The 54,432-nt window shown below is 60.3% G+C and carries 41 protein-coding genes and 2 pseudogenes; 21 read left to right on the top strand and 22 right to left on the bottom strand.

Annotated features, from left to right (window positions below):
• Positions 1-308 precede the first annotated feature (308 nt).
• A complete protein-coding gene (gene ggt, locus ACFQ2S_RS17890) occupies positions 309-2,102 on the top strand; it encodes a gamma-glutamyltransferase (protein WP_386076554.1) in 1,794 nt (597 codons plus the stop codon).
• Positions 2,103-2,686: 584 nt separating this feature from the next.
• Here ggt and ACFQ2S_RS17885 read toward each other — a convergent pair.
• From ACFQ2S_RS17885 to ACFQ2S_RS17865, 5 genes are all read right to left on the bottom strand, one after another.
• Positions 2,687-5,077: an Ig-like domain-containing protein gene (locus ACFQ2S_RS17885; protein WP_386076552.1), complete on the bottom strand. Its 2,391-nt coding sequence runs from the start codon at positions 5,075-5,077 to the stop codon at positions 2,687-2,689.
• A gap of 912 nt (positions 5,078-5,989) precedes the next feature.
• The gene (locus ACFQ2S_RS17880; protein WP_386076550.1) at positions 5,990-6,754 is read right to left on the bottom strand and encodes a trypsin-like serine peptidase; all 765 of its coding nucleotides are present in this window, start codon (positions 6,752-6,754) and stop codon (positions 5,990-5,992) included.
• A gap of 197 nt (positions 6,755-6,951) precedes the next feature.
• The gene (locus ACFQ2S_RS17875; protein ID WP_386076548.1) at positions 6,952-8,379 is read right to left on the bottom strand and encodes a carnitine 3-dehydrogenase; all 1,428 of its coding nucleotides are present in this window, start codon (positions 8,377-8,379) and stop codon (positions 6,952-6,954) included.
• Entirely contained in the window at positions 8,376-9,140 is a 765-nt protein-coding gene (locus ACFQ2S_RS17870) for an SDR family oxidoreductase (protein ID WP_386076546.1), read from the bottom strand. The genes ACFQ2S_RS17875 and ACFQ2S_RS17870 overlap by 4 nt, the downstream gene beginning before the upstream one ends.
• Entirely contained in the window at positions 9,140-10,048 is a 909-nt protein-coding gene (locus ACFQ2S_RS17865) for a BKACE family enzyme (protein WP_386076545.1), read from the bottom strand. Before ACFQ2S_RS17865 ends, ACFQ2S_RS17870 begins: the two co-directional genes overlap by 1 nt.
• Before the next feature lie 77 nt (positions 10,049-10,125).
• Here ACFQ2S_RS17865 and ACFQ2S_RS17860 point away from each other — a divergent pair, with 77 nt between their 5' ends.
• Positions 10,126-11,085: a GlxA family transcriptional regulator gene (locus ACFQ2S_RS17860; RefSeq protein ID WP_386076543.1), complete on the top strand. Its 960-nt coding sequence runs from the start codon at positions 10,126-10,128 to the stop codon at positions 11,083-11,085.
• Between the two features lie 12 nt (positions 11,086-11,097).
• Here the strand turns inward: ACFQ2S_RS17860 and betC are convergent, their stop codons facing one another.
• Entirely contained in the window at positions 11,098-12,618 is a 1,521-nt protein-coding gene (gene betC / locus ACFQ2S_RS17855) for a choline-sulfatase (protein ID WP_386076541.1), read from the bottom strand.
• A gap of 489 nt (positions 12,619-13,107) precedes the next feature.
• On the opposite strand from betC, the gene ACFQ2S_RS17850 reads away from it, so the two are divergent.
• From ACFQ2S_RS17850 to ACFQ2S_RS17835, 4 genes are all read left to right on the top strand, one after another.
• Entirely contained in the window at positions 13,108-14,673 is a 1,566-nt protein-coding gene (locus ACFQ2S_RS17850; protein WP_386076539.1) for an ABC transporter substrate-binding protein, read from the top strand.
• A gap of 102 nt (positions 14,674-14,775) precedes the next feature.
• Positions 14,776-15,729, top strand: coding sequence for an ABC transporter permease (locus ACFQ2S_RS17845; RefSeq protein WP_386076537.1), 954 nt, complete (start codon positions 14,776-14,778; stop codon positions 15,727-15,729).
• A 9-nt stretch (positions 15,730-15,738) separates the two neighbouring features.
• A complete protein-coding gene (locus ACFQ2S_RS17840; protein WP_386076536.1) occupies positions 15,739-16,662 on the top strand; it encodes an ABC transporter permease in 924 nt (307 codons plus the stop codon).
• Positions 16,663-16,666: 4 nt separating this feature from the next.
• The gene (locus ACFQ2S_RS17835; protein ID WP_386076534.1) at positions 16,667-18,298 is read left to right on the top strand and encodes an ABC transporter ATP-binding protein; all 1,632 of its coding nucleotides are present in this window, start codon (positions 16,667-16,669) and stop codon (positions 18,296-18,298) included.
• A gap of 407 nt (positions 18,299-18,705) precedes the next feature.
• On the opposite strand, the gene ACFQ2S_RS17830 is transcribed toward ACFQ2S_RS17835, so the two are convergent.
• Together ACFQ2S_RS17830 and ACFQ2S_RS17825 are read right to left on the bottom strand one after the other, a co-directional pair.
• Complete coding sequence (locus ACFQ2S_RS17830; RefSeq protein ID WP_386076532.1) at positions 18,706-20,868, bottom strand: SulP family inorganic anion transporter; 2,163 nt, start codon at positions 20,866-20,868, stop codon at positions 18,706-18,708.
• A gap of 547 nt (positions 20,869-21,415) precedes the next feature.
• Complete coding sequence (locus ACFQ2S_RS17825) at positions 21,416-22,711, bottom strand: FAD-dependent oxidoreductase (RefSeq protein ID WP_386076530.1); 1,296 nt, start codon at positions 22,709-22,711, stop codon at positions 21,416-21,418.
• 445 nt (positions 22,712-23,156) lie between these two features.
• Here ACFQ2S_RS17825 and ACFQ2S_RS17820 point away from each other — a divergent pair, with 445 nt between their 5' ends.
• Positions 23,157-23,873: a hypothetical protein gene (locus ACFQ2S_RS17820; protein ID WP_386076529.1), complete on the top strand. Its 717-nt coding sequence runs from the start codon at positions 23,157-23,159 to the stop codon at positions 23,871-23,873.
• 632 nt (positions 23,874-24,505) lie between these two features.
• Here ACFQ2S_RS17820 and ACFQ2S_RS17815 read toward each other — a convergent pair.
• The 5 genes from ACFQ2S_RS17815 to ACFQ2S_RS17795 form a co-directional block, all read right to left on the bottom strand.
• Entirely contained in the window at positions 24,506-25,294 is a 789-nt protein-coding gene (locus tag ACFQ2S_RS17815; RefSeq protein WP_386076527.1) for an SDR family oxidoreductase, read from the bottom strand.
• Positions 25,295-25,360: 66 nt separating this feature from the next.
• The gene (locus ACFQ2S_RS17810; RefSeq protein WP_386076526.1) at positions 25,361-26,149 is read right to left on the bottom strand and encodes an SDR family NAD(P)-dependent oxidoreductase; all 789 of its coding nucleotides are present in this window, start codon (positions 26,147-26,149) and stop codon (positions 25,361-25,363) included.
• A 56-nt stretch (positions 26,150-26,205) separates the two neighbouring features.
• Complete coding sequence (locus ACFQ2S_RS17805; protein WP_386076524.1) at positions 26,206-28,656, bottom strand: ATP-binding cassette domain-containing protein; 2,451 nt, start codon at positions 28,654-28,656, stop codon at positions 26,206-26,208.
• 38 nt (positions 28,657-28,694) lie between these two features.
• Positions 28,695-29,636 (bottom strand): substrate-binding domain-containing protein, encoded by a 942-nt coding sequence (locus tag ACFQ2S_RS17800; protein ID WP_386076522.1) that lies wholly within the window; start codon positions 29,634-29,636, stop codon positions 28,695-28,697.
• A gap of 102 nt (positions 29,637-29,738) precedes the next feature.
• Positions 29,739-30,719 (bottom strand): ABC transporter permease, encoded by a 981-nt coding sequence (locus tag ACFQ2S_RS17795; RefSeq protein WP_386076520.1) that lies wholly within the window; start codon positions 30,717-30,719, stop codon positions 29,739-29,741.
• Between the two features lie 222 nt (positions 30,720-30,941).
• Between ACFQ2S_RS17795 and ACFQ2S_RS17790 the strand changes: the two genes are divergently transcribed.
• The 7 genes and pseudogenes from ACFQ2S_RS17790 (at position 30,942) to ACFQ2S_RS17760 (ending at position 36,978) form a co-directional block, all read left to right on the top strand.
• The gene (locus ACFQ2S_RS17790; protein ID WP_386076518.1) at positions 30,942-31,772 is read left to right on the top strand and encodes a transketolase; all 831 of its coding nucleotides are present in this window, start codon (positions 30,942-30,944) and stop codon (positions 31,770-31,772) included.
• Entirely contained in the window at positions 31,769-32,728 is a 960-nt protein-coding gene (locus tag ACFQ2S_RS17785; protein ID WP_386076516.1) for a transketolase family protein, read from the top strand. Before ACFQ2S_RS17790 ends, ACFQ2S_RS17785 begins: the two co-directional genes overlap by 4 nt.
• A 9-nt stretch (positions 32,729-32,737) precedes the next feature.
• Positions 32,738-34,210, top strand: a complete 1,473-nt coding sequence (locus ACFQ2S_RS17780) for an FGGY family carbohydrate kinase (RefSeq protein WP_386076515.1) — start codon at positions 32,738-32,740, stop codon at positions 34,208-34,210.
• Positions 34,211-34,301: 91 nt separating this feature from the next.
• Entirely contained in the window at positions 34,302-35,246 is a 945-nt protein-coding gene (locus ACFQ2S_RS17775; protein WP_386076513.1) for a sugar-binding transcriptional regulator, read from the top strand.
• Positions 35,247-35,561: 315 nt separating this feature from the next.
• A pseudogene (locus ACFQ2S_RS17770) lies at positions 35,562-35,717 on the top strand (addiction module antitoxin); the annotation flags it as partial.
• Between the two features lie 7 nt (positions 35,718-35,724).
• Positions 35,725-36,162: a type II toxin-antitoxin system RelE/ParE family toxin gene (locus ACFQ2S_RS17765; protein ID WP_386076562.1), complete on the top strand. Its 438-nt coding sequence runs from the start codon at positions 35,725-35,727 to the stop codon at positions 36,160-36,162.
• Positions 36,163-36,213: 51 nt separating this feature from the next.
• The gene (locus tag ACFQ2S_RS17760; protein WP_386076512.1) at positions 36,214-36,978 is read left to right on the top strand and encodes a hypothetical protein; all 765 of its coding nucleotides are present in this window, start codon (positions 36,214-36,216) and stop codon (positions 36,976-36,978) included.
• 117 nt (positions 36,979-37,095) lie between these two features.
• Here the strand turns inward: ACFQ2S_RS17760 and ACFQ2S_RS17755 are convergent, their stop codons facing one another.
• The 5 genes from ACFQ2S_RS17755 to ACFQ2S_RS17735 form a co-directional block, all read right to left on the bottom strand.
• Positions 37,096-37,356: a hypothetical protein gene (locus ACFQ2S_RS17755; protein ID WP_386076510.1), complete on the bottom strand. Its 261-nt coding sequence runs from the start codon at positions 37,354-37,356 to the stop codon at positions 37,096-37,098.
• Between the two features lie 244 nt (positions 37,357-37,600).
• Positions 37,601-38,638: a glycosyltransferase family 4 protein gene (locus tag ACFQ2S_RS17750; RefSeq protein WP_386076508.1), complete on the bottom strand. Its 1,038-nt coding sequence runs from the start codon at positions 38,636-38,638 to the stop codon at positions 37,601-37,603.
• Between the two features lie 2 nt (positions 38,639-38,640).
• Positions 38,641-40,143 (bottom strand): ABC transporter permease, encoded by a 1,503-nt coding sequence (locus ACFQ2S_RS17745; protein ID WP_386076560.1) that lies wholly within the window; start codon positions 40,141-40,143, stop codon positions 38,641-38,643.
• Between the two features lie 89 nt (positions 40,144-40,232).
• Positions 40,233-41,030: an ABC transporter ATP-binding protein gene (locus ACFQ2S_RS17740; protein WP_449369419.1), complete on the bottom strand. Its 798-nt coding sequence runs from the start codon at positions 41,028-41,030 to the stop codon at positions 40,233-40,235.
• Positions 41,020-42,015 carry an ABC transporter substrate-binding protein gene (locus ACFQ2S_RS17735; protein ID WP_386076507.1) on the bottom strand — a complete coding sequence of 332 codons (996 nt, stop codon included), beginning with the start codon at positions 42,013-42,015 and terminating at the stop codon, positions 41,020-41,022. Before ACFQ2S_RS17735 ends, ACFQ2S_RS17740 begins: the two co-directional genes overlap by 11 nt.
• 365 nt (positions 42,016-42,380) lie before the next feature.
• Here ACFQ2S_RS17735 and ACFQ2S_RS17730 point away from each other — a divergent pair, with 365 nt between their 5' ends.
• Positions 42,381-43,133, top strand: coding sequence for an endonuclease/exonuclease/phosphatase family protein (locus ACFQ2S_RS17730; protein WP_386076506.1), 753 nt, complete (start codon positions 42,381-42,383; stop codon positions 43,131-43,133).
• Positions 43,134-43,543: 410 nt separating this feature from the next.
• On the opposite strand, the gene ACFQ2S_RS17725 is transcribed toward ACFQ2S_RS17730, so the two are convergent.
• Positions 43,544-44,104, bottom strand: a complete 561-nt coding sequence (locus ACFQ2S_RS17725; protein WP_386076504.1) for a cytochrome b — start codon at positions 44,102-44,104, stop codon at positions 43,544-43,546.
• Positions 44,105-44,288: 184 nt separating this feature from the next.
• Here ACFQ2S_RS17725 and ACFQ2S_RS17720 point away from each other — a divergent pair, with 184 nt between their 5' ends.
• The 4 genes from ACFQ2S_RS17720 (at position 44,289) to ACFQ2S_RS17705 (ending at position 48,557) form a co-directional block, all read left to right on the top strand.
• Positions 44,289-44,963, top strand: coding sequence for a CDP-alcohol phosphatidyltransferase family protein (locus ACFQ2S_RS17720; protein WP_386076503.1), 675 nt, complete (start codon positions 44,289-44,291; stop codon positions 44,961-44,963).
• A complete protein-coding gene (locus ACFQ2S_RS17715; protein WP_386076559.1) occupies positions 44,960-46,624 on the top strand; it encodes a sulfatase in 1,665 nt (554 codons plus the stop codon). Before ACFQ2S_RS17720 ends, ACFQ2S_RS17715 begins: the two co-directional genes overlap by 4 nt.
• 143 nt (positions 46,625-46,767) lie before the next feature.
• Entirely contained in the window at positions 46,768-47,757 is a 990-nt protein-coding gene (locus ACFQ2S_RS17710; protein WP_386076502.1) for a lysylphosphatidylglycerol synthase transmembrane domain-containing protein, read from the top strand.
• A 47-nt stretch (positions 47,758-47,804) separates the two neighbouring features.
• Entirely contained in the window at positions 47,805-48,557 is a 753-nt protein-coding gene (locus ACFQ2S_RS17705; RefSeq protein WP_386076500.1) for an FkbM family methyltransferase, read from the top strand.
• Between the two features lie 910 nt (positions 48,558-49,467).
• On the opposite strand, the gene ACFQ2S_RS17700 is transcribed toward ACFQ2S_RS17705, so the two are convergent.
• A complete protein-coding gene (locus ACFQ2S_RS17700; protein ID WP_386076557.1) occupies positions 49,468-51,009 on the bottom strand; it encodes an alanine/glycine:cation symporter family protein in 1,542 nt (513 codons plus the stop codon).
• A gap of 25 nt (positions 51,010-51,034) precedes the next feature.
• The gene (locus ACFQ2S_RS17695) at positions 51,035-51,469 is read right to left on the bottom strand and encodes a universal stress protein (protein ID WP_386076498.1); all 435 of its coding nucleotides are present in this window, start codon (positions 51,467-51,469) and stop codon (positions 51,035-51,037) included.
• Between the two features lie 333 nt (positions 51,470-51,802).
• On the opposite strand from ACFQ2S_RS17695, the gene ACFQ2S_RS17690 reads away from it, so the two are divergent.
• Entirely contained in the window at positions 51,803-52,135 is a 333-nt protein-coding gene (locus tag ACFQ2S_RS17690) for a hypothetical protein (protein WP_386076496.1), read from the top strand.
• Between the two features lie 423 nt (positions 52,136-52,558).
• On the opposite strand, the gene ACFQ2S_RS17685 is transcribed toward ACFQ2S_RS17690, so the two are convergent.
• The gene (locus tag ACFQ2S_RS17685; protein ID WP_386076555.1) at positions 52,559-53,857 is read right to left on the bottom strand and encodes an FAD-dependent oxidoreductase; all 1,299 of its coding nucleotides are present in this window, start codon (positions 53,855-53,857) and stop codon (positions 52,559-52,561) included.
• 106 nt (positions 53,858-53,963) lie between these two features.
• Between ACFQ2S_RS17685 and ACFQ2S_RS17680 the strand changes: the two are divergent.
• Positions 53,964-54,094 (top strand): annotated as a pseudogene (locus tag ACFQ2S_RS17680) (IS5/IS1182 family transposase); the annotation flags it as partial.
• Positions 54,095-54,432: the final 338 nt, after the last annotated feature.

The following is a 54,432-nucleotide window of genomic DNA, read 5'->3' as shown; positions in this document are numbered from 1 at the left end:
CTCCTGTCGGAAATGTGCCCGAAAACTCGCATTCGGTTCGGATCAGCTTTGCGGGTCAGGACCCCCGGCTCGAAAGCCTACTTCAGGGAGGACCACTTTTCGGGGACACACCAGTTCCTTCCGGATTCTGGCCGGCTTGTGCACCCGCCACGATACTCTCCCTTCTCAGGCCCCATCACCCATTTTTGGCCATGGCTCGATCCTCCTTGCGGAGAGATCTTGGGTACATCTTAGGAAGACGGATCCAATGACCGTCGTGCCGTTTCCGTGTTAACGTCGCAGAATTCCGCGTTCAGGGAGATCTCGCGTTGGATCATGGATATTGGCCACTTGCTGCCGCCTTTCTTCTTGCATGGCCTTCATATGCGCAGGAGGCCGCGGACGCCGTTGCGCCGGAAGCCGCGACCGAGACGGTCGATGCGTTCTCGGGACTTACTGACCTTGCCAATGCGGCGCTTGGTGCCAAGAGCGATGGAGCACCGACGCAGGCAGAGACCTGGATGGTTGCAGCAGCCAATCCGCTCGCGGTCGAAGCCGGCGCGCGCGTTCTGCGCGAGGGCGGAACGGCTGCCGATGCGATGGTTGCGGTGCAAGCGGTCCTCGGCCTGGTCGAACCTCAGTCTTCTGGACTTGGCGGTGGCGCCTTTCTCGTCTGGTACGATGCGCAGAGCGGTAGCGTGACCACACTTGATGCGCGCGAGACCGCACCGTTGGCCGCCGATCCGACGCTGTTTCAGGATGAGTCCGGGGCCCCGTTGAAGTTCTTCGATGCAGTGGTGGGGGGCTTGTCTGTCGGCACGCCGGGAACGCCTCGCCTTTTGGAAGACGCCCACCGTAGATGGGGGCGCGCCAACTGGGCCGGATTGTTCGATGAAGCCATCGCACTTGCGGAAGGCGGATTCACGGTCTCGCCGCGCCTTGCCGAGTTGGTCGCGGACGATGCCGAGCGCCTGCAGCGGTTCCCGTCGACCGCCGAGTATTTCTTTCCCGGCGGCACGGCCGTGGCTGCTGGCAACATGCTGGTGAATGCCGATTACGCCGAGACCTTGCAGCTGATTGCGGCCAAAGGGGCATCCGCTTTCTACAGCGGAGAAATCGCCGAGGATATCGTGGCCGCTGTGCGAGGTGCCGAGGGAAATCCCGGCCAGTTGTCGTCGATCGACCTCGCGCTCTACAGCGTGATCGAAAGGCCGCCGGTGTGCGTGGAGTATCGCGAGCACGATGTTTGCGGCATGGGTCCTCCGTCGTCCGGGGCTCTGACCGTCGGCCAGATCGTCGGGATACTGAACGGTCACGACCTGGCGTCGCTGGAGCCGACGAGCCCGGAAGCCTGGCGGCTGATCGGCGATGCCTCGCGGCTCGCCTTCGCGGACCGCGGGCGCTACATGGCCGATACGGACTTCGTGCCAATGCCGGTCAAGGGCCTCGTCTCGGAAGACTACCTGAAGGCGCGTTCCGAGCTCCTGTCGGGGGACGACGCGCTCCCCGAGGTTGCGCCGGGAGACCCGGAATGGGATCACACGCTGCTGTTTGCCGACGATGCGAGCATCGAACTGCCGTCGACCTCGCACATTTCGATTGTGGATTCCGACGGCAACGCATTGTCGATGACCACGACGATCGAGAATTCGTTTGGCTCCCGGATCATGGTCCGGGGTTTCCTTCTGAACAACGAGTTGACCGATTTCTCCTTCCAGACCCATGAGAACGGCGTTCCCATCGCCAACCGCGTGGAGCCCGGCAAACGGCCGCGATCCTCGATGGCTCCGACCATCGTCATGAAGGAGGGCAAGCCCGTGCTCGTGATCGGCAGCCCCGGTGGCAGTCGGATCATCGGCTATGTCGCACAGGCCGTCATCGCGCATCTCGACTGGGGTATGGATGTGCAGCAGGCAGTCTCCATGCCGCACTTCGTCAACCGCTTCGGAACCTATGACCTTGAGGAAGGCACCTGGGCAGCGGACCTGCAACAGCCGCTCGCGGAGCTTGGCTACGAAGTCAATGTCGGCGAGCTCAACTCGGGCCTGCATGCCATCTCGGTCGGAGAAATTCTCCAGGGTGGTGCCGATCCGCGTCGCGAAGGGATCGCCCTCGGGGAATGAAGACCTTGATCTGGTAGGCGAGGTGAAGGGAGATTGGCTTTCGACCGGGCAACTAGTCACCTTGATCCCTTGCGACTTCCAGAGTCGGTATCACCTGCTAGTGTTCGCCACCTGACACATAGTTCCCAATGGAAGAAGGTCGTCGGACATGGGTCCAGCATTCCTGGGCAAAACCTTCAGATGACAGCGTGGAGCCTATGTGGCCGATGTTGCGGTCCGGACCAACTGGAATTTGCCGACATCGCGGTCATCGGTGCTGAGATGACGCCCGCCCAGAACCGTTCGGGGCGTCACCCCTACTTGAAGAATGACAGGGCCAAGGGCAGTCCAAAAACCACCAGCACTACGAATACGAGGCCATCAATGACAGGGTCCATTGCTCCATCCTCTCATGGTTTGGTGAGCCCGTGATGCAGGAGATCCGGTGTTTCCCGGGCTCTGTATGCGCCTACCTGGCCAGGGCACTCGTACCTGCCACAGGGGCGTTGTGGTTGGGCTGCACGGGTTGTTGCCCATTCCAGTGCAAGGGGCATATCGCCCGAGGCGCGCGGTTTCATTTGGCGCCTCGGGCGAGAGGCCCGGGATCAGGCGAAGGTCGAGAACGTCTCTTCGCCAAATGCCAGGTCGAAGGTGTCATCAAACACGTCGATATCGCCAACGGGCACCGAGAAATCGTAGCTCGCCAGCGGACCGAAGCCGATGCTGTCACTGAACCCGACCGTTTCGCCGAAGAACGTAAACGAGGCGTCGTATCCGGCCTCGCCCGACAGGATGTCGACGCCGCCGCCGACATTGAATCCCAGTTCGGTCAGGTTGCTGAGCTCGGATTCCGAAATGACTGTGAACTCGAATTCGACCATTCCGTCATCGTCACCTCCCTCGTCAATCGAAGAGGCATCGCTGAGTTGCAGGCTGTCGCCAATGGTAAAGGCCGTGCCCGAACCATCTTCAAAGGTGACCAGCCCGACCAGGTCCCCCATGGCCATCTCGAATTCCTGGAGCAGGTTGATGCCCGCATTCGCGTAGACGTTCAGGATGTCGAGTTCGGCGTAGAAGAGCCCGCCGAGGATGTCGAGGCTCGGATTGAAGGGGTTGATGGGAAGCCCTGCAAGCGTGGTGATCAGCTCGTCGATATCGAGGTTCAGCTGCAGGAAGTTGTTGCTCGCGCCGCTTGATGTGACCGGATCCAGCGGTGGCGCGGTGCCGTCGGTCGAGACGTTCGGCCAGGCGAAGTCGACGGACAGGGAATCCGCAGGAGGCGGCAAGGTGAAAGACCCACCCAGGGTGTCGCTGTCGAGATCCAGGATGTTCACGCTGCCGGGGCCAATGTCGACGGCCGGGAAGTTGAGCGTTTCGTCGATGCCGCCGAGGTCGACGGTTTGGTCGCCGGGGATGATGCCGAGAGGATCGAAGTCCACGGACCCGAAATCGATATCGAGCCCGACATAGGCCTGAAGCAGGATATCCCAGATGAAATCGAGCGTGTAGCTGCCCGATGGACCAACCGTCGAGAAGGCGGCGTCCACCAGGAGGTCGGCGGTCTCGATCAGGAGTTCGTCGACCGTCTTGTTGTAGTTGGTCTCGACCGTGACGTCATAATCGGCCGTGGCATCGATGCTGCCACCGTTGAAGGACAGGGTGGACTGGAACCCGGCCTTGATGTGCCCGTTGATCCCGGCTTCGAACGGCCCGAAGGAAAGGCTCTCATCGAAGTCGCCGGTATCGATTCCGATGAACCTGTCGTCGTTGAACAGGAACTGGTCGCCCGAGCTCCAGATGCTCTGATCGATAGCTTCGAACTGCAGCTGGTTGAGCGACTGCCTGTACTCATAGATGATGTCGATCGTCTCTGAGCCGGTCTCGGTGTCGCCGTTCGAGATCTCCTCCGATGTCGCGGTGAAGGTCAGGTCGAAATCGGTGTTCTGATCCATCGGCAATATCAGCAGGTATTCCTGCACGAACTGCTGTGGTTGCCCGGCCGTTCCGATCGTGGGCCCCGCGGGAGAAAGCGTTACCCCGGCAGGCAACGCGCTGCTCACGAGTTTCTGGATGAATTCCGAACCATCGTCATCGGTCTGGGTCGCGGTGACCTTGAGGAGGATCTCGTTCACATTGCTGGTGGCGAACGCCTCGATGGACACGTCCGGGATATCCGCGACAGCTTCTATCGCGACCGCAACGGTTGCGAAGTCCGTTCCGCCGTTGCCGTCGGTTATGCAATAGGTGAACTCATCGACCCCGCTGTAGTCGGTGTCTGGCGTATAAAGGATTGCGTCGCCGGGCAGCAGGTCCGCATCGTCGCCATCGATGATCTGCACGGTCCCGTGTGCCGCGCCAAAGACGTGGGTAATCGTCAATGTGTCACCGTCAGCGTCGCTATCGTTGGCGAGGACTTCAAACTTGACGCCTTCCGACACGCTAGACGGATCGTTCAGGCCAGATTGACCATCTTCGAAAATGTCGTAGGAATCGTCCATTGCATCCGGTGCTGCCGGAGCGACGGCCAGCAGCTTGGCCGAGCCATCGCGCTTCCCGTCAACCGGACCAACGCTGGTGAGCCGTGCGCCGAAATTGACATGTGCAATATCATCGAGCGTTAGATCGCCGGCCTCGTTCGTCAGAACGAAACTTGTGGACTGGATGTCGCCCTTGTTCTTGCCGATCCCCGGTTGTCCGAACTCGACGCCAGCGTCGAACGGTGACGCGGCGCCGCGCATGTTTGCGCCCTGGCCGAGATCGATCACGTCGCCAGTTCGGTACTCCGACACGTCAGTGCCGGTGGCCGCAAGGCCCGACAGTTTGGCTTCGTCATCAACGTCAAAAAACAACCCGCGTAGATCGGCGATGACGCCGTCGGTCTCTAGCACGGTTATCGTGAATTCAATCGATCCGTCGTTCTCAACGGCCAGCACTTCGATGTCAGGTGCTCCATCGACGCCTGGAATTATGAATGTGATGCTCCGTACGCAGTCCATTTGCAATCTCCCAGTTAGACATGAAGAGGCATTTCACCAGCTCGAAACTGCACGGCTATTTTCAATTTGTGTAATTTTTACTGCTGCACGCTGCTCATTCGCACGGCAGGTGCGTCGATACTTTTTATATCGGGGTATTTACGCGCCGCCTCGGATGGGCTCTGCTTGGTCTCTCGGGCAACTACGAAGGATTAATGTGTCACAAATATGTTCACGTCTGGGCCGAATGGTGTCGCCTCCATGTCGGATGGATGAACTCGTTGTTGCGTTAGGGTATTCCAGAAGTGCGTAGTCGGATATTCAAAAGGGTGGTATCTTGGCGCCTTTCTGTAATTGTTTCCGTCCGGAAAACTATTTGGTTTGTTTCACTCTTTCTGTTGCTCTGGGGGGGCGGAGATCTATCGCGTGGTCTTTGTGGTCGGGATGCCCAGAGCCGTATAAGTATTTGAATGAGGTTTTCGCATTTGATCACTCGCGAACGAAGAGAATCCGTTTCCCCATAGATATAGCGTCTGCGAGGCGTGTTAAGAAACGGTGAATGCAACCATAAATCTGAGCCTCTGCCCGTCAGCAGAGAGGGAACTAATTTGCATTTCCTCCAGCGCCAGTTCCAGGGTGTTGGCGACATCTGCGCTCTTTGCCGTCTTGGAGAGCTTCCACGCCATGATGTAGCAGCTGTAATCGTCGAGGATCGTGCTAAGCTGGAACTAGTCCCAGCCGAAAACCTCGAGGTACCTGAGGTCGATCTGCCAGAGTGCGTTCGGCCGTGTGGTCTTGTCCTGTGCGCGGGCTCAACCTGTCGGCGGCAGCAGTCCGATTCCTGAGCACAGCAGATCGGCGTGCGGACTCGGTCTTCGCGAGCGCTGTATCGCTTCCGTATGCGGACCCATACAGATCAGCCAACCGCGGATTTCATTTTGCTAGCTCGAGCTGCAAGAAATGTTGAAAGTTTGCGACTGGTACCCCAACAGCAAAAAGGGATTTTGGATCTAATGTAGCTACGATAGAACTGAAATTTCCAACCAGCTTGAGGTTGCCATTGTCCGATACAAAAATGGGAGCACCCGAGTCCCCCTGCATGGTTGAACAACTAGAGACCAGAACCCTATAGCTCATGTCATAGTTAATCTTGCCGCAGTCCCGAGCAACCGACAGAACATGGTGCCTCAGGCTTGGGTAGCCTGCGAGTAGCGCTTTCTTGCCGGCGATGGCACCTGGTCCGCCTAGATACAAATCAACGAACCGAGCGTTTTTGCCAATTGGATCCTTCAAGATCAATAATGCCCAATCCACATCCATTTCTCCTTTGAACTCTCGACTCTCAGGGTCATGCGTGGGGTCCAAGACATACCTGTCAACGTCCGAAACAGCTTCATATTCCCCTCTTTGGTAGCCGGCAATAAAACGAATGCTGTTGGCTGGTATCCATTGTTTGCGCGTAAAGTTGTAAAGACAATGCGCTGCGGTAAGGACAATTTTTTCTGATAACAGGGTTCCCGTGCAGGACATCCTTATTTGCGTGCTGGCAGAATTGCCTTGCTCAACGGCGCACCTCTTCCTGTTGGCGGGAGGGCCATCACGCCCCTCCCGCCGCCTCGACCCGGTCCGATTGGTGCTGTCCGCCAAGACAGAACGAACCGGAGCGTCGTTTGTCAGCGCAGTATGTGGCTGGCGCATTGCGAACTACGCGGATTTGAAATCCTCTGAGTAGATGGCCCGCTTCTGCCGCCAATCCCGGGCGGCGCTATTGTGGGTTGCTGCATTGTAAACGCTGTCAACACCCCCGCCTGGCGCGTTGTTCGCGAGCCGATCGCGTACCTCGCGAAACATGGACGCCCAAGGCAAGGCGAAATGGTTAGTGGCATTCCTGCGGCTCAGGCATCGGGGAGGCCACCCGCGCTGGCATGCAGAGCCGCAAGGGCCTCGATCTTCTGCTGCACAACTTCAGGCGGTTCGCACGCTCGGCGCTTGGCAAGGTCAACATGGATCATCAACTGGTCGCACGTAGCGAGCAGAGTGCCATCGGTCTCGCGCCGCATTTCGTGGAAACATCGTATCTTCTTGCGCGCGCCTTCCGTCACCCGGGTATGCACAACGAAGCGCTCGCCCGCATGTGTTTCGGCAAGGAATTTCGTTTCGGTCTCTACTGTGAAATAGCTCAGACCCGAAGCGATGTAATCCTCGTCTGCGCCGACTAACGCCATGACTGCCTCGGCGGCGTCGGAGAACACCTGCCCGTAGCGGCTTTCGTTCATGTGCCCATTCAGGTCGGTCCAGTCGGTGGGCACGACCCGACGGGCGGTCATCAGATTGGCGGCGGGGGCGAGCGCAGGCCGAAGCCGGCGCTCGTGGTCTAGGAGGAGCCGCCCGGCTGCGCTCCCCTGCTGTTTCAGGGCGCGAAGCATGGCCACGAGGTTGTTGTCGCGCTTTCGCTCCAACTCGCGGATCGTCATGTGCCCCGACTGGGCGTTGGACAGGTCGACAAGCTTATGGATAAGTTCTTCTGTCAATTCCGGAACATCCATGAGCTTGGTCCAAGGCCATTGCAGTGCCGGGCCGAACTGGCGGATGAAATGCTCCATTCCCGCCTCTCCACCGGCAATGCGGTAGGTCTCGAATAGGCCCATTTGAGCCCATCTCAGGCCAAAGCCGAAGCGGATCGCGTCGTCGATTTCCTGCGTTGTGGCAATGCCATCGTCTATCATCCAGAGGGATTCCCGCCACACGGCCTCAAGCAAACGGTCTGCGATATGAGCGTCGATCTCGGCACGAACTACAAGCGGATGCATCCCCATTGCGCCAAGTATGGCCTTGGTCTTGGCGAGTATCGATGGCGCCGTCTGCCCGGATGAGACTACCTCAACCAGTGGCAGCAGATAGACCGGGTTGAACGGGTGGGTGACGATGATCTGTTCGGGCCGCGCGGCCCCCTGCTGCAGAGTTGAGGGCTTAAACCCGCTGGTCGAGGAACCGATCACAGCGAGCGGGTCGCAGGCGGCTTGGATCTCGGCAAGGGTGGCGTGTTTCAGCTCCAAACGTTCCGGTACGCTCTCCTGTATCCACTCGGCGCCCTCGACGGCCTCGCCGATGCTCGGATGAAAGGAGAGGGCTCCCTCCGGCGGCAACGCGCAATCGTAAAGCATCGGCAGCCCATGGCGGGCGTTGCTGAGCACGTCGCCAATCTTGCGCTCGGCCTCCGGGTCGGGGTCGAATACCCTGACATTCCAGCCATTGAGCAGGAACCGCGCGGTCCAGCCGCCGCCGATTACCCCTCCACCGACTATTGCAGCCGTTCCTTTCATGGCACTAGGGTCTCTGTATGTCCGTCGATGGCCAGGATCTGACCCGATATCCGCGCGGCGGCAGGCGAGGCTAGAAACAGCACGACCTCCGAGATGTCATCCACCTTTACCCAGCTTCGCATCGAGACACTCCTAACGTATTGCGCGCGCACCTCGTCCTCTGACTTGCCGCTTGCCGCGGCTTCCATCGCGACGACCCGGTCCATTCGAGGGCCTTCAACGGCGCCGGGGCAGATTGCATTCACCCGAACGCCCGCTGGACCGAGTTCCATCGCCAGAGTCTTCGTTAACCCGATGACGCCCCATTTTGCAGAGGCATAAGGCGAGCGCATCGGATACCCGAACTGCCCGGCGGTCGATGACGTCACAATTATCAGCCCGTGGCCCTGCGCGCGCATCATCCGCGCCGCCCAGCGACAGGTTAGAAAGGCGCCGTGCAGGTTGGCAGCCACGCAGGCCTGCCAGTCGCCGTAATCCAACGACTCAATGCGCCCGGCCGGGCCACCGGTGCCGGCATTGGCACAGACCACGTCGATCTGCCCCCACTCCGCCTCGACCCGGCCGAGGAAGGCGTCCATCGCGGCCTCGTCGGTCACGTCGGCCTCTACCGCTATTGCTCCGGGAATGGCATCGGCCACCAGCGCAACGGCCTGCGGATCGGTATCGCAGATCGCCACCCTGTCGCCGCGCCCGGCAAAGGCCTCGGCAAGTCCGCGGCCGATGCCGCCGCCGCCCCCAGTAATAAGGACATGCTGGCCCATCAACGTGGCGCCCGCTTGATCAGGCCAAGCTTCTCGCGCACCTCGGCCGGGCCGATGACCCGCGCGCCGATGCTCTCGACGATCGTGACCGCGCGTTCGATCAGCTGCTCATTGGTCGCCAACTTTCCCTTGGACAGCCAGAGGTTGTCTTCAAGACCCACCCGCACGTTGCCGCCCGCAAGCACTGCGGCGGCGACATAGGCCAACTGGTGCCGACCAAGCGCGAAAGCGGAAAACGTCCAGTCGTCCGGCACGTTGTTGACCATGGCCATGAAGGTGTTGAGATCGTCCGGGGCGCCCCAGGGAACGCCCATGCAGAGTTGCACCAGTGCATTCGCGTCCAGCACGCCATCGGCGACGAGTTGCTTGGCATACCAGAGGTGCCCGGTGTCGAACGCCTCGATTTCGGGCTTGACCCCAAGCTCGGTCATCCTCCGGGCCATTTCGGTCAGCATACCAGGCGTGTTGGTCATTACGTAGTCGGCTTCGGCGAAGTTCATCGTGCCGCAATCCAGCGTGCAGATCTCGGGTAGGCATTCGGCGATGTGAGCAACGCGTTCTTCGGCGCCTACCATGTCAGTCCCGGCAGCTGGTGGCAGCGGCTCTTCGGTGCCGCTTAGAACGAGGTCGCCGCCCATGCCGGCGGTCAGGTTCAGCACGACATCGACATCGGCTGCTCGGATACGGTCCGTCACTTCGCGGTAATAGGCGAGATCGCGCGATGGCACGCCGGTGTCGGGATCGCGCACGTGGCAATGCACCACTGCGGCGCCCGCTCTGGCCGCAGCAATCGCGCTGTCGGCGATCTGCTTCGGCGAGCGTGGCACATGTGGGCTTCGATCCTGGGTGGACCCCGAGCCGGTCACGGCGCAGGTGATAAAGACGTCGTTGTTCATGGCGAGAGGCATTGCGAACTCCACATGGAAATTTCCCCATGCTAAGTCATCCGGGAGGACAACACGTCACGCCGAAAGAGACATTCATCATGCTGAAATGGACAAACTCTCTCGGTCCACCCGTATCCGTCACAATCTTGATATTCGATCGGTTCTCGCACCTTTGTCTCGCCAATTGCGTCGAACCATTGCAAGCGGCCAACAGGGTGGCGCGAGCAAGGGCGTTCGATGTAAAGATTGTCACCCTTGATGGCGCGCCGGTGCAATCATCGAGCGGGACACAGGTCGTGCCCCATTCGAAGCTGTCGGAGATGCCTGCGTACGATGCGCTCATCATTCTGGCGAGCTATGATCACCTCCGGCACGACACGCGGGCTACCCGTCGAGCCCTAGTTGCGGCGAGTCAGAAAGCCCGTGTCACCGCTGCACTCGACGCAGCGCCATGGCTGTTGGCCTCGGCCGGACTGCTAGACGGGCGGCAGGCGACCTTGCACTGGGACCTCATCGAGGCCTTTTCAGAGACCTTTCTGGCAGTTGCCGCCGAGCGGACTAACGTGGTGCGCGACGGACCTTTTGTGACCTGCGCGGGTGTTCTCGCAGCGATGGACCTGTCATTGGGCCTCGTCGAGCAGTCTCTGGGTGTTGCTGCCCGGATGAGCGTCAATTCGCTGTATGCCCGCAGGGATTATTCCACCGCGGCATGGTCGGAAAACGCGGCAGACCCCATGGTTACTCGGGCCCTCGACTTGATGCGCAACAATTTCGAACACCCGCTGTCGCTCGACGCCTTGGCATACGCCCTGTCCTGCCAGCCACGAACCCTCAATCGACGGTTTCGCTCGCGGCTCGGGGCGCCACCGGGCAAGGTCTACCGCCACCTGCGCCTTGCCTCGGCACGCACCATGCTCGAAAGCCGAGCGTTAAGCGTTGCGGAAGTCTCTGTGCGCTGCGGCTACGAATCTCCTGCCGCGCTGGCGCGGGCGATCCGCCGCGAATACGGCGCGACGCCCTCGCAGCTCAGAGCCGGACAGCAAGACGGAGCGATATAGCAAGGCCGCCCCCTATTCGGCCCGCGGGAAACGCCGCGCGTCCTCAAGGTCGTTCAGATTAAGGTGATTGCGCATGTAGCGTTCAGAGGCTTTCTGGAGCGGTTGAAAATCCCACGGAAAGTGACCGCCGCTGCGCAGCGCGTCGTAAACGACCAACCGCCGAGCCTGGCTTTCACGCACCGCCGCGTCGAACGCCGCGAGATCCCAGCGGGCCTCCAACTTTGCGCGCAGGCTTGCGCGGGTGCCTTGGTGAGAGGGGACCTCGGCGAGGTTGCTGCGCTCATGTGGGTCAACCTCCAGATCGAAGAGCTGATCCGGGTCGACCACGCATCGCACGTATTTCCATTTGCCGTAGCGCAGGGCGACCATCGGCGCAACGGAAGCCTCTGCTGCATATTCCATTGCCACCGGTGCGGACCGCTCTCCTCCTTGCGCCAGAGGGACGAGGTTTTCGCCGTGGGTACTAGCCGCGAAGTCGCCTGTATCCATACCCGCAATATCGCAAAGCGTCGGGCAGACATCGAGCGTGGAGACAGGAGCATTGATCCGCCCCGGCGCCATGGAAGGGGCCGAAATCATCAGCGGCACCCGGGCCGAGCCTTCGAATAACGACATCTTGAACCAAAGGCCCCGCTCGCCAAGCATGTCTCCATGGTCGGAAACGAAGATGATGGTTGCCTCCTGCCGCGATGCCTTTAGCGCCACCGGGATCTCGCCGATCTTGTCGTCAAGGTAGCTGATGTTGGCGAAATAGGCGCGCCGCGATCGGCGGATTTGCCCGTCGGTGATCTCGTAGTTCCGCCAGTCGTTGGCATCGAAGATGCGCCGTGAATGAGGATCCTGCTCCTCGTAGTCCAGCGCAGGTACCTCGGGCATCAGATACGCGCAGTTTTCATACAGGTCCCAATATTTCCGCCGGGCAAGGTAGGGATCGTGCGGGTGGGTGAAACTAACAGTCAGGCACCACGGCCGATCATCACCGCTTCTTGCAAGATCATAGAGCTTTCTGACTGCATGGAAGGCAACTTCATCGTCGTAGTCCAGCTGATTGGTCACCTCGGCGACACCGGCGCCGCTTACTGAGCCCAAGTTGTGATACCACCAGTCGATCCGCTCGCCGGGTTTTCTGTAATCGGGGGTCCAGCCAAAATCGGCCGGATAGATATCGGTCGTCAGGCGTTCTTCGAATCCGTGTAGCTGGTCTGGACCGACGAAATGCATCTTGCCGCTGAGGCAAGTCTGGTAGCCGGCACGCCTCAGGTAATGGGCGAATGTGGGAATGCTGGATTGGAACTCTGCCGCATTGTCGAAGACGCCCGTGGTGGAGGGCAATAGGCCCGACATGAAAGCGGCCCTGCCCGGAGCGCAAAGTGGCGATCCGGTATAGGCATTGGCAAAACGCGTCGAGCGTGCGGCGAGCGAACTCAGGTTGGGGGTGTGCAGCCAGGCCGCCGGGCCATCCGGGAAAAGTGTCCCATTCAACTGGTCAACCATCAGGATCAGGAAATTGGAACGTGGTGCCACAAACGTCATTTATCCATCCATCGTTCAGGGCGCATTTGCATACCGGACAATGATGGCCTTCTTGGCGCTGCTGTTTCCGGGTGGTCGCGTCTCGCGCCGATTTCGGCCCGGCCAGCCAGTGGCGGGCCTATCGCAACCGGCCCGAAACAAAACTTCACTCGATGGACCAACCATGCAATGCGCTCCCTGCGTGTGGCCGTAAAGTCATCCGTCGTGACCGATCCCTTCTATCCGTCACCTCTCTCGTCGAAGTTGCAACCTCAGCATCAGGTATCGCCCGGTCTCTTGGCAATGCCGACTGATTAGCAGGCCTCGCGAGCCGGTCTCGGTTTGCCCTCGAGGTGCGGCTACGCTCGGTAACTGGAAACGAGCCCGGAGTGCGGACGTGATGGGAACAAAATCCCAAAAAGCAGTCGACTCGCCCCAAGAACCGCGACAGGATCTCGGAAACAAGTAAGTCGCAGGACTGAATTGCGACGACGTCAGGGGAGGAAATCAATGACTATCAGAAATTTGCCCAACGGCATCAGCCGTCGTGGCGTTCTCAAGGGGGCGTCCGCCCTCGGCGCAGCCTCGCTCATCCTTCCCGCCGGCGTGCGACCAGCCTCGGCGGAGCCAAAGAAAGGCGGGATTCTCCGAGTTGGCATGGGGCACGGAAGCACCTCGGACAGCCTCGACCCCGGCTCTTGGGACAACGCCTACAGCCAAGTTTTTGCCACGGCACGCCATAACAACCTGACAGAAATCGCGGCAGATGGCTCCTTGGCGCCGGAGATCGCAGAGAGCTGGGAGGCGTCGGCGGACGCCATGACCTGGACTTTCACCATCAGGCAAGGGGTCACGTTCCACAGTGGCAAGGATGTGACGCCGGAGGACGTGGTTGCCTCCATCAACTACCATCGCGGTGAGGAAAGTACCTCAGCCGCTAAGCCGATCGTAGAGAATATCACCGACATCAAGATCGACGGTCAGAACGTCGTGATTTCCTTGAACGGTGGCAATGCCGACTTCCCGTTCATCATGTCGGACTATCACATTCCGATCATGCCGGCGGTTGATGGCAAGATCGATCCAACCTCCACCGACGGGTGCGGGCCCTATGTGGTTGACAAGTTTGACCCAGGCGTCGAAGCGTTGTTGACCCGCAACCCAAATTACTGGAAGTCCGATCGCGCCCATTTCGACGGCATCGTTCTATTGCCGATCGTCGATGCCGCCGCCCGCCAGAACGCGTTGATGTCCGGCGAGGTCGACGTGATCGACCGCGTCGATCTCAACACGGTTCATTTGCTGCAGCGGGCGCCGAACATTAAGATCCTCTCGGTCTCGGGTACCCAGCACTATACCTTCATCATGGACAGCCGCGCTGATCCCTTCACCGACAACAACGTTCGGATGGCGGTCAAACACGCGGTGAACCGCGATGAACTTGTCGAGAAGATACTGAACGGTTACGGCGTTGTCGGAAACGATCATCCTATCGGAAGGTCCAACCGCTTCCATGCCGACGATCTCGAGCAGCGCACGTACGACCCGGATAAGGCCAAGTTCTATTTGAGGGAAGCCGGGATGGACTCGCTGTCCCTCACGCTGTCTGCGTCCGAGGCTGCCTTCGGCGGTGCCGTTGATGCCGCCGTCCTCATCTCAGAATCCGCTGCCGCAGCCGGGATCACTGTCGAAGTCTCCCGCGAGCCGGCCGATGGCTATTGGTCCAATGTCTGGATGCAGAAGCCGTTCGTGGCGTCGTACTGGGGCGGCCGCCCGACCGAGGATTGGATGTTCTCTACAGCCTATGCCTCCGGAGCTCCCTGGAACGAAAGCTACTGGGAACACGAAGGCTTCAACAAGCTTCTGGTCGAAGCCCGCTCCGAGCTTGACGAAGCGAAGCGGCGCGAAATGTATGTCGAAATGCAGAGACTCGTGCGCGATGAGGGCAGCACGGTTATCCCGATGTTTGCTAACTACGTGATGGCCCACACAGGTGCGGTGGCCACACCGGAGCAGATTGGTGCGAACTGGACGATGGACGGTTTCCGCGCGATCGAACGCTGGTGGTTTGCGTAAGGAATGCGATAGTTCGGGGCGCAACCGTGCCCCGAACTGGTTGCTCTTCGAGCGACGGGATGTCTCGGGACGCCCTTCCGAACCGGCTTAATAAGGGTTCTGATGGCTAATATCTGGCGAATGCTCGCTCAACGGCTCGGTTTGGGTCTAGTTACACTCTTCGTGATCTCATTGCTGATCTTCGGCGCTGCGGAACTCCTTCCTGGAGACTTCGCGCAGGCCGTTCTGGGGCAATCTGCTACAGAGGAAACCGTCGCCGCCATTCGAGCGGAGTACGGATTGGACCGACCGTTTCACACAAGGTACGTAGACTGGCTCGGCAGCGCCCTGCAAGGCGATTTCGGTCAGTCGCTGGCGAACCGGAAACCCGTTGCTGACATGATTGGTAATCGATTGGCCAACACGCTGTTCCTCGCGCTGTATGCTGCCGCAATCGCCGTTCCATTGTCGCTGATGCTAGGCATTCTGGCCGCGCTTTTTCGCAACTCCATTTTCGACAGAAGCGTGAATGCCCTGGCGCTCACGTCAATCTCCTTTCCCGAATTTTTCGTGGCTTACATCCTGATTCTTTGGCTTGCGCAATCGGGACTGTTTCCGTCGATCTCTCGCTTTTCGGTCGACCTGCCGCTTGGGCAGAAGCTATACAACACATTCCTGCCGGCGCTCACACTGACACTGGTCGTGACAGCGCACATGATGCGCATGACTCGCGCCGCGATCATCAACCTGCTGGCCAGCCCCTACATCGAGATGGCGCGTCTGAAAGGAATGCCACCTTTTCGCGTGATCACTCGCCACGCCCTGCCAAATGCCCTCGCACCGATCATCAATGTCATTGCATTGAACCTAGCTTATCTCATCACCGGTGTGGTGGTCGTCGAAGTGGTTTTTGTTTACCCGGGTCTCGGGCAGTTGATGGTCGACAGCGTTGCCAAGCGGGATATCCCCGTCGTTCAAGCTGTCGCGCTGATCTTTGCGGCGGCCTATGTTCTGCTGAACCTGACGGCGGATGTGCTCTCGACGCTCACTAATCCTCGCCTCATGCACCGGCGCTAGGGGAGCGGCATGCAATTCCTGATTACAACCCTCTGGATCGTGTTCTTCGTCGCGGCAGCACTTTGCCTCGGCTGGCTATTCCGAACGATGATCATCCGGCTCGCACCGACGAATTTCACAGCCTCAATGCGGCGGGCGCCGCTGACGGCAAGCTTCGGTATGCTGGTGATCCTGCTCTACATCTTCGTCGCTCTCTTCGCGCCTGTTCTCGCGCCATTCGGCGAGCGCGAGATCGTGGGCGGTGAGTTCCTGCCATGGAGTTCGGAACATCTGCTCGGAACTGACAATCTCGGACGGGACATGCTCACGCGGATGATCTATGGCGCGCGCAACACGGTGGGTATCGCGCTGGCCACGACCGCGCTGGCGTTCGTTGTTGGGGCCCTTCTGGGGCTGCTCGCAGCAACTGTCGGCGGTTGGCTGGATCAGGTGCTAGGGCGCACCGTCGACGTACTCATGGCGATCCCGGCGCTTATCTTCTCGTTGTTGCTGCTCACAATTTTCGGCACCTCCGTCACGACGCTCATTCTGGTCATCGCCCTGATCGATTCCACCCGCGTGTTCCGCCTAGCCCGATCAGTGGCGATCGGCATCGTGGTGATGGACTACATCGAGGCCGCGAAGCTGCGGGGCGAAGGATTATGGTACCTCATCACGCGGGAGATCCTGCCAAACGCGATGGCGCCGTTGGTGGCTGAATTCGGCCTGCGCTTCTGCTTTGTGTTTCTGGCGATCTCGGCGCTGTCCTTCCTCGGACTTGGGATCCAGCCGCCCACGGCGGATTGGGGCTCGATGGTGCGGGAGAATGCGACGCTGATTACCTTCGGAGACATAACACCGTTGTTGCCCGCGGGCGCCATCGCCCTCCTGACCGTGGCAGTGAACTTCGTGGTCGACTGGAAGCTGCACGAGGCAAGCGGGTTGAAGGAATAGGGCTATGGGTACGCAATCGAAGGACAACCCTGTTCTGCTGAGGATCCGTGATCTTCGGATCGAGGGCAGCTCGGAGGATCAGTGGATCGAGATCGTCAGAGGCGTGAACCTCACGCTTCGCAAGGGCGAAGTCTTGGGACTAATCGGCGAGTCAGGGGCCGGCAAGTCCACCATCGGACTGGCTTGTATGGGGTTCGTGCGCGATGGCTGCCGATTCTCCGATGGCAGCATCGAGTTCGATGGGATCGATTTGCGCAAGGCGTCCCGAGCCGAGGCCCGCGCCCTGCGTGGTAAGCGGATCGCCTATGTCGCGCAATCGGCCGCGGCGAGCTTCAACCCCGCACACAGGTTGATCGACCAATATTCCGAAGGGCCTGTGTTCCATGGGGTCATGTCCCGCGGGGAGGCAGAAAGCGACGCGGTCGAGCTCTACCGTCGCATGCAGTTGCCCAATCCGAACGAGATCGGGTTCCGGTACCCCCACCAGGTCTCCGGAGGCCAGCTGCAGCGGGCCATGACTGCGATGGCGATGTCCTGCCGGCCAGACCTAATTATTTTCGATGAGCCGACCACGGCGCTCGACGTTACTACGCAAATCGAGGTGCTGTCTGCGATCCGGGATATCATTCGACAGTTCGGAACCGCGGCGATCTATATCTCGCACGACCTTGCGGTGGTGGCGCAGATGGCCGACCGCATCAAAGTGCTGCTGCGCGGCGAGGAAGTCGAGGAAGCTGACACATATGCCATGCTGGCCCAGCCAAGGGAGGACTACACGAAGTCACTCTGGGCCGTCCGAAGCCATGCTCGCCCTGAACAGCCGCCGGTGACCGATGGAACGCCAATAGTTTCGGTCCGCAACGTAACGGCGGGCTACGGAAAGACGATCATCTTGCAGGACGTCGGCTTCGACATTCACCCGCGCCGGACGGTCGCGGTGGTTGGCGAGAGCGGGTCGGGAAAATCGACCGCCGCGCGGGTCATCACCGGCCTTCTGCCACCGGCGGACGGCGAGGTGTTCTTTGATGGCGGCCTGCTGCCGCCCGATTATCGCAAGCGCAGTCGCGATCAACTGCGGCAGATCCAGATGATCTACCAGATGGCAGACACGGCCCTAAATCCGAAGTTAAGGATCCGAGACCTGATCGGGCGTCCGGCGCAGATGTACCTCGGCCTCAAGGGGCGGGCGCTGGATGATCGCGTCCGGACGCTGCTGTCGCTCATTGAATTGGAACCGGAGGAGTACCTTGACCGGCTCCCTTCCGAATTGTCGGGAGGTCAGAAACAGCGCATCGGGATCGCCCGGGCGCTTGCGGCAGAGCCGAAGTTTATCATCTGCGACGAGGTTACTTCGGCGCTCGACCAGATCGTGGCGGAGGGAATCCTGCAACTGCTCGAGCGGCTGCAGTCCGAATTCGATCTGGGCTACATGTTCATCACCCATGACCTTTCGACGGTTCGCGCGATCGCTGACGAGGTGGTGGTCATGAAGGAAGGCCGTGTAGTCGAGCAAGGCCCCAAGACAGAAATGTTTCAACCGCCCCATGACCCCTACACCGAGCTTCTTCTTTCCTCTGTTGCTGAAATGGATCCGGATTGGCTGACCAATCTGTTGGCGCGGCGTGCTGCAACCTAGGCTCCAGACCCACTGAACTTGCATCTGAGGCATGTTTCAGGTTCCGCAAGGAACCTGAAAAAACTGTAACCTGATTTTGCCTTCCGCCGGCTAAGCAGTTTGTGGCGATTTTACACTATCCGGTGGGACACTGTCGGCGGCAATCCGGTGGATCGGTCGAATCCGATCCGTTCGCCCCTGAGAAAATGCGAGGTTGTGTTGCCGTCTTTCGCGGGGGCACACCAGTATCTGCTGGTATGTGAGGTGGCCTGTTCCATTCAGTCGCCGAGGACGTTTGAGTTCTTTTTAGCGGACGCATTCTTGGAGATCGCTGTCTGACGCCAGGAACGGAGACCCAGCGTTGGTCAGGTGACTTGATGAGATTGCGAGGGGCCGTTCCTCCCAATGCGCGGGATCACTGAAGGCGATCAGCTGTGCCTCAGAGTTACATCACGCTTCTGCTCTGTAAGTAGCAAGATCCGCCGTGCCATGGCCTCGGCAGCGGCCCGGTGAAAGTCCAGAACGCTCTCTTTCGGGAAATCTTCCAAGAGAGCCAGGTTTATTTGAACGACCTCGCTGGCCATCTCCGCGACGATGCAAGCCGTGCGCGGTACTCCAGCATAGTAGGCAATCTCACCAATCAAGGCGCCTTCTCGGAACTTGGCCAATGTTCCGTGACTTTCACCATCGGTTCGAACCTCCGCGCGCAATTGGCCTTTACAGACAACGTAGAGTTCGCTCGACGCGATGTTGTCATCGAGGAGAACCTGGCCTTTTCTTAGTGAAACCTTCCGAATTATATCGGGACGGTCTGCGAACTCATGCTGCAGCCTGTTAGCGACCTCCAGAAGGCGCGGCGCGCCGGTGGGGGGGGCGATGGGCGCATCTTTAAGCAACGTGTCTTCGACGCGTTCGAGTTCGTCATTCATTGTGCCGTTGAACCGGAGGTGCTCTTGCTCTGGCAACGAAAGTCGCAATTGACGTTCGAGATCTGGCGACATGGAGCAGAATGTGAGTTCGATGTCGGCCGATTGGGCGGCTTTGACGACCTCGATGAGAGAGGCTGACGCTGACGCGTCAATACCCGCAACCCGCCTGAAATCGAGGATCAGGTATCGGATACCGGTCTCGGGACGAAGTTCAGCTTTGGCCAGTCTTGCAACTTTGTCGGCCGTCCCAAAAAACAGAAAACCTGATAGCTCAAGAACCACGCAGGCATGGCCGGCATGCGACAGCTGTCGCATCTCTTCGTCGGATCTCTCCACCCAGGAGCGACAGTAGGTGAGGTCTGTGCGTGAGCGAAGAATATCCGCTTTCGCATAGGTAAACACGAAGATCGCAGCGGCGGCGAGTGTTCCAAGTGCCAGCGCTTCGAGGAAGCCGAGCGCAGCCGTGACCAGAACTATGAGGAGCACGATCACATACTCGTAACTCGATAGGCGACGAAAGCTGCCAAGCAACCAGGTTCCCAGTAGATCGAACCCCAAGTATGCGACAACCATCGCCATCAGTCCGGCCGGTACGTAGGCGAGATACTCGGTTCCGACGATTGCCGCAGCAACGCATGCGATCGCGGCGATCAACCCCGGAATATGCCCGGCCAAACCCAATCGCCGTGCCAATATAGACTCGCCCAGAATTATATACCCGGGCATCCCCCCAGCGGAGGCAGAGGCAAGATTGGCAAGCCCGGTCGCGCGCATGTCTCGTTCAGTGTCGGACCTTTCCTGGAAGGTCATTGCAAGCCCGGTAGTGTTCATGAGTGATCCGAGAAGTGCCAGGCCAGCAACCGCCGCAAGTGTTGGTGCCTCATTCATTACGCTTATAAAATCAACTTGTTGGACAAATTGCCAATTGTAGGCGTTTCCGAACTCCGTCTCTTGGAAAGGCCCTAATAGAAGTCCGCTGGAAAGGGCCGCCTCCAACGATATCCCTTGGATTGGCAGGATTAAGTAGAAGGCAACCGTAGCGAGCACTATGGACAATGGTAGCGCGAAGTCTCCGGGAACTAGTTTGGCCAGTACGGCAAGCGCGAAGCCGGCGAACAACCATGGCGCCCAACGCAAGAATGGTAGATCAATGATTGCGCTTCTCAGATTGAAGAGCGTGACGCTTTCGCGGGCCAGTATCGCCAAGGCTCCCATGACGAGGAGATAGCCCGTCGCGGCGAGGAATCCGGCTATAACCGGATATGGAGCATAGCGCACCAAGGAGCCAAGGCGAAGGATGCCCGCGACAAAGACTACGACTCCTGCGACGAAGCTCGCCGCCACCAGCAATGCCAAAATCGTCGGAAACAACCTGTCGCCGTAAACAGAGCCCGTTAATGCTATACTGACCGCGGTAGGCGCAAGGACAACGGCGGTCGCATCCTGAGGATTGGTTATGACGCCACGGATAGAGTAGGCGAATGTACCGACCGCTGACATGACCGCTGCACCAAGTAAAGCAAAGTTGGCGCCTTCACCTAGGTACGGCGCTAGCGGACCCGTGTAGATCAGAGCCGCAAACGAAATGGTCAGCGTTACGGCCATCGCGCCGATAATCACGCTGCCGACGAGCAGCCGCAGGAGACCAGCAAAGGACTTCATTTTGTGGTCTCTGGGCCCGCGCGCGCTGCTCTTGAGGCATCGCGGCGCAGCATTCGTGGCTCGTCAAAAACGTCGGAGAAGGCGTTGGTTGAGCATTGGGGAATATTGAAATGTGGTGCTCGCACCCAATCCTCCTTCATCGGCAATGCACTGAGAAAAAACGTTCATTTTTGTTGTAACCGAGGCGTAATGAACCAATCGCAAAGCGACAGGCCTCATCGAGCTTGACCTAGGCGAGGCTATCCCAAGCCACATGGAAAACGGTCGATACCTGTAACGCCTACATAGCTGGTGATCGTGTGGAGGCGGTGGACAACAAGAAATGCATTCAATCATACGTCCCCATGACCGTTACCCCCAACGATTACCGGGACCTCCACTCGATAGGTTTACCACAAATTCGGTCCGGATGGACGATAAGATCGAGACCAATTGGTTTCCGAGGTCGCAACGATCCACCAATCAGACCGGTTGATCGAGATACCTATGGTGCGCTCCAATGACAAACTGCGTTGGCGGCGAGGTGCCATGCGGAGCCGCGGCGCGACTAGATCGTTCTCAGACGGTTGACGCCCTGGTCCGACAATGACCTTACAAGATCGTCATGTGACACGTTCTGCACCTTCACCCGGTTCCGAATTGCAAGTGCAGCGGCTGATCCAGTCGCCTGTCCCATCGCCATACATTGTGGCATGCCGCGAACAGATGCGAATGCAACGGGGTCCGCCGACAAAATGCGCCCCGCAAACATCAGGTTGACGATCTCGGCGGGCACAAGGGAAGAAAATGGAATAGTGTAGTACTCGCCAGCCGCGGTCGCAGCGTCATGGGTCATTGCCGCCTCCGCGCGCATCACTTCGTCAATCGGATTGTCGCAGGCCACGATGCCGTCGGAGAACTTTCTCGCCTGTGCAATGTCTTCCCCCTTCAAGCGGTAGATTCCTTGAAGTTTACGGGTTTCACGGATGCCCGATATCGGAGAGAGCATCGACATGTGCGCGCGCTCGAACCCGGGCACGTCGCTTCTCAGGAATTTTGCCAGGTGTAGGCAGCGCCTTCGTCCTTCCTGAGTGGCGGCGCTGACAGCAAGCGGGTCCGTTCCATCCACTCCGCGCAAATGAACAGAGTTGCAGAACACCGTCCCATCGTGAAACCCGCGCATCAGGTACAGCTTTGCAAGATCGGCGTGCAGGCGGCCATCGGCGACGCCTCTGGCAGCATACTTCTGGAAATATGGATCCGGGTCAGCAAAGGCACGCGCCCAATCCACGCCGACCATGTGGAACGAGATGGTTACAGCCATCATGTTGCCTGAGTCGTCGCCGAGCGTGTAGGGCACGCCGGCCTTGGCGGAAATGTCGCCATCGCCGGAACAGTCGATGACGATCTTTGCTTCCACTGTGAAGGGGCCAGTTCTATCGCAACAGGCGATCGACCTGATTTGATTGCCTTCCATTTGGGGCTCTAGCGCAATCGCGCCCAACCTGACTCGCACGCCTGCTTCCTCAAGCATGTCAAACATGGCCAGGGTGGCGAGGTCATGATCATAGACGATCTCAGGGCCGAAATTCTCCAGCGTGCAAACTCGTTTCTCTGCAGCAGGCGGCTCCATTGACGCAAGCCGATCGAGCAGTTCTTCAATCAGACCGCCAATGATCCTGTCCGATGGGTAGCCGCCACCCCATGGCATGCCAGGGCAAGAAGCCATCACGCCGCCGATCTTGGTCGTCGCTTCCAGCAGCGTGACCCGGAGGCCCTGCCGACCGGCCGCTACTGCCGCTCCAAAGCCTGCCGTCCCACCGCCGATTACGAGAACATCGGCTTGCTCATCTCTCTTGGTCAATTGCTCGCTCCGGTCATTGTAGGAGAGCGAACTGAAGGCCGCCCCGGTGTTGGTGATCCAGAATAGTCGGATCAAGCAGGGGCAGGGGGGAAGATTGTTCCCTTGTCCGCAGGAACGGACGGCTAGGGAAGGAGGGCTGGCCGGCGGCGAGGGCCGGCAACAACACCATCCGCATACGATCGGGCGTTCTGAAACGGTGGACGGGATACCACACCCGAAGCCCCTATACCGAAGTCCTGACACGTCTGTATTCGAGCTCTGCTAGCTGTGCCCCGTCGCCGGCCCCGGCCAAGGGCGAGGTCACGTCAGCTGACAAAGCTTTCGGAGATCATTAGGATTCCTCTGGCGAATGCCAGTCAAACAACGACCCGTCGCATGATCCTAGACGCATTTCAAACCCGCGCGTATCCTTTCACTCGGGAGTTTTCAGAGGGGGGAGTCCCACATGTCCATATTCGAACATCGCCCAGGCTTCGTTGCGGTCTTTGCCCTTTCGATGCTCGGCGCCATCGATAGCAGCGCACAATCGGCCGATAATTCTGAGGAAATGTCGTTCTTCGTCAGCAGCCGAGGTTCTGGTGACGGTGCCAATTTCGGCGGCCTGGAGGGCGCTGACGCACATTGCAATGCGCTAGCCGCAGCAGCTGGTTCGACACGGACCTGGGCCGCGTATCTCAGCACTAGCATGGTGGTAAGGCGGACCGACGGTGGCTTTGAGATCACCGATGGCGTCAGCGCTCGGGACCGGATAGGATCTGGCCCCTGGTACAATTCCGATGGTGTTCTGATCGCGCAGGACGTTGAGGAACTGCATAGCGACAACAACATCAATGTCGAAACGGCGCTCGACGAGAACGGCGACCCGATCAACGGACGAGGCGGAGACGAGCCGCTCGAGCACGACATCCTGACAGGCTCGGACTTCAACGGGCAATTCTCGACAGCTGGCCAGCTTACGACCGCGGGCGCCGACACAACATGCAGCAATTGGACCAGCAACGGTGAAGGTTCTGCCATTGTTGGGCACCATGACCGGGCGGGGTTGAACGAGTCCATGAACATGGTTTCGTGGAACTCGTCCCATGGCACCGCGGGATGTGGTGAGGACGATTTGCCGAGCACCGGTGGCGTAGGCCTGATCTACTGCTTCGCGACAGACTAAGGCTTACGAACATGGCAGCCTGAGCCATAAGCCCCGAAGATCTCCAGCCGGGTGGCCCAAACGGCGGTAGCAAGCCGCAGCCCCGAAACTCCAATCCGAACTGGTACATAGGGATGGGGCGGGACGTAGCTTTCAGGAAGCTCAAGACAACTCGAAGCGGGCAGGGCTTGGGATACTATCTGGTTGATCCGTCGATCGTTGGTGGTGACGCCCTGGGACGTCACCACGAAGCACGTCCTCGCGCATCCTTCGCTGTTTCTTGCCGTCTGGGGATCTATTATCCGTTTAGGTCGCAAAGAACCGTCCCATCTACCATCTGGCTCTCAGAGCCTGAGCGAACCTATCTGAAGGCCCCATGTATTGGGAGGGCTCCAAAAAATGGCGCCCGCCAACACAGCTGAGCACCAAATGTGCAGCGAGGAACCGTGCAGCGATTGCGGCTGTTCCAATGCCCGCTTCCCACGATGTTCAGTTACCTGAACTGCGCTATTGGCTACGATGTGGATCAACAAGCAAAGCACGGATGGCTGAACAATCGAGGGTCGACCGGTAGGTTTGACCGGGATCCACAGAAGAAAGAGGCTCCTTTCTCAAACCGTCAAGTCTCCCTAACGACTGCTGACGTCAAACACTCACCAGCAACAGAACCCTCCATCGACCAAGAGATCCACCCCGGTGCAGAATGACGACGCATCAGACGCGAGGAAGACCGCGGGGCCAACCATTTCGTCGACCGTCGCCATGCGTTGCATCGGGGTCTGGGCCTCGAACTCCTTGGTCTGGTGCACCATCTCCGGTCGCGTGTTCATCGGCGTTGCAGTGTAGCCGGGAGAAATGGAGTTTACCCGGATGCCACGGTCGACCCATTCCATCGCCATCGACTTCGACATGTGGATCACGCCGGCCTTCGATGCGTTGTAGTGCACCTGGGTCAGGCCGCGGTTGACGATCACACCGGACATCGAGGCGATGTTGATGATTGCCCCCTTGCCGTGCCTGATCATCGCGTTCGCCTCGGCCTGGCAGGAGAAGAAGACGCCCTTCATGTTGATGTCCATGAGGGTCTGGTATTGCTCCTCGGACATTTCCTCGGCCGGGTTGGCATTGGCGATACCCGCCGAGTTCACGGCAATGCCGAGAGCTCCGAGTTCATTTTCGGTGCGCGCCACCGCTTCGTCCATCGAGGCCCGGTTGGTCACGTCGGCCGAGATCGCGATAGCCTTGCGGCCGGCGCCCTCGATCATGCTCACGGTATCGGCCAGCCCGCTGTCGGTGCGCCGGTCGAGGCAGGCAACATCGGCACCGCACTGGGCGAGCCCCAGGGCGATGCGCTGGCCGATGCCGCTGCCGGCGCCGGTCACGAAAGCGACGCGCCCAGAAAGGTCGAAGAGCTTGGGTGCGTTCAGAGTGATGCCTGCCATCATTTCCTCCTGTAGGTGCCGCCTCTTGAGGCGCGGCTGATTGGTGTCGAAACCGCTCGGGCAGCCTCACGACATGATGAGGCCGCCGTCGACGTTGATCGTCTGGCCGGTGATGTAGTCGGCGTCCCTGCTGGCGAGGAAGGCGACGAGGCCCGCCACGTCGCTGCCGGTGCCGGCCCGCTTCATCGGGATCTTTTCCTGGACCCACGAATTGATCAGCTCACCCGGCTTGTAATCGCCCAGCATCTCGCCCCAGACCTTGTCGTTGTAATCCCACATCTCGGTCACGATGATGCCGGGGCAGATTGCGTTGACGGTGATATTGTCGAGCGCCACCTCCTTGGCGAGGCTCTGGGTGATCCCGACCACACCCATCTTCGACGCGGCGTAGTGAGGCGTGTAGATGAAACCGTCGCGCGCCTGGCCGGACGCCGTGTTGATCAGGCGGCCGCCCTTGCCCGAAGCACGCATCCGCCGGATTGCCTCCTGACAGCACAGGAAGACGCCCTTGGTGTTCACGTCAAGGACGAGGTCCCATTCCTTCTCGGTCATGTCCTCGATCTTCGCAATCGTGATGACGCCGGCGTTCTGGATCGAAACGTCAACCGGTCCGAACAGTTCCTCCGCCTTGTCGTAGAGGGCCTTCACCTGATCGATCCTGGTGACGTCGCAGAGGACGGGCTCGACACTTGCGCCGGTGGCAGCCGCGAGCTTCGCCGCAGCTTCGGTGACCTGTTCCTCGATCGAGGCCATCAAAATCCTCGCCCCTTCCTGGGCGAAACGCTCTGCCATAGCGTATCCAATGCCCTTGTTGCCGCCGGTGATGACAACCGTCTGGCCCTCGAAGCGTTTCATTCTGAACTCCCTTTCAAACCCGCAGGGTTTCGGGGCGATCGCCGCCCCGTCATCGGCTACACCGCCACACTGGCCCCGGCTTCATCGCTCGTTCGGCTGCCCTGGCCGCTGCGCCACCAATCCGCCAGGCTCTCCCTGGTGAGCATCTGTGATCCGGTCTCGTGTTCGTGCGGTGTCTTGTGGTTCTGGTTCATCGCGACGAGGTATTTCACCGCCCAGTAGCCGATCTCCCATTGATGCTGGGCTATGACGCCGGCGATGACGCCGTCTTCGATGAACTTGAGCGTCTCTTGCAGATCGTCCCACCCAACCACGGTCACCTTGCTGGTGCGCCCGGCGTTGACGACGGCGCGGGCGGCGCCGATCGGATTTGATGCATCTACCCCTACAAGCCCGACGATGTCGGGATGGGCAGCGATTGCCTCTTCGGCGAGACGGTCGGCCTTCTCAGGGTTGTCATCGTCGAAAAGCTCGGCAACGATCTCGATTTCCGGGTAGCTCGCCATCGCTTCGCGGAATCCTCGCACCCTTGCGACGTGGTTGGCGGCCGTCTCGCTGCCGGCGAGGATCGCGACCTGGCCGGCCTTGCCGATCTTGTCGGCGAGGAAATGGCCGAGTTTCCGACCATCCTCGAAATCATCCTTGTGGCCAACGAACGGAAAGGCATCGTCGCAGCGCGTGTCGAAAGTTATGAGGCTGATGCCGGCGTCGATCGCTTCATGCATCAGTGGCGTCTCGGTCGCGGGGTCGAGGCACGAAACGGCAAGGCCGTCGGGTCTGCGCTCGATCTGCGCCTTGATCCGAGCATTGTGATCAGCAATGTCCGCACGCGGGGGAGAGTCCCATGTAACGCGAACGTCGATACCGGATGCCTTGAGTTCGTCCACGGCCTTGCGGGCTCCGGAGGCGACAACGTCATACCAGGGGTGCACAACCTTGGGGATGAAGACGAGCTCCAGCGTCTCATTGATCGGCTTGATCTTGTCGCCCTGATCATAGGCTCGCGCGCGACCGAGGGTGGCCAGTTCCATCACCGACACGTCGTTTGCATCCTCCCTGTCGAGGATGCCGGTCTGGCGCCCCGCCGACATGACCAGGATGCGGTTCGAGACGCCCAGCACCTCTTCGAGATCTGAGCTGACCACAACCACCGCGACGCCCTGGTTCGCGAGTTCGACGATGATGTCATAGATCGAAGAACGCGCCCCGACGTCGATCCCGCGGGTGGGCTCGTCGAGAACTACAACCTGAGGGTTCTCCCGTGCAAGCCATTTGGCGATCACCACCTTTTGCTGGTTTCCGCCGGACATCTCATTGGCTTTCTGTCGCCCGACACCCTTGACCCCGAACTGCGCGATATGTTGGTCGGCAAAACCCCGCACCTGCCCGCCGGTGATCCACCCTGCTCGGGAGATGGTGTTCAGATTTGCATAGGCAATGTTCTCGGCGATCGAATGATCAAGGACCAAGCCCTGCAACTTGCGGTCTTCGGGGACAAGTACGATGCCGTTCTTGATCGCATCGCGCGGACGGCGGGGCGTAATATCGACTCCATTCAGCCGGACTTCGCCAGAGGAAATGGGATCCGCGCCCGTCATGGCGCGCACAAGTTCGGTTCGTCCCGCTCCCACGAGCCCCGCAATGCCGAGGATCTCGCCCTTCTGGACCTTGAAGTTCACATCTTCGAACGCACCGCGTGCTGACGAGAGGTTCCTTACCTCGAGCACAGTTTCCTCGCCGGGCGTCGGGACAGCCGGGAACATTCGACCCATTTTTCGGCCGACCATGGCCTCGACGATTGTGCGCACCGGCACATCGCCACGGTCGAATTCCTTCACTTTGTCGCCGTCGCGCATGACGACGATGCGGTCGGCAACCTGGCGGATTTCCTCAAGCCGGTGCGAGATGTAGATGATACCCACTCCGTCGGCCTTGAGCTTCTCGACCTGCTCGAAGAGCAGCTTTGTCTCGGCGCCGCCCAGCGCAGCTGTCGGCTCGTCAAGGATAAGCAGACGCGCGTTGAGCGTGAGCGCCTTGGCGATCTCCACAAGTTGCTGCGCGGCAGTTGCCAGCCCCTCCACCTTGCGCGTGGCCGGGAGGTCCAGGCCCAGCCGTGAGAGCTGTTCCTTCGCCCGCCGGGTCATGGTCTTGCGATCGACCCGCCCCCCCTTCATCGGCCATCGACCGACAAAGATGTTCTCAGCTATCGACAGGTGCGGCAGCAACAGAAGTTCCTGGTGTATCATGCCGATGCCTGCATCGATTGCCTCCCGAGGATTGGCGGGCGCGAACTCCGCGCCCTGCCAGGTCATTGCTCCGGCCGTCGGGAGGATCGTCCCGGAGATGACGTTCGACACCGTGGATTTGCCGGCACCGTTCTCGCCAAGCAGCGCAACGACTTCCCCGGCATGAATGTCCAGATCGATACCGTGCAGAACTTCGACAGGCCCGTAGGACTTGCGAATGTTCCGCAGCGACAAGATTGGGGTTTTGCCTTCGGTCGTCATGCCTTTGCCTTTCGAGCAAGCTGCCGGCTTTCGCGCTCTTACGGGTGCTTTTCCACAAACTGTGCTGCGTTGTCGCAATCGGTCAGCACGGCGTTCGGAATCTGACGAGCCGGAACGGATGCGCCTTTCGACACTGCGATTGCAGAGTTCACTGCCAGGACGCCCATCGCCTGGGTGCTTTGTGTCGCCGTCACGACGAACGGCGTGTCACAGCGGGCGAGCGATTCCAGCGCAGCTACGTCGCCGTCATAGCCCCCTACGACGATCTGGTCAGAGAGGCCGGCCGCCTCGACGGCTTTGGCGGCACCCATCGCGATGCCATCGGCCTGGCCGAAAATCATCTTGATGTCGGGGTGAGCCTGCAGCATGTTCTGGCCGATCGAAAACCCTTCGTCCGGCGACCACATCTGCGTCCATTGCTGGGCGACAAGCTCGACGTCCGGGTTCTCGTCGATTGCCATCTTGCAGCCCTCGAAGCGCTGCTGCTCTGGCGTCGTTCCCTTCTGGCCGTGGATGATGACCATCTTGCCGGCACCCCCGGCGCGCTCAATGATCGAAGAGCAGACTTCATAGGACGACATCACGTTCTCGCCGTAGATCACGGTGTCGCCCGGTTCGCCTTCCGGCTCCCGGTCTACGTTGATGACCGGGATGCCCTCGGCACGTGCGAGGCGCGTCGGGACCGCTGCAGCGGCGGCGCCGGCCGGGATGTAGATAAAGGCGTCGATGCCCTGCGTCAGCAGATCCTGCACCTGGCTGACCTGCGTATTGGTGTCACCCTTCGCGTCGACCGTAATGACTTCGATACCGAGGCTGGCTGCGTAATTCTCCACGCCCAGTTTGATCTGGTTGAAGAAATCGGCCTGGAGGTTGGGAACGGCAAGGCCGATCTTCTCGATGCCGACGCCCTGCGCCGAAGCTCCGCCAGCCACGGTCATGATGGCGGTGGCAAGAAGCGCTGATTTGATTTGCGATTTCATGAAAGTCTCCTCCTCAGTTGTTTGGTCCGTTGATGTTCAGGACCGGATTCGGTCCGAAAGCCGGACCTATAGATTGGGGTAGGGACACAGTCCCGTTCGCTATCAGTTCCCTCTCTGCTTGATCGTCTCCGCGGCGACTGCCAGCACGATGACCACTCCGATGATGACAGCCTGCAGGAATGGCGAGACGGAGAGCAGGTTGAGCCCGTTGCGCAGCACTCCGATGATCAACACGCCGATGATCGTGCCTCCGATGCCACCTGTGCCACCGGACAGACTGGTGCCGCCAATCACGACCGCCGCGATCGCATCGAGTTCATAAGCGATGCCGATGGTCGGCTGAACTGCATCCAGGCGCGCCGCGAGAAGCACTCCCGCCAAGCCCGATAGCGTTGCGCACGCGGTGTAGACCAGAACCGTTGCTCGCTTGACATTGATGCCGGCAAGGCGCGCGACTTCAGAATTGCCGCCGATTGCATAGAGAGCACGGCCGCCTTCCCTGTAGCGCTGGAACAGCAGTGCGAGCGCAAAAACCACAAGCATCACCGCGACGGACATCGTCAGAAAACCACCGTAACGGATGATCGCGCCCATGTTGAACCATGGCGGAAAGCCGATGATCTGGGAGCCATTGGTGATCATGCTCGCCAGACCGCGCGCTATAGACATCATGGCAAGCGTCGCAATGAAAGGGGGGACCTTGAACTCCGTTATCACCAGCCCCGAGATGAACCCTGCAAAGGCGGCAACGATCAGCGCGCCGGGTATCGCAACGCCCATCGGCATGCCGGCTTCCACATTGAGATAGCCAAGCACCATCATCGCCAGCGCGAGCACCGATCCAACCGAAAGGTCGATCCCCGCGATCAGAATGACGAACGTCATTCCGACTGCGATGATCCCGATGACCGTGACCTGATCGAGGATGTTCAGGAAATTCCGCAGTGAGAAGAACGAGTCTGTCGCGATCGACAGGAACGCGCAGAGAAGAATCAAGCCAATCAGCGGCCCGGTCGCCCCACCGAGGGAAATGAAATCGGAGATTCGCCTGTTTTCCTGCGGTCGGGCCGATGTCGCGCTCATTTGATCCTCCCCTGCAGCATATATATTCATGTATGCTGCATTATGCCTAGTGCGTCCTGCCGCTTGTGTCAAGCGTGGCGAACTCAGTGCTCATGTCAACAAAATCTGAAAATTCGCCGCGCTGCAGAATTATCGGGTGGCGAATCGGCTGAGCGGTGTCCTCTTGACACGCCATATATATGGATGTTTACTGGTTATCGAATATTTATGCAAAGGTGAATCATGACATCGTTCACTCCTGACGAACTTCGCGTGAAGGCAAATCAGATCCGACGCCGAGACCTGCAGGCTGTCTTTGAAGCCGGCGCTGGTCACATCGGTGGCGAGATGTCCGTTACCGACATCCTGACAGCCCTTTATTTCAGCGTGTTGAACGTCGATCCCAACAACCCGCTAGACCCGAACCGCGACCGCCTGGTGCTGTCCAAGGGCCACACGGCATGTGTGCTATATGTCACCTTGGCAGAGCGAGGATTCATTCCGAAGGAAGAGATCGCGACCTTTCTGCAGCCTATGTCGCGTCTCAACGGCCATCCGGATCGCAACAAGGTGCCGGGCGTTGAGACCAACACTGGCCCGCTCGGCCATGGCCTGCCGGTTGCCGTTGGCATGGCCAAGGCAGCGAAGATCTCCGGCGCCGACTGGAAAACATTTGTCATCACCGGTGACGGTGAAATGCAGGAAGGGTCGAATTGGGAGGCGATCATGGCCGCCGCCCAATTTGGGCTCGACAACCTGACACTCATCATCGACCACAACCGCCTCCAACAGGGTGCGCGGTTGGCCGACACCAACAACCTCGCCCCCATCGCGCCGCGGCTGGCAGCCTTCGGCTGGGAAGCTGTCGAGGTCGACGGGCACAACATGGATGAACTCGTAGCTGCCATGTCGCCCCAGGGCCGCTCCACCGGAAAGCCCCGCGGAATCGTAGCCCACACCAACAAGGGCCAAGGCATTTCTTTCATGTCGGATAACGTCGCCTGGCACCACAAGGTGCCGAGTGCCGATCAATATGCCCAAGCCATGGCCGAACTGGAGGAGGCCGCAAAATGAACGCCCAAACCGACACACCCAAGCTCCACGATTGCCGCGACGCCTTCAGTGAGACGCTCGAGGCTCTCGCCGCCAGCGACACGACTATAGTCGCTGTGGTGAACGATTCCGTGGGCTCCTCCAAGCTCGGTTCTTTCCGCGACAAGTTCCCGGAGAGGTTGGTAAACGTCGGGATTGCAGAGCAGAACATGGTCGGCGTCGGCGCAGGCCTTGCCAACGGTGGCATGATCCCCTTCGTCACAGGCGCGGCTCCGTTTCTTACCGGTCGTGCGCTCGAGCAGATCAAGGCCGACGTCGCCTATTCTCGGACGAACGTGAAACTGGTCGGCATCTCCTCCGGTCTGGCCTATGGCAATCTTGGCGCGACGCACCATTCAATCGAGGATTTCGCCTGGATCAGGGCTCTGCCCAACATTGTCGTGGTCGCTCCCGCCGACCGGATCGAAACGGCTGCCGCCGTCAAATGGGCTGCAGGCTACGAGGGCGGCGTGTTCTTGCGCCTGAGCCGGGTTGGCGTCCCCGACCTCCTGCCCGAGGATCACGTGTTCGAACCCGGAAAAGCCGATCTCTTGCGTGACGGCACCGATATCACTCTCATCGCCAACGGTGTGCTGACCCATCGGGCGCTGGCGGCGGCCGCGCTTCTGGAGACGAAGAGCATCTCGGCACGTGTACTCAACATGACCACAGTACGCCCGATCGATGTGGAGGCGATCACGAAGGCCGCGCAGGAAACCGGCGCTATCTTGACCTGCGAAGAACACACCGTCTTCGGCGGACTAGGTTCGGCCGTGGCAGAAGTCGTGGTGCAGACTGCGCCGGTGCCGATGAAAATCCTCGGCGTGCCCGGCGAGTTCGCGCCCACCGGTTCCGCCAATTTCCTGCTCGATCACTACGGGATGTCCCCTGACGGTATCGCCGAAAGCGCCGACGCACTCGTCCAATCGAAATCCTGAGGCCAAACCATGACACAGCGCGTGATCCTTGCCATCGACGAAGGAACAACCAATTCCAAGGCCGCGCTCTTCTCCGAAGAAGGTTCAATCCTCGCCACCGGTTCCAGTCCGGTGCCAATCCGCCATCCTCAGTCGGGCTGGGTGGAACAGGACGCCGATGAAATCTGGGACGCGACCGTGGCGGCGATTTCTGCTTGCCTCGCCCAGCGACCTGATGTGGAGATTTCCGCCATCGGGATCTCCAACCAGCGGGAGTCGATCCTGATCTGGGACCGCGCGACCGGCGCGCCACTCGGTCCCGTTGTCACTTGGCAATGCCGCCGCTCAGCCGCAGCCTGCGAGCTTCTCAAAGCCGAGGGAAAGGAACCGGAGGTGATTGCTCGCACGGGCCTTCCACTGGATCCGATGTTCCCGGCGGCGAAGGTTGGCTGGCTTCTTGAACACCATGCGAAGGGTCGCGCAGCGTCGGACATTTGCGTCGGCACCATCGACAGCTGGCTGATCTGGAAGTTCACCGGTGGTGCATTGCACGCCACCGACGCATCCAACGCGGCTCGCACTCAGCTTCTCAATATCGGCGAATGCCAGTGGGACCCGGATCTTTGCGCTCTGTTCAGCGTCGCCCAGGAGATGCTTCCCAAGGTGCATGACAGCTCGCACGTGTTTGGTTCCACTTTGGGCGTTTCCGGCCTGCGAGACGGCATCCCTGTTGCCTCTGCAATCGGCGACAGCCACGCTGCCCTTTTTGGACACGGCGCCCACCACCCGGGCGACGGAAAGGTCACGTTTGGCACCGGCTCCTCGGTGATGACGACAGTACCGACCTTCGTGGTACCCCCGAAAGGCATTACCACCACCATCGCCTGGAAATACGGCGGGCAGATCACCTATGCCTTCGAGGGCAATATCCTGGTTTCCGCGTCGATCCTGCCTTGGACTGCCGAGTTGCTCGGGCTTTCGTCGGTCGACGAGTTGATGGCGCTGTCAGAGACTGTCGACACCACACTTGGTGTATCGCTGGTGCCGGCCCACGTTGGCCTTGGCTCACCGCATTGGGACAGTGAGGCACGGGGGCTCATCTCCGGCCTGAGCTTCGGCGCCGGTCGGCCCCACATTGCGCGCGCCGCCGCAGAGAGCATCGCCTTCCAGGTCAACGATGTGTTCGAGATCGTCCGCGCCAACGCCGGCCAGGAAATCGGTCGTCTGTTCGTCGACGGCGGTCCGAGCCGCAACAAAGTCCTGATGCAGATGGTCGCCGACATTCTCAACCATTCGGTGATCACCAGCGAAAGCACGGATGCTTCTGCCCGTGGCGCTGCCTATCTCGCCGGCCTCGCCGTTGGGCACTGGCCGGATCTCGAAACGGTGGCCGGCCTCGAACCCCACGACGCCCCTCTTGAGCCAGCAATGAGTCCGGCAGTCCGCGACGCAGCGGTCGCAACGTGGACCACAGCAATCAAGCGCTCGACAATGCCTACATGAGCGCATATTTATTCAGCTGGATTTGCCCAGCAGGACGGAGTGTCTCTTGTCGAGGACCAACGAACTCAGGCTGATGGCGCGAGTTGCCCAGATGTATTACATCGAGAGGCAGCGGCAGGCTGACATCGCCGCGCACCTCCGCATGTCGCAGGCCACGGTTTCGCGCATGCTCAAAAAGGCCAAGGAAGAGGAGATCGTACGCACGACTGTGGTTGCACCACAGGGCACATACGCGGCGCTCGAAGATCAACTGCGCAAGCGCTTCAATCTGCCCGAAGCCATCGTCGCCGAATGCAGCGAGGAGCGCGACGGCGCAATCATGGCCCGCATTGGAGAGGCCGCTGCACACTTTCTTGAGGCGACCCTGCAATCTGATGAGATCATAGGGGTTTCCAGTTGGTCTGAGACCATTCTTAAGATGGTCGACAATGTTCACCCGTTGAAAGCCACCAAGGCCAAGTATGTCGTCCAGACCCTTGGTGGGATGGGCGACCCCAGCGTACAGACGCAAGCCACGCAACTCATCACCCGCCTGGCCAAGCTCACTGGGGCCGAGGCGCGGCCGCTCTCTGCGCCGGGTGTCGCACAATCCCGCGAAGCAAAGCTTGTGATGGTGTCCGACCCCTACGTGCGCGAGACAATGGACCTATTCGGCCGGATCACCCTTGCGATTATTGGCATCGGTGCGGTCGAGCCCTCGAGGATGCTGGCGCGCTCGGGCAACGTTTTTTCCTCGAAAGAGCTTTCGGAGGAGGCTGAGGCGGGCGCTGTCGGGGACATGAGCCTTCGGTTCTTCGATATCGACGGGAATCCGGTCTTGACCCCGCTTGATGATCGGGTCATCGGCATGCGGCTTGACGAGTTGGCGAAAGTCGACCGGGTTTTGGCGCTTGCCGGCGGACCTGCCAAGGTCGCCGCAATTCGGGGTGCCCTCAACACCGGCGTAATCGACGTTCTGGTGACCGACAAGTTCACCGCCCGCCGGCTTCTGGAATGCGTTGGCGTTGAAACCAGCTCATTTGCCGACGAAGCCTGAACGGTCTCGCTTCGCCCTGCGGCAAACTCCAGAACGTGCAGGAAAATCAACCCACTTCTCAGATGTGGATTGGTATCACAGTTTTGGGCCAATACTGCTTCGGTGGAAAGGAGTCGCCCAAATCCAACGCTTTATCGACCAGCGCCCCTTGCAGTTCGGTGGCCGGTCCTTCGCTCGGAAACTTGACGCCGAACGCCTTTGCGGCCCAACTTCAGCCAACCCGAAAGGTCGCATGACGACCGGACCAGAAACAGGGTGAAGCCCCACCGACCATGCATTGGCAGCCAAGCCGGACCACCCAATGGGAGCAGCTCAAGCGAGTTTATTGGTGACCTGATCCGTCGCGACAAGGCGCGCGCCGAGTGTGAGGCGTTTGATCGTCGCCAGGCCGAGCTGGACCGCCCCTTTGCCGCGCCCGAAGATCGCTACAAGCCCCTGGCCGCAGCCCAGGTGATCGCCCGGAAATGGACCTGCCTCCATGCCGATCCGCGTTCAAGAGGTGGCCTCGCCCCGTCTCGACGAGATCGTTCGTTACATCCGCGACCGGTGGTGCGAGGTGCAGGCCGTGACTTACATCACCGGCCAGTTCGCAGCCGTCGATCAGATCGACACAGGCGGTGTCATGTCGAGATCCGTGCCGGCCGGCTTTGGCGTGGAATGGCATTTCTTCGGCTACGCGCGTCATTCCATGTATTGGCGGCGATTTCCGGATGGCGACATCGGAATTGGCACCATCCTCCACGATCTGATGGATCAAATGGATAGCTCCCGGTCGTTCGTCGTGACGCGATGGCTGGGGTCATTGGCCGTACACCTCGGCATACCGTTCAACCGTCTGAAGCGTTGTGGGCCTGATACTCGTTTTCTGACCTCTCACCGGATTTCTCGGAGCTCCTCAACAAGGAACTGCCGTTGACAGATGATTGGCGAGCACCAGAGTCAAGGTGGTCCAGTTAGGAGACGGCTCATGTATCGAGGCTTGGCTGTTGCACTTGCGCTGACCTCCACACCCGTGGCGGCGCTCGATCTTCGTATGACGAACAGTTACTTCCTCAACAGACCCGCCAGCCTCGACTACGATCCGACATTTTGCGGCCTCTGGATCGCCAACGAGGGTCCGGAAGCGATCCTGGTTACGCTCGATGGGGAAGAACTGAGGCGAGTTGGGTCCGCGCTGCGAAGGATAAAGGCCATCTCTGTCGAGGGCGATGACCTCATCGTCGCCGATGGCATGGGGGCGTTCCAGCGCATCGGAAAAGATGGTGTTCCCCTCGGCGCGCCATTCCAGATCGAGACAGGATGGGCGGACACCGAGGGAATTGCCATCGATGATGACGGCAGTCTCATCACCGTGGAAGACGATCCTGAATACCTGAGCTGGCTCACACCGGACGGGCAAATCCTGCGACGCATTGATACGATGACCCTGAACCCTCCCCTTAGCGAAGCCCAGGGTATCGCTCGCGATCCGCGCACAGGGAACCTATTGATCGTGGACGATCTTGAAGGCACGAACAGCCTTTACGAGTTCGACAAGGATGGAAACTTGCTGGCGACAGCCTCGTTGCACGAATTCGGTCTGGACCCCGAAGGCATTGCGATCAGACCCGGCTCGAACCAGCTGTTCGTCGCATTCGATGCAGGTGCTAGGATCATCAGTTTTGAGTATACGCCAACGCTGCCCGAAGACGCGAAGCCGCTGCCGCCGGGTGCGGATTGCATGATGTTCTGAAACGCCCGGAAGAGTGCGGATCGCTCCCACCTGTCAGGGGTCAAGCTTTCGGTCCAAGAGAAAACTCGCCGCGATGCACAACAGCGTACGTTTGCTCAGGTCAAACAACGGATCATCCTATACGATCTCCGGATATTCCACCGGGCAGAATGAAGCGCCGATGCCATTAAGGGTCAACAGGTTCTCTCCAAATGTGAATACGGTGTCGCCGTCTTCCAATTCGGAAACCCTGCGAACGATCTGCTCGTTTGTCAGGCCGTTGTTCCACATCGCGTAGTCAAGCCGGATGATGTCTAGGCCGACCTCGAAATCGAGTACGACGTCCTTCGCGTAATCGCCCGAAAAGAGAAAAGTGTCGGCATTCTCACCACCGATCAACCTGTCATTTCCGGCATGACCGTTCAGGATCCCCCAACAGGCCGGTCGTTTCCGCGGTCGCTCTTCAGCCGATCGTTGCCACCGCCGTAGAACCTGATGTTGCTCCAAGCCAGTCGGACGGATTGGCAAGGGCTGAAGTATCATCCCAGAAGGTGGTCGGTTCACGCTATGGTTGAAAATCCTTCTGGCGTTATCCCCTTTGAACGACGCTCCCGTGGACTGCATTAACGAGAGGAATGTAGGGTCATAAGCGGTCGAGAACGCGGCCTGCCGTTTCGGCCGTGTCCTGCCAGGTTGGCAGGCCGCGCCCTGCCATTGCCGCTGAGGCCGCGTAGGCAGAATACGCGGCCTCGTCCTGCAAGAGGTCCGCCAGCGCATCGGCGAAGGCCGCGGCATTGTCTGGCGCCACGAGCCGGCCTGCCGCCGCGGGCACGGTGTCAGGCACCGCGCCGGTTCGACAGCTCACGATGGGAAGACCGTGTGCGAGGGCTTCGTCGAAGACGAGGCCGTAGCCCTCGAAGCGGGTCGCAAGGGCGAATATCGACGCGGTCCTGTAGAGCGATTTCAACTCCGCATCAGGCACGTAGCCAGCCAGCCTGACCCGATCTCCAAGCATGAGATCGCGGTGAAGGCGCGCCAGGTTTGCGGCGTGAGCGGTGTCATATGCCTTGCCCGCGATGACGGCCGTCCAACAAAGATGTTGCAGCCGTGCCAGCGCCTGCAGGAGCACGTCATGCCCCTTGCGCGGATGCTGAATGCCGACGGAGAGTATCAACGGCGGCGTGACGGGCGCGCGAATGGATGCCGGGCGTTCGGTTCCGGGCCGCGCGATTGTGATGCGCTCGGGGACAACGTCGTATGACTTTGTCAGAATGGCCGCGGTGGCTGAACTGGGCACAAGAACATGCGAAACATGGGCGAGGTTCGCACGCTCGATCCGGTATAGGTGTTCCCGGCGATCCGCATTCAGTCCGGTCTCGAATGCAAGCGGATGGTGAACCATCGCGATGCTCGGTATATGGAGCTCCGCGAGAGCCCGCGTCTCCAGTGTCGCCGAGACAAACCCGTCGAGGATGACCGCACGATCGCTTTCCAGGCGCGCGAGCTGCGAGATGGCGTCGGCCATATCCTCGCGCGTCGCGTCGGGGAATGACGCGCCGAGACGGAGATGAGTGACGTCCCGCCCTTGACTGCGCAGCCCTTCCAACAGGCGGCGCTCGTAGATGTAGCCGCCGGTGGGGGTCGTGATATCTCCAGGGATTGCAAATGCCGCGCGCCGCATCTTCAGGTCACCTGTTCCGGCGCATACGTGGACAGCACGCGACGTTCGATCCAGCCCACGCCGACATATCCCAAGGCGGACAACGCCGCGACCAGGACCACGCATGACCAGAGCGCATCGTAATCCGACAGTGAGGCCGAGAGCGCCATCAAGCTGCCGATTCCGGTCCCCGTCGCGAGCCATTCCACCACCGTGACCGCGAGGACGGAGGCGGGCACTGCCATTCTGGCAGATGCGAAGAAAGCCGGAAGCATCGACGGAATGCGCACGTGGATGAGTTTTGCGACCGGACCAGCGGCATAGCTGTCGAAAACAGCGGTGATCTGTCCGGGCGCCTGCCTCAGGCCTTGCAGGCAGGCGACAAAGGTCGGGAAGAAGACCATCACAGCGACAAGGGAGATGGTCCCGAGTGCGCCGCGCCCGATCAGAAGCACGACCAGCGGGGCCGTCGTCACGATCGGCACCGAACGCAGCGCAATTGCAATCGGCATGGCTGTCCCGGCCAGTGCCGGAAAGAGGACGAGCAGCATCGCCAGCAAGGCACCCACGGCCAACCCTGCGAGGTAGCCCGGCAGGAGAAATGCCGCGGTTTCGTTGAGCGCGGTGCCGATCGACGCCCGCAAGTCCGCGGCATCCGGCGCGTGCAGGAGTGCATGCAGGACATCCTCGGGCCCCTTGGCGAAAAACGGGTTCAGCTCGAATAACCAGATCGCACCGCTCCAAACGCCGAGCGCCAGAAGTAGCACGAGAGTGGTATCGGTCACTCTGTGGCCGCGCCGTTGCGTCGATCGGGGGGAGGTCGCGAGGATCACGGGCGGTGAGTCCAGCAGGATGCGCCGCGCCAATGCTCCTATGGCGGCATAGGCGAAAATCGAGACGGCTGTCGCGACCGTTGCTATTCCCCATGTCATCTCGACGTCGAGCGCGCGAATGGCGCGGATCGTCAGAACACCCATGCCGCGTTCGGCCCCGGTAAATTCACCGACCATTGCGCCGAGGAAGGCTGCTGGCGCCGCGATCTGGAGGCCGGCGAAAAGATAGGGGAGGGCCGCCATCGCGCGGACATGGACCAACGCAGCCAATGGGCCGCGGCCATAGCTGCGGACAAGGTCGAACCAGGTGTCGGGTGCGGCACGAAGCCCAACGAGAAGTGGGATGAGAGTCGTGTAGTAGACTGCAAGAGCGGCCAGCGCGATCTGGGGAGCCGGGCCCGGACCAAAGACGACGCGCAGGATCGGCCCTGTCGCCACAAGCGGCAAGCAGAACACCAGAAGAGCGAGACCGGTGATCACGCGCTCACTACGCGGCCAGACAAGGGCTATTCCGGCCAGCGCCACCGCCGCGACGTTGCCAATGACAAAGCCAATCGCCGCGTTGGCGAGCGTCACGCCGAGGGCGCGCGTCATGAGCCACCAGTCCCGCACCAGGTATCGGGCGACCTCACTTGGCGCGGCCAGCACGTAGGCATCGGTCAACATCCGACCGGCGGCTTCCAGCGCGGCCATGATCAATAGTACCCCGACCACCGGACCATGTCCGCGCCAGGCGCGCCTCACTTGGAAAGTGGGTTTCTGGGGTCTCCGCGCCGCGAGGTTCATTGTGCAGCCAGAGTCGGGTGCGTGACCATTCCCCTGGCGAGGCTTGAGAAGACGCGATTGCTCAACGCGACCGCCTCTGGACGGCGCGCCGTCCCCTCGGGACGGGGGCGGGGGATATCTATTCTGATATCGTCGACGATCTGGGCCGGGCGGGGCGACAAGACCACAACCCGATCCGAAAGAAGCACTGCCTCGCTGACGGAATGGGTCACGAGGATCGTGGTGGTTCCGCGCGCCTCCCAGAGCCTCGGAAGGTCCGTCGCCAATTGGCTTCTGGTCAACTCATCAACCGCGCCAAAAGGCTCATCAAGCAGCAGCAGCCCGGGGCGCGTCGACAGGGCGCGTGCAATCGCGGCGCGCTGGCGCATGCCACCCGACAGTTCCGCAGGACGGGTGTCGCCGAAGCCTTCGAGCCCGACCAGCGTGATGAGTTGGTCGATGTCGGAAGGGTCTGCCTGGCAACGAGCCAGGCCAAGCGCAAGCTCGATGTTCCTGCGTACGCTGCGCCATGGCAGAAGCGAAGGATCCTGAAACGCCATCGAAAGCCCCGCCTGCCGAAGCGTGTCGGCCGGCGGGGCACCGGCGATCTCAATCCGCCCGGCGCTTGGATGCTCGAGCCCCGCAATCATTCGCAGGAGCGTCGACTTCCCGCAGCCCGATGGCCCTACAAGAGCCGTCGTCTCGGCCGCGGCAAAGGTCAGATCAATCGAGCGCACGGCGTCTGTGCCGTCCTCGAAAGTCTTGCCGAGCGAAGTGCAGACCACCTCCGGCGGTGGGGTCACGTCACGCGCCATGGACCTCTTCGAGAATTGAACGGTCCCAGAGGTCAGGTGTCACGTCCCGGCCAAGGAGCGCCAGCGTCTCGATGTTTGCGGCCACGGTTTCGTCCGTCCACCAACCGAAGCCGTTGGCATCGGTCAACTCGGAGAACATGAGCGGTACCTGGCGCGCGGCCTGGAGTTTCTGCGTTTCCAGATCGAGGCCCGCGTCCGGGTATAGCTCGAGTGTAAGTTCCGCAGCGGCATCGGTGTCCTCGCGATAGGCTTCCCACCCTCGCACTTCGCCCGACATGAGAGCCACGAGCTCGGCCCGGCGATTGGCAAGGCTGTCCTCGGTCGCAATATATGTCTGCGAATGCACCGCATAGCCGTGATCGGCCATCAGCATCGTCAGGCTTTCGACGCCCTGCATCGCCATTGCCACCGGCAGATCGGTTTCCCAGCACAAGAGGCAGTCCACCTCTCCAGCTAGAAGCGGCTGTGCGGAGTACTGCGTCGGCACGATCTCAATCCCGGCGATGTCGACTCCGTTGAGGGAGCAAAGCGCCTGCAGGACCGGTTTGTTCGCAAGCGCCATGCCAATCCGCTTGCCGAGAAGGTCCGCGGGCTTACTCACCGGATCAGCCGGTAGCGAGGCGATCACGAAGGGATTCTTCTGCATGGCCACCCCGAGAATTCTGAACGGTGCGCCTTGTTCAACGGCGGCGGCCGTGTAGTCGGCCGCTGATATTCCCACCAGCGCCGAACCGGACACGACCGGTGGCTCGACAGGCGCGTTCGGGCCGCCGGGCAGAAGCGAAACCTCGAGGCCGTTTTCCGACCACCAACCGCGATGGCGCGCAATGTAGCTGCCTGCGAATTGCGTGGAATGAAGCCATGACAGTTGCAGGTTGACGGCCGTCTGCGCAAGCGCGCGACGGCCATTCAGGGAAAAGGCACCGACGCCCACCGCGGCTGCGCCCGCGCCGAGGAAGCTCCTTCGGTTCAAAGTATCTCGCATGGTCGCATCCTTTAAATTATTACTCTCATGGTAAGTCTGCACCTTTCAGAAACAAGCCGGATCTTCGCGTCGGATGGTCTCGCCCGGGGCAGTCGTCGGGTACCGCGCAAGTCCCCGCGCCTTTGCCTTTCTCCGCGCCGCTGAGATGACCGAAACGACGTGTTCACAACGGTGTCTTTCCAAAGATCCAGATACGTGAAGCGACACTCAACGGCGACGGTTTCACAGGATCCAGTGAGGTCGTCGCATCGCGGTGGGGCTTGCTCCGCGATCGGACGGATGTGGAACTCTGCCTTGCTTGGCTCAATGTGCCGACTTGATCTGGCTAGTGCATTCGATGGTCTTGTGATTTGGTTTCGTCTCAGATGAGCACTGTTGAATGCATGACATGGAACGTCCACCGTTGCCGTGGACGTGACGGCATCGTAGCGCCTGACAGAACGGTTGATGCCCTTCTTGACATTGTCCGTGAAACGCCCGCGGATCTTGTCGTTCTGACCGAGGCGGATGGCGAGTTGCCGCCCTACGGCGCAATCATAGACCTCGACAGGGTTGCCACGGCGACCGGCCTCGCCACGGCGCACGCGGATGTATCCCTGCGATGGGGGGAGGGAAGTCACGGGTTTCTGGGTACGGTCGTACTTCACGGGTCGAAGCTCGAGTTGATGGGCGGACATCTTCTGGACCTTCCCGGACGGTATCCCCGAGGCGCCACGATCCTGACGTTTCGGTGTCCGAGCCACGTGTTCCGGGTCGTCGCGACGCATCTTTCGCTTTGGCAGGCGTTGCGCGCAGTGCAAATGCGCGCGATAGGACAGTATCTTGCCCGGCATGAGGTCCTGCCTACACTTCTCATCGGTGATCTGAACGAATGGCGGCCGTGGGGCGGGTTCGCGTTTTCGGAGGTTGTTGTCGGACAGTCATTTGTCGGACCTGCGCGCCGGAGCTTTCCCGCGGCGATGCCGCTCCTTCCCCTCGACAGGATCATGGCGGCGGGGCCTGCCAAGGTCGTGGCTGCAAGCATTCCCTCTGCACCGGCTCTGCGCCGCATGTCCGACCACCTTCCTCTGCAGGCAACCGTCCTGCTGGGCCAAGGTCCGCGATCCCGATCCGGGTGAGGTCCCGATGCATAGAAGGTACTTGCCGCACAATACGATCACGTGCTTCGCACCGGATCAGCGTAGGAACCGCCATTCGCTTAGAAGGCGGCCTGCCGAACTCTGCTTTGCCGGTTCCAACAGGGTCATGGGCGTGAATGTCCAGCGGTGTAGCTACCGCCGCCGCTGCCCAAAGCGGGTTGAGCGCAGGGAGCGCGACGGGCAACAGATCAGGGAAATTGATCGGCGCGAGGACCGTGCCCGACCCTAACGCACGGAAAGAGAAATACGGAGAGTAAGGACCGACAAGTGCCGAAATTCACGCGTCTACGGTCGGCGCCATGACGTGCTCCCTTACGGTTGATAAGCGGAGCCTCCGCATTCCGCTCCGCGGCCTCGATCGCGAAAGTGAAAAGAGCACGATGGCGGTTTCATTGCGGTCGGTTCGGCGGCCACATCCGGGTGAAGACGCCGTCTCGCTTGATCAGGCCGTGCTGAAGGGCTGCCGCGATGTGCAGGACGATGAAGGCTGCAAGGAAGAAACGCGCAGTCGAGTGCACCCATTGCGCCGTCTCCGCAAGCGCATCCGAACGTGGCACGAGCAGAGGAAAATCGATCGCATTGAGCATCTCGATCGGAAATCCGCCTGCGATCACGCGAATATAGCCGGAAACGGCCATCAAGATGAGAAGGACATATAGCATCGCGTGGCTCACGCCAGCGGCGCGCCGCTGCCAGTCAGGAACCGTCGATGGTAACGGGGGCGAGGTCGTGACCAGCCTCGCCACCAACCGTGCCGCCACGAGCAGAAGGATGATCACGCCAACGTTCTTGTGGAAGATGTACAGCGTATTCCGAACTTCGCGCGATAGCCCTTCGTTCGTCATTGTGATGCCGATCGGAATGGTCGCGATCACCACAATCGCGGTCAGCCAGTGAAGCCACCGTGACACCGTAGCATAGCCCGAAGGACTGCCTTCGATTTGTGACATGCGCCTCATTCCAACTACGCTGCTTCAAGATACAGGCTGACGATGGCCGCCATCAAAGGGTTTGCTTGACGGTAGCGCATCTCCGCTTAATTCATAAGGGATGAGGCATCTTCTCGTTCAAGTGTCGGCATCCATCAATCGGCGCGAGTCGATGATCACTCTATCTCCGTTGAGAATCGAGTTCATGCTGGCCGTGATGGGCGGTGCGTTCGTCGTCTTGACGATGACCCCGCACTTGAGCGGCGAGTTCGGCATTGCGATTGCGTTGATGACATTCTGCATCGGAGCCTCGATCGCCGCGGCTGGAATGCACCGTTTCTACCACCACGAACAGTTCGGAATGTGCAATCTCATCACGACGGGTCGCCTCGCATTGACCTCGGCGCTTGCCGGGATGACCGCGTCTCCGCCGGAACTGCTTTCCGTTCACATGTGGCTTGCCGTCGGAGTCGCCGTTGTCGCCCTTGCGCTCGACGGAGTGGACGGTTGGAGCGCGCGGCGCGCCGGGCTCGTCTCGCCGTTCGGGGCCCGTTTCGACATTGAGGTTGACTCGTTTTTCGCGCTCGTCCTCGCACTCTTGGCGTATCGGACCGGACAGGCGGGGCCATGGATCATCGCACTCGGACTGCCACGCTACCTTTTCGTGATGGCCGGCTTTATCTGGCCTCAACTCACCGTAGGCCTGCCGGCTTCGTTCAGCCGAAAAGCCGTGTGCGTGTTCCAGATCGGAGTGCTCGTCTCGGTGCTGGTGCCCGTCTTGCCGTCTTCCGTCATAACCTTCAGCGCAGCTCTCGCCGCGATCGCTCTCGCCTGGTCCTTCCTGCGCGACCTTCGCTGGCTGATTGCCGCCGGCAGATGATCCGTGCGGACGGCAACAGCGGTCTCGGACCTGGCTGGCGTTGGCCGGTCATCCTGCTGGCCGTCTGCATTCTCTACCTGACGCTCGTCATCCCGAACCATCCCGCCGCGCTGTCACCGGGCTTGCTCGTCGTTGCTCCGCTGGAATTGCTCGTTATCTTGCTTGTCTTGGCCGTGCTACCGGCCAGAGGCCGCATCACGACGCTGGGCCGTGCGGCAATCGTGCTTTTTCTTGTCACACTGACATTCCTCAAACTCGCCGATTTTGCCACGTTCTCCGCCTACAGTCGGGGCTTCAATCCGTTGGTCGACCTGCACTTAATCCCGGCGGCCTGGAACCTCGGCTCCGGCGCAGTGGGACCCTTTCTCGCAAGCGGTGCGGTTCTGGCGGTTGTCGGTGTAGCCGTGATGCTGATCTGGTTGCTCTGGTGGGCAACGGGACGGATATCGGCAATCGAGCTTGCCCCGTCACTCAGAGGCGTCGGCGCTGCTGCAATCATCGCCTCGACCGCCGTCGCAACCGCCGAGATCGGGGACGCCATGGGTCGTTGGAGGCTGCCGTTCGACATGCCGGGCGCAGCGTTCACCGCAAGGGTTGCGGTCGAACGAACCGTCATGATCGGAGAGACATTCACGAGACTGCGGGACTTCCGGAATGTCGCCGACGCCGATCCTTTCGCCGAGCGGTCGCCGCTGTTCGACCTCGTCGGCACCCAAGATGTGATCATCACCTATCTCGAGAGCTACGGCGCTTCGAGCCTGACCAATCCGCGCTACGCCCCCACGCATCTGGCGACGCTTGCCCGGATCGAAGCGGATTTCGACGTGCGCGGGCTTTCCATGATCTCCGGTTGGCTGGAAGCGCCGATCATCGGCGGGCAGAGCTGGTTGAGCCATGCGACACTCGCCACGGGCCTTTGGATCCCGGATCAGCGCACCTACGGTGCGGCCCTCGTCAGCGGGAGGAAATCGCTGTTCCATCTTGCGCAGGAGAACGGCTTCGAGACAGTCGCCGTGATGCCCGCGATCACAATGGACTGGCCGGAGGCCGATTTCATGGGCTTTGACCGGGTCCTAGCGGCCGAGGACCTCGGGTACGCCGGTCTGCCCTTCAACTGGGTCACGATGCCGGACCAGTTCACGCTTTCGGCGCTGGATCGTCTCGTGCTTTCGGGAGAACCGGGCCGAGATCGTCGTCCGGTCTTCGCACAGGTCGCGCTGATTTCGTCGCACGCCCCCTGGACGCCGGTTCCCGATATCGTCGCTTGGGAAAACATCGGTGAGGGGCGCATCTTCAATGCCGTCGCAACGTCGGGCGATCCCCCCGAGATCGTTTGGCGAGACCGGGACAGGGTGCGCGATCAGTTCCGCAAGGCGATCGACTACAGCCTCCGAACCGTCGGGGACTATGCCTTGCGCCATGCGGATAATCCGCCCCTTATGATCGTTCTCGGCGACCATCAGCCCGCACGCTTTGTGTCCGAGGATGAGGGCCTCGCTGTGCCGATCCATGTCATTGGACCGGAACACCTCATCGACCGAGTTTCCGATTGGGGTTGGACGCCCGGTCTGATCCCCGACCCGAACGCAGCGCCCATGCGAATGGATACGTTCCGAAACCGGTTCCTGACCGCCTTTAGCGTCGTGCCCTCCAGTCCTTAATCGCAAATGCCGGGGGCAGGGTGAGATACCAAGACCAGAAGCGTGACGCATCCTTCGCACCCACCGTGAGGTCGAAGGGAAAATCGTCGTGACCATGTCGCGCAATAGACCTTGAAAGATGACGTATAGGACCGACTGTAGGGATGGTGAGAATCAAATCTTTCAGGAACCGGGGGAGCGGCATCGACTGGACAGCAGTTGGAAGGGCGGTACGTGTCGTCGCTCCAGTAATCCTTTTTGCCTTCATCGTTTGGATGGTCGGTGCAGGCGATGTGATGACCCGACTAGGTGCGGCGGACCCGGGGTGGATGTTCGTGGCGCTGCTCGCATGCTCGGCGCAGATTGTCCTCTGCGCCTTTCGATGGCGCAGCACTGCGGCGCGCCTCGGCGCTCCGATCGGGATCGGCAGAGCGGTTGCGGAGTATTATCTATCAAGCGCGGTCAACACCACTGTTCCCGGCGGTGTCGCGGGCGATGCGCTTCGTGCGGTCAGGACCCAGGGCGTGGCCCGGTTCGAGACAGCCGCGCAGGCCGTGGTGATCGAGCGCCTAGCTGGTCAGGTTGCGCTCGGTGCCGTGTTGCTGCTCGGTCTGGCGCTGTCCGGCAGACCGGAATTGCAGTGGTGGGCGGCGGTCGCAACCGGTGTCGCGCTCTTGCTTGCGGCGCTCATTGCTGTCGTTCGCCCGGCCGTCCCGGATCGGCTCGTCCCGGCGGTTTTTCGACGCTTCGGGTCGGCCCTAAAGTCAAGCTGGTTCGACCGTCGGGAAGCGGTCTTTCAGTCTATCCTCAGCCTCTTGATCGTTGCCGCCAATCTCACCTCCTTTGCCGCTGCAGCGCGGGCAACAGGCACCGCGATCGGGTTCCCTGATGTATTTTTCGCTGTTCCGCTGATCCTCGCAGCGATGCTTGTTCCGTTTTCGGTCGCGGGTTGGGGATATCGGGAAGGGGCCGCGGCCGCGGTTTTTCCGCTGATCGGAGCCAGCGCCGTTGCTGGGGTCAGCGCAAGCGTGGTCTTCGGCGCGGTATTCCTCGTCGCCAGTCTGCCGGGTGCGGTTATCCTCCTGCTTCGGACCAGGGAGGCGCAGTGGGCACCGGACGGCCGAGTTGCGGCCAAACATGATCCAGCCGAGTGAGACAGGCGGAATGGGCTGCGACTTGAATCCCAGGGAGACCCCGGCACATGGATAAGACCCTAGGGCGGGTACGGGTCGGCATGGGGTTGCTGCGATCCCTGGCGATTTATCACAATCCCGTTTCGGTTCTGCGCTGGCGGCGCTTCTACAAGACAATCCTGAAGTCCGGCGAGCTCGTCTTCGATATTGGTGCGCATGTCGGCTCGAGAGCGCGGGCCATGCGCGCCGCCGGAGCGCAGGTCGTCGCGGTCGAACCGCAGTACCCGTTTTCGCTCTTTCTGCGCCGAACCCTGCCGCGTGACATCACCGTCCTCGAGGTTGCCATCGGGCAGGAGGCTGCCGAGATGACCATGGCGGTTTCTTCGCGGCATCCCACGGTCTCGACGCTGAACGGAGATTTCGTGACGGCTGGAGCATCGGCTGTCGGGTTCGAGCATGTCCGATGGGATCGGGAACAGCCTGTGAGCGTCATCACTCTTGACGGACTCATCGAGCGGTTCGGCAATCCGGCTTACGTTAAGATCGACGTCGAAGGCTATGAAATCGCAGTTCTGGCCGGTCTGTCGCGGCCGGTGCCGCTGATATCGGTCGAGTACCTTCCCGCCTATCCGCATCTCGCCAAAGCGCTTGTCGGTCGTCTGGAAGCCCTGGGCTTGGCGCGCTTCAATGTCGTGGAGGGCGAAAGCGGCGCGTTTCTTTGGCCGTGTTGGCGGGACGGAGAGGAGGTAACGGCATGGCTTGAGCAGTTGGACCCGACCTCGAAGCCGGGCGACCTCTTTGCCAGACCAATCCGGAACTGAGCTTCTTGCGGGCATTGGTTGACCCGTCTCCCTGGGACTTGCCGCGGCGCCGCGAATGCCGGAGTCCTATGGAACGTATTGGCGCATCACCCCGTCCGGAGCGATACCCGGTCGACTTGAGGAGACCGAGACATGGTACCGGATCTCATTTTGATCGGCGCGGGGCGAAGCGGGACAACATTCCTGTATCACTGTCTTTCCCAGTACACCCAGATCGCGATGAGCCGCGTGAAGGAGACCGATTTTTTCTGCTGGCTTGTCGAGAGTGAGAGGATTCGCGAGGTGGAGACCACGGAGATTCCATATCCCGAGCGCAGCGCGGCGCACTACAAGGAATTGAAATCTATTAAGTCCTCAAGCTCGGACGCTAAACGGATCACAAGTCCTGTTAGTGGTCGGCCCCCGTTCTCGAAGGCTCCCGGGCGGTGCCGTTGTGGGGCGCAGCATTGTAGATAATATCAACACCCCCGCTCGAAACGTGGTTCGTGAGCCGATCGCGAACCACGCTTGGGCAGCCGTTTCCTGCAGCCTAAGGTCCTCCCACGTGTCGAAGGCTATCAGTTGTGAACTTCGGGTTCGCATGAACCGCGCCCAGTTTGCCGCTTCAACTCATGGGGGCGTGCCCGGTCCTTGCTCTTTATGCCGACCCGAGTGACGCTGTCCGTCTCGGCCTGGGCCACCCACCGGCGCAGAGACACCCGGCCGCAGCCGATCTTTGAAGCGATGGCCCGGATTTCCGATGACCTGTCCGGGTAGCTGCCGTGATTGTCCAATACCATCCAGACCGCGCGATTGGGGGGCTCAGGTGTGTAGCGGTTCGCTCTTTGTGTCCCCCGTCAGCGCTGATTGCCTCTCCGAGATACCGGAGAGGCAATTCAGGCAATTGGCGAAGCTTGGGCGTCGGTTGGTGTCAGTTGTATTTCTTGATCTCACCCGAACTCAGCCGAGATAGGTAGCTGTTCATCTCAGCCTTGACGATCGGCATCAGGAAGTAGAGGCCGACGATGTTGACCACCGCCATGGCGAAGATCGCAGCGTCCGAGAAGTCGATGACTGGCCCCAGGTTGGCCGCCGCGCCAATGACCACGAACACGCAGAAGATGACCTTGAAAATGATCTCAGTGGTTTTCCCTTCGCCGAAGAGGAAGGTCCACGCTTTCAGGCCATAATAGGACCAGCTGATCATGGTTGAGAACGCGAACAGGATAACCGCAATAGCCAGTATGTACTTGAACCATCCGAAGGCCGACGAGAATGCCGCAGACGTCAGGGCCACCCCGGAGTTGCCGTCGACCGTCTGGATTGCCGTGCCACCTTCATTCAGAAGGTAGAGCCCGGTGTTGGGGTCTGCAATGAGCTGGCCGGTGATGATGATGACCAGAGCGGTCATCGTGCAGATCACGACAGTGTCGATGAAAGGTTCCAGCAAAGACACGAAGCCTTCGGTGATCGGCTCCTTGGTCCGCACAGCCGAATGGGCGATTGCAGCCGAGCCCACGCCCGCCTCGTTCGAGAAGGCGGCGCGTTTGAAACCTTGGATCAGGGCCCCCACGAAACCGCCTGCAACACCCAGCCCGGTGAACGCGCCGGCAAAGATCTGTCCGAACGCCCACCCGATCTTGTCCGCATTCATCAAGATGATGATGAGCGCGGTCAGCACGTAGAGGACGCCCATGAAAGGCACGACCTTTTCAGTCACTCGCGCGATGGACTTCAGGCCGCCCACGATCACCGCGAACACGATGCCGGCAAACAGCACCCCCGTAATCCATCCAGGGTAATCGCCGAGAACATTCGTGATCTGCGCGTGGGCCTGATTGGCCTGAAACATGTTGCCACCACCAAGCGCCCCGAGAATACAGAAAACGGAAAACAGCACCGCAAGAATGCGTCCGGCTGGAATGCCCCTCTCATCGAAACCCTTGGTCAGGTAGTACATCGGTCCGCCAGAGACGGTGCCGTCCTCGTATTCGTTCCGGTACTTCACGCCAAGCGTGCACTCGGTGAACTTCGATGCCATCCCCATCAGACCGGCGAGGATCATCCAGAAGGTCGCGCCGGGCCCGCCTATGCTGACGGCAACGGCAACGCCCGCGATGTTGCCAAGTCCGACCGTTCCGGAAAGCGCGGTCGCCAGAGCCTGGAAATGGCTGACCTCGCCAGCATCGTTCGGGTCAGAGTAATCTCCGCGAACCAGGGCAATCGAGTGCGGGAATGCCCTGAACTGGATCAGGCCGAAATAGACGGTGAAAACGGTCGCGGCAACGACAAGCCATGCCACAATCCACGGGAAACTGGTGCCGGGAAACGGGCTGAAGATCAGATTGACGAACCAGCCCGTCGAACTCGCAAAGAGCTGGTTCACGCGTTCATCTATGGATTGAGCCATTGCCGGGGCTGCGATCGTCGGCAGGAATGGAATCGCCACGACTGGCGCCTTTAGGAAATTCATCATGTCTGTCCCTGTTGTTGGTTGCTCATGGAACAATCGTGACGGGCACTGGCGAGGCCTGCGCGAGGGTGCCGGCGACCGAGCCGAACAATCGTGACGACATCGACGAGTGGCCGGTCCGACCGATCACGACCTGCGACGCGCCGATTTCCTCGATAATGTCGCAGATCGTCTCGGCAATGTGCCCATATCGGAGGACAGTCGAGGCTTGGACACCCCTGCGCGCGAGTTCCTCCAGCGCCGGAACGAGCAAGGCCGTTTCCGCTCTATTCAATTCCTCCTTCCGCCGCTTGTGCCGTTCGGCCAGTTCGTCGGGCGTCAGGAAGGAGTAGGGGGACCACTCCAGGACATGCGCGACCACGAGCTCCGCGTCTTCTGATTTTGCAAGGTTCGACGCGAAAACCAGAGCTGACTTGGCGCTCTCGCTGTCGTCGTAGCCCAAGATTATTTTTCTTGTCACTGTTCCCTCCGTCTGTGTCAGCCCAGTATCCAGGGCACGTGTAGGGTAGCCCTATAACCCGAATCTGATGGCATACTTTTTCGCAGCCCCCCCCCCGACGCTCCGATTGCAGTGCCGGCAACCGACATGACAAAACGGCAACAAGCATTGCGATTCCGTTTTGGCGGGATGCAGATCTGCGAAGGGTTTCGAAAGAGACGCTGCGGGGCAGCAATCCGGGGTCACGGTCGAATCTGATCGCTTCGCCATGGGTAAGATGCGAGGTTGGTTCCCCGCTTGTCGTAACTCGCACATCATTCTGTACCGCAGGAACGAGGGTCCTGACACCATTCTATGGCCATTTCCGAGGTGAGTTTCAGGTGCCGGCGGATGCATGGCGAGCGCCGCCATGACCGCCGCACCGGGCCAAGCAAAGTTGGCGCCTTCGCCCAGGTGCGGTGCCAGGAGACCCGTAAAGATCAGCGCCGCAAACGATATGGTGAACGTCACGGCCATCGCACCGATAATCACACTGCCAACGAGCAGCCGAAGGGGGCCGGCAAAGGACTTCATTTTGTGGTCTCTGGGCTCGCGCGCGCTTTTCTTGAGAAATCGCGGCGCAGCATTCATTGCTCGCTGGAAACGTCGAGGAAGATTTTGACTGAGGATCGACAGGTATTGAAATAGGTGGTCGCGTCCAAACCAACTTGATCGGCAATGCACTGAGAAACAATGTTCATTTCCGCTGGAAACGAGGGGCAATGAACCGAGCGGTAAGCGACAGACCTCATCGTGTCTAGCCTGGGCAAGGACATCCCACGCTGCGTGGGAAACGGTCAATGCCTGCAACGCCTACAGAACTGGTGATCGTGTGGAGGCGGTGGGCGACAGCAAATGCATTCGATCATACGCCCCCATGACCGTTACCCCCAACGATTACCGGGACCTCCACTCGTTAGGTTTACCATAAATCCGATCCGGATAGTCGATCAGATCGAGACCAATTGGTTTCCGAGATCGCAACTATCCCTCAATCAGGCCGGTTGGTCGAAATACGGATGGTGCGCTCCGGCGACAGTTTACGCTAGCAAGGCGGTGCCAAGCCTAGACTTAGTGCGACGACATTGTTCTCAGACGGTTAACGCCCTGATCCGCCAATGACCTTACAAGATCGTCATGTGACACGTTCTGCACATGCACCCGGTTCCGAATTGTAAGTGCGGCGGCTGTTCCGGTCGCCTGTCCCATCGCCATGCATTGCGGCATGCCGCGAACAGATGCGAAGGCGACTGGGTCCGCGGACAAGATGCGTCCCGCAAACATCAGGTTGACGATCCCGGCGGGCACGAGGGCAGAGAACGGAATGGTGTAATACTCCCCGGCTGCGGTTGCGGCGTCATGGGTCATTGCCGCTCCCGCGCGCATCACATCGTCAATCGGATTGTCGCAGGCCACGACGCCGTCGGGAAACTTGGTCGCCCGGGCAATATCTTCGCCCTTCAAGCGGTAGATTCCTTGAAGTTTGCGGGTCTCGCGGACACCAGATGTCGGAGAGAGCATCGACATGTGCGCGCGCTCGAACCCGGGCACATCGCTTCTCAGGAATTGTGCCAGGTGGAGGCAGCGCCTTCGTCCTTCCTGAGTGGCGGCGCTCACAGCAAGCGGATCCGTACCATCTACTCCGCGCAAATGAACAGAGTTGCAGAACACCGTTCCATCGTGGAACCCGCGCATCAGGTACAGCTTTGCAAGATCGGGATGCAAGCGGCCATCGGCGATGCCCCGGGCAGCCTGCTTCTGAAAATAGGGATCCGGGTCGGCAAACGCTCGTGCCCATTCCACGCCGACCATTTGAAACGAGATGGTCACAGCCATCATGTTGCCTGAGGCATCACCCAGCATGTAGGGCACGCCGGCCTTGGCGGAAATGTCGCCATCGCCGGAGCAGTCGATGACGATCTTTGCATCAACCGTGAAGGGCCCGTTTCTATCGCAACAGGCAATGGAGGCTATACGTCGTCCTTCCATATGAGGCTCCAGCGCAATCGCGCCCAACCTGACGCGAACGCCCGCTTCCTCAAGCATGTCGAACATGGTCAGGGTCGCGATGTCATGATCGTAGACGATCTCCGGGCCGAAATTCTCCAGCGCACATAAACGTTTCTCTGCAGCAGGCGGCTGCATTGACGCGAGCCGATTGGTCAGTTCTTCAATCAAACCGCCAATGATCCTATCCGCCGGGTAGCCGCCGCCCCATGGCATGCCCGGACAGAAAGCCATCACGCCGCCGATCTTGGTTGTCGCTTCCAGCAGCGTGACCCGGAGGCCCTGCCGACCGGCCGCTACTGCCGCTCCAAAGCCTGCCGTCCCACCGCCGATTACGAGAACATCGGTTTGCTCATCTCTCATCGTCAATTGCTTGCTCCGATTGTCATACAAGAGCGAACTGAAAGCCGCCCCGGTGTTGGTGATCCAGAATAGTCGGTTCAGGCAGGGGAGGGGGATAGATTGTTTCCCTTTCCGCAAGAACGGGCGGCTATGGATGGAGGACTGCCCGGCAGCGAGGGTCCGCGACGAGACCCTGCGCGCCACAATGCACTACGGTCGGCGTTCTGGAACCGGTGGAAGGGATACCACACCCGAAGCCCCGACACCGAAGTCCTGATCCTAGGGTCAGGACCCATTGCGAAACCTTGAACCGATAACGGAGATGACGATGACCGAAGAGGGAATGGCGCTGGTCGAGCTGGTTGAGAAGAAGGCCGATGGCGACCTCGTGCGCGAGATGCTGGCCCTCGCGGCCGAGCGCATCATGGAGGCCTAGGTCGAGGCGCGGACAGGGGCGTCCAAGCGATGTTCGCTCTTAGACTGAAGAGCCACATTCGATAGTTTTCATCAGATGACAGCATCGTCCGCCAAGCGTGGGGAGCCTGATCTGACTGGTCCGGTTTGATTGTTAGTGCATGACCCGCCTTGGTTCCATC

This window comes from Tropicimonas aquimaris, assembly GCF_042676185.1.
Taxonomy (GTDB): domain Bacteria; phylum Pseudomonadota; class Alphaproteobacteria; order Rhodobacterales; family Rhodobacteraceae; genus Tropicimonas; species Tropicimonas aquimaris.
Note: the sequence above shows the minus strand (reverse complement) of the source record. Positions and strands in the feature narration are given on the sequence as shown.

Excerpts from the sequence above, each read along its gene's own strand:
- ACFQ2S_RS17715 (WP_386076559.1), top strand. The coding sequence starts at position 44,960 with ATGATCCGTGCGGACGGCAACAGCGGTCTCGGACCTGGCTGGCGTTGG.
- ACFQ2S_RS17885 (WP_386076552.1), bottom strand. The coding sequence starts at position 5,077 with ATGGACTGCGTACGGAGCATCACATTCATAATTCCAGGCGTCGATGGA.
- ACFQ2S_RS17750 (WP_386076508.1), bottom strand. The coding sequence starts at position 38,638 with ATGCGGCGCGCGGCATTTGCAATCCCTGGAGATATCACGACCCCCACC.
- ACFQ2S_RS17710 (WP_386076502.1), top strand. The coding sequence starts at position 46,768 with ATGGTGAGAATCAAATCTTTCAGGAACCGGGGGAGCGGCATCGACTGG.
- ACFQ2S_RS17725 (WP_386076504.1), bottom strand. The coding sequence starts at position 44,104 with ATGTCACAAATCGAAGGCAGTCCTTCGGGCTATGCTACGGTGTCACGG.
- ACFQ2S_RS17810 (WP_386076526.1), bottom strand. The coding sequence starts at position 26,149 with ATGAAACGCTTCGAGGGCCAGACGGTTGTCATCACCGGCGGCAACAAG.
- ACFQ2S_RS17775 (WP_386076513.1), top strand. The coding sequence starts at position 34,302 with ATGTATTACATCGAGAGGCAGCGGCAGGCTGACATCGCCGCGCACCTC.
- ACFQ2S_RS17685 (WP_386076555.1), bottom strand. The coding sequence starts at position 53,857 with ATGAGAGATGAGCAAACCGATGTTCTCGTAATCGGCGGTGGGACGGCA.
- ACFQ2S_RS17835 (WP_386076534.1), top strand. The coding sequence starts at position 16,667 with ATGGGTACGCAATCGAAGGACAACCCTGTTCTGCTGAGGATCCGTGAT.
- betC (WP_386076541.1), bottom strand. The coding sequence starts at position 12,618 with ATGACGTTTGTGGCACCACGTTCCAATTTCCTGATCCTGATGGTTGAC.
- ACFQ2S_RS17730 (WP_386076506.1), top strand. The coding sequence starts at position 42,381 with ATGAGCACTGTTGAATGCATGACATGGAACGTCCACCGTTGCCGTGGA.
- ACFQ2S_RS17870 (WP_386076546.1), bottom strand. The coding sequence starts at position 9,140 with ATGGGCCAGCATGTCCTTATTACTGGGGGCGGCGGCGGCATCGGCCGC.
- ACFQ2S_RS17820 (WP_386076529.1), top strand. The coding sequence starts at position 23,157 with ATGTCCATATTCGAACATCGCCCAGGCTTCGTTGCGGTCTTTGCCCTT.
- ACFQ2S_RS17815 (WP_386076527.1), bottom strand. The coding sequence starts at position 25,294 with ATGGCAGGCATCACTCTGAACGCACCCAAGCTCTTCGACCTTTCTGGG.
- ACFQ2S_RS17845 (WP_386076537.1), top strand. The coding sequence starts at position 14,776 with ATGGCTAATATCTGGCGAATGCTCGCTCAACGGCTCGGTTTGGGTCTA.
- ACFQ2S_RS17875 (WP_386076548.1), bottom strand. The coding sequence starts at position 8,379 with ATGAAAGGAACGGCTGCAATAGTCGGTGGAGGGGTAATCGGCGGCGGC.
- ACFQ2S_RS17740 (WP_449369419.1), bottom strand. The coding sequence starts at position 41,030 with ATGGCGCGTGACGTGACCCCACCGCCGGAGGTGGTCTGCACTTCGCTC.
- ACFQ2S_RS17785 (WP_386076516.1), top strand. The coding sequence starts at position 31,769 with ATGAACGCCCAAACCGACACACCCAAGCTCCACGATTGCCGCGACGCC.
- ACFQ2S_RS17780 (WP_386076515.1), top strand. The coding sequence starts at position 32,738 with ATGACACAGCGCGTGATCCTTGCCATCGACGAAGGAACAACCAATTCC.
- ACFQ2S_RS17690 (WP_386076496.1), top strand. The coding sequence starts at position 51,803 with ATGGCCATTTCCGAGGTGAGTTTCAGGTGCCGGCGGATGCATGGCGAG.
- ACFQ2S_RS17720 (WP_386076503.1), top strand. The coding sequence starts at position 44,289 with ATGCTGGCCGTGATGGGCGGTGCGTTCGTCGTCTTGACGATGACCCCG.
- ACFQ2S_RS17865 (WP_386076545.1), bottom strand. The coding sequence starts at position 10,048 with ATGCCTCTCGCCATGAACAACGACGTCTTTATCACCTGCGCCGTGACC.
- ACFQ2S_RS17705 (WP_386076500.1), top strand. The coding sequence starts at position 47,805 with ATGGATAAGACCCTAGGGCGGGTACGGGTCGGCATGGGGTTGCTGCGA.
- ACFQ2S_RS17830 (WP_386076532.1), bottom strand. The coding sequence starts at position 20,868 with ATGAAGTCCTTTGCTGGTCTCCTGCGGCTGCTCGTCGGCAGCGTGATT.
- ACFQ2S_RS17800 (WP_386076522.1), bottom strand. The coding sequence starts at position 29,636 with ATGAAATCGCAAATCAAATCAGCGCTTCTTGCCACCGCCATCATGACC.
- ACFQ2S_RS17765 (WP_386076562.1), top strand. The coding sequence starts at position 35,725 with ATGCCGATCCGCGTTCAAGAGGTGGCCTCGCCCCGTCTCGACGAGATC.
- ACFQ2S_RS17795 (WP_386076520.1), bottom strand. The coding sequence starts at position 30,719 with ATGAGCGCGACATCGGCCCGACCGCAGGAAAACAGGCGAATCTCCGAT.
- ACFQ2S_RS17840 (WP_386076536.1), top strand. The coding sequence starts at position 15,739 with ATGCAATTCCTGATTACAACCCTCTGGATCGTGTTCTTCGTCGCGGCA.
- ACFQ2S_RS17745 (WP_386076560.1), bottom strand. The coding sequence starts at position 40,143 with ATGGCCGCGCTGGAAGCCGCCGGTCGGATGTTGACCGATGCCTACGTG.
- ACFQ2S_RS17700 (WP_386076557.1), bottom strand. The coding sequence starts at position 51,009 with ATGAATTTCCTAAAGGCGCCAGTCGTGGCGATTCCATTCCTGCCGACG.
- ACFQ2S_RS17850 (WP_386076539.1), top strand. The coding sequence starts at position 13,108 with ATGACTATCAGAAATTTGCCCAACGGCATCAGCCGTCGTGGCGTTCTC.
- ACFQ2S_RS17805 (WP_386076524.1), bottom strand. The coding sequence starts at position 28,656 with ATGACGACCGAAGGCAAAACCCCAATCTTGTCGCTGCGGAACATTCGC.
- ACFQ2S_RS17760 (WP_386076512.1), top strand. The coding sequence starts at position 36,214 with ATGTATCGAGGCTTGGCTGTTGCACTTGCGCTGACCTCCACACCCGTG.
- ACFQ2S_RS17735 (WP_386076507.1), bottom strand. The coding sequence starts at position 42,015 with ATGCGAGATACTTTGAACCGAAGGAGCTTCCTCGGCGCGGGCGCAGCC.
- ACFQ2S_RS17880 (WP_386076550.1), bottom strand. The coding sequence starts at position 6,754 with ATGCGCCAGCCACATACTGCGCTGACAAACGACGCTCCGGTTCGTTCT.
- ACFQ2S_RS17860 (WP_386076543.1), top strand. The coding sequence starts at position 10,126 with ATGCTGAAATGGACAAACTCTCTCGGTCCACCCGTATCCGTCACAATC.
- ACFQ2S_RS17790 (WP_386076518.1), top strand. The coding sequence starts at position 30,942 with ATGACATCGTTCACTCCTGACGAACTTCGCGTGAAGGCAAATCAGATC.